Annotated in this window: 49 protein-coding genes and 1 pseudogene (1 of these 50 cut by a window edge); 27 read left to right on the forward strand and 23 right to left on the reverse strand. The window is 72.0% G+C overall.

The window, feature by feature from the left end; all coding sequences use genetic code 11:
* Nucleotides 1-144 precede the first annotated feature (144 nt).
* Complete coding sequence (locus ACWDX7_RS18730) at nucleotides 145-2232, reverse strand: PhoX family protein (RefSeq protein ID WP_451488890.1); 2088 nt, start codon at nucleotides 2230-2232, stop codon at nucleotides 145-147.
* Between the two features lie 295 nt (nucleotides 2233-2527).
* Between ACWDX7_RS18730 and ACWDX7_RS18735 the strand changes: the two genes are divergently transcribed.
* Nucleotides 2528-3955, forward strand: coding sequence for a VWA domain-containing protein (locus tag ACWDX7_RS18735; protein WP_451488889.1), 1428 nt, complete (start codon nucleotides 2528-2530; stop codon nucleotides 3953-3955).
* A gap of 100 nt (nucleotides 3956-4055) precedes the next feature.
* Here the strand turns inward: ACWDX7_RS18735 and aspS are convergent, their stop codons facing one another.
* A complete protein-coding gene (gene aspS, locus ACWDX7_RS18740; RefSeq protein ID WP_451488888.1) occupies nucleotides 4056-5873 on the reverse strand; it encodes an aspartate--tRNA ligase in 1818 nt (605 codons plus the stop codon).
* A gap of 162 nt (nucleotides 5874-6035) precedes the next feature.
* On the opposite strand from aspS, the pseudogene ACWDX7_RS18745 reads away from it, so the two are divergent.
* A pseudogene (locus ACWDX7_RS18745) lies at nucleotides 6036-8232 on the forward strand (ATP-binding SpoIIE family protein phosphatase).
* A gap of 120 nt (nucleotides 8233-8352) precedes the next feature.
* On the forward strand, nucleotides 8353-9450 hold the full coding sequence (locus ACWDX7_RS18750; RefSeq protein ID WP_451488887.1) for an AI-2E family transporter: 1098 nt from the start codon (nucleotides 8353-8355) through the stop codon (nucleotides 9448-9450).
* Nucleotides 9451-9547: 97 nt separating this feature from the next.
* Here the strand turns inward: ACWDX7_RS18750 and ACWDX7_RS18755 are convergent, their stop codons facing one another.
* The gene (locus tag ACWDX7_RS18755; protein WP_451488886.1) at nucleotides 9548-10501 is read right to left on the reverse strand and encodes a pirin family protein; all 954 of its coding nucleotides are present in this window, start codon (nucleotides 10499-10501) and stop codon (nucleotides 9548-9550) included.
* Between the two features lie 353 nt (nucleotides 10502-10854).
* Here ACWDX7_RS18755 and ACWDX7_RS18760 point away from each other — a divergent pair, with 353 nt between their 5' ends.
* A complete protein-coding gene (locus ACWDX7_RS18760) occupies nucleotides 10855-11292 on the forward strand; it encodes a hypothetical protein (RefSeq protein WP_451488885.1) in 438 nt (145 codons plus the stop codon).
* A gap of 116 nt (nucleotides 11293-11408) precedes the next feature.
* On the opposite strand, the gene ACWDX7_RS18765 is transcribed toward ACWDX7_RS18760, so the two are convergent.
* The 3 genes from ACWDX7_RS18765 to ACWDX7_RS18775 are packed head-to-tail and all read right to left on the reverse strand — an operon-like array spanning nucleotide 11409 to nucleotide 13015.
* The gene (locus ACWDX7_RS18765; protein WP_451488884.1) at nucleotides 11409-11870 is read right to left on the reverse strand and encodes an SseB family protein; all 462 of its coding nucleotides are present in this window, start codon (nucleotides 11868-11870) and stop codon (nucleotides 11409-11411) included.
* A gap of 10 nt (nucleotides 11871-11880) precedes the next feature.
* Complete coding sequence (locus ACWDX7_RS18770; RefSeq protein WP_451488883.1) at nucleotides 11881-12183, reverse strand: DUF397 domain-containing protein; 303 nt, start codon at nucleotides 12181-12183, stop codon at nucleotides 11881-11883.
* Nucleotides 12164-13015, reverse strand: coding sequence for a helix-turn-helix domain-containing protein (locus ACWDX7_RS18775; RefSeq protein ID WP_451488882.1), 852 nt, complete (start codon nucleotides 13013-13015; stop codon nucleotides 12164-12166). The genes ACWDX7_RS18770 and ACWDX7_RS18775 overlap by 20 nt, the downstream gene beginning before the upstream one ends.
* A 118-nt stretch (nucleotides 13016-13133) precedes the next feature.
* Between ACWDX7_RS18775 and ACWDX7_RS18780 the strand changes: the two genes are divergently transcribed.
* The 5 genes from ACWDX7_RS18780 (at nucleotide 13134) to ACWDX7_RS18800 (ending at nucleotide 17855) form a co-directional block, all read left to right on the forward strand.
* Nucleotides 13134-13340: a hypothetical protein gene (locus tag ACWDX7_RS18780; protein ID WP_451488881.1), complete on the forward strand. Its 207-nt coding sequence runs from the start codon at nucleotides 13134-13136 to the stop codon at nucleotides 13338-13340.
* On the forward strand, nucleotides 13337-13696 hold the full coding sequence (locus ACWDX7_RS18785) for an ATP-binding protein (RefSeq protein WP_451488880.1): 360 nt from the start codon (nucleotides 13337-13339) through the stop codon (nucleotides 13694-13696). Before ACWDX7_RS18780 ends, ACWDX7_RS18785 begins: the two co-directional genes overlap by 4 nt.
* Before the next feature lie 116 nt (nucleotides 13697-13812).
* The gene (locus ACWDX7_RS18790) at nucleotides 13813-15639 is read left to right on the forward strand and encodes an acyl-CoA dehydrogenase (protein ID WP_451488879.1); all 1827 of its coding nucleotides are present in this window, start codon (nucleotides 13813-13815) and stop codon (nucleotides 15637-15639) included.
* 92 nt (nucleotides 15640-15731) lie between these two features.
* Complete coding sequence (locus ACWDX7_RS18795; RefSeq protein WP_451488878.1) at nucleotides 15732-16460, forward strand: hypothetical protein; 729 nt, start codon at nucleotides 15732-15734, stop codon at nucleotides 16458-16460.
* 102 nt (nucleotides 16461-16562) lie between these two features.
* Nucleotides 16563-17855, forward strand: coding sequence for a M18 family aminopeptidase (locus ACWDX7_RS18800; RefSeq protein ID WP_451488877.1), 1293 nt, complete (start codon nucleotides 16563-16565; stop codon nucleotides 17853-17855).
* Between the two features lie 87 nt (nucleotides 17856-17942).
* Here the strand turns inward: ACWDX7_RS18800 and ACWDX7_RS18805 are convergent, their stop codons facing one another.
* Nucleotides 17943-19769, reverse strand: a complete 1827-nt coding sequence (locus tag ACWDX7_RS18805) for an NHL domain-containing thioredoxin family protein (RefSeq protein ID WP_451488876.1) — start codon at nucleotides 19767-19769, stop codon at nucleotides 17943-17945.
* A 102-nt stretch (nucleotides 19770-19871) separates the two neighbouring features.
* Between ACWDX7_RS18805 and ACWDX7_RS18810 the strand changes: the two genes are divergently transcribed.
* The gene (locus tag ACWDX7_RS18810; RefSeq protein WP_451488875.1) at nucleotides 19872-20426 is read left to right on the forward strand and encodes a Uma2 family endonuclease; all 555 of its coding nucleotides are present in this window, start codon (nucleotides 19872-19874) and stop codon (nucleotides 20424-20426) included.
* A gap of 37 nt (nucleotides 20427-20463) precedes the next feature.
* On the opposite strand, the gene ACWDX7_RS18815 is transcribed toward ACWDX7_RS18810, so the two are convergent.
* Complete coding sequence (locus ACWDX7_RS18815; RefSeq protein ID WP_451488874.1) at nucleotides 20464-21276, reverse strand: hypothetical protein; 813 nt, start codon at nucleotides 21274-21276, stop codon at nucleotides 20464-20466.
* A gap of 32 nt (nucleotides 21277-21308) precedes the next feature.
* On the opposite strand from ACWDX7_RS18815, the gene ACWDX7_RS18820 reads away from it, so the two are divergent.
* Nucleotides 21309-21803: an LURP-one-related/scramblase family protein gene (locus ACWDX7_RS18820; RefSeq protein ID WP_451488873.1), complete on the forward strand. Its 495-nt coding sequence runs from the start codon at nucleotides 21309-21311 to the stop codon at nucleotides 21801-21803.
* A gap of 124 nt (nucleotides 21804-21927) precedes the next feature.
* On the opposite strand, the gene ACWDX7_RS18825 is transcribed toward ACWDX7_RS18820, so the two are convergent.
* A complete protein-coding gene (locus ACWDX7_RS18825) occupies nucleotides 21928-22707 on the reverse strand; it encodes a carbon-nitrogen family hydrolase (protein WP_451488872.1) in 780 nt (259 codons plus the stop codon).
* Nucleotides 22708-22861: 154 nt separating this feature from the next.
* Here ACWDX7_RS18825 and ACWDX7_RS18830 point away from each other — a divergent pair, with 154 nt between their 5' ends.
* A complete protein-coding gene (locus ACWDX7_RS18830) occupies nucleotides 22862-23686 on the forward strand; it encodes a maleylpyruvate isomerase family mycothiol-dependent enzyme (protein ID WP_451488871.1) in 825 nt (274 codons plus the stop codon).
* A 77-nt stretch (nucleotides 23687-23763) separates the two neighbouring features.
* Here the strand turns inward: ACWDX7_RS18830 and ACWDX7_RS18835 are convergent, their stop codons facing one another.
* Together ACWDX7_RS18835 and ACWDX7_RS18840 are read right to left on the reverse strand one after the other, a co-directional pair.
* A complete protein-coding gene (locus ACWDX7_RS18835) occupies nucleotides 23764-25119 on the reverse strand; it encodes an MFS transporter (RefSeq protein WP_451488910.1) in 1356 nt (451 codons plus the stop codon).
* Between the two features lie 164 nt (nucleotides 25120-25283).
* Nucleotides 25284-25934, reverse strand: coding sequence for a GntR family transcriptional regulator (locus tag ACWDX7_RS18840; RefSeq protein ID WP_451488870.1), 651 nt, complete (start codon nucleotides 25932-25934; stop codon nucleotides 25284-25286).
* Between the two features lie 254 nt (nucleotides 25935-26188).
* Between ACWDX7_RS18840 and ACWDX7_RS18845 the strand changes: the two genes are divergently transcribed.
* Nucleotides 26189-27385: a DUF418 domain-containing protein gene (locus ACWDX7_RS18845; RefSeq protein ID WP_451488869.1), complete on the forward strand. Its 1197-nt coding sequence runs from the start codon at nucleotides 26189-26191 to the stop codon at nucleotides 27383-27385.
* Between the two features lie 9 nt (nucleotides 27386-27394).
* Here the strand turns inward: ACWDX7_RS18845 and ACWDX7_RS18850 are convergent, their stop codons facing one another.
* The 3 genes from ACWDX7_RS18850 to ACWDX7_RS18860 form a co-directional block, all read right to left on the reverse strand.
* On the reverse strand, nucleotides 27395-27622 hold the full coding sequence (locus ACWDX7_RS18850) for a hypothetical protein (protein WP_451488868.1): 228 nt from the start codon (nucleotides 27620-27622) through the stop codon (nucleotides 27395-27397).
* 509 nt (nucleotides 27623-28131) lie between these two features.
* The gene (locus ACWDX7_RS18855) at nucleotides 28132-28308 is read right to left on the reverse strand and encodes a DUF397 domain-containing protein (protein ID WP_451488867.1); all 177 of its coding nucleotides are present in this window, start codon (nucleotides 28306-28308) and stop codon (nucleotides 28132-28134) included.
* Nucleotides 28305-29195 (reverse strand): helix-turn-helix domain-containing protein, encoded by an 891-nt coding sequence (locus ACWDX7_RS18860; protein ID WP_451488866.1) that lies wholly within the window; start codon nucleotides 29193-29195, stop codon nucleotides 28305-28307. Before ACWDX7_RS18860 ends, ACWDX7_RS18855 begins: the two co-directional genes overlap by 4 nt.
* 203 nt (nucleotides 29196-29398) lie before the next feature.
* Here ACWDX7_RS18860 and ACWDX7_RS18865 point away from each other — a divergent pair, with 203 nt between their 5' ends.
* Both ACWDX7_RS18865 and ACWDX7_RS18870 read left to right on the forward strand, forming a co-directional pair.
* Nucleotides 29399-29803 (forward strand): ATP-binding protein, encoded by a 405-nt coding sequence (locus ACWDX7_RS18865; RefSeq protein WP_451488865.1) that lies wholly within the window; start codon nucleotides 29399-29401, stop codon nucleotides 29801-29803.
* 9 nt (nucleotides 29804-29812) lie between these two features.
* Complete coding sequence (locus ACWDX7_RS18870; RefSeq protein ID WP_451488864.1) at nucleotides 29813-31018, forward strand: DUF1266 domain-containing protein; 1206 nt, start codon at nucleotides 29813-29815, stop codon at nucleotides 31016-31018.
* Between the two features lie 223 nt (nucleotides 31019-31241).
* Here the strand turns inward: ACWDX7_RS18870 and ACWDX7_RS18875 are convergent, their stop codons facing one another.
* The 3 genes from ACWDX7_RS18875 to pdhA (ACWDX7_RS18885) are packed head-to-tail and all read right to left on the reverse strand — an operon-like array spanning nucleotide 31242 to nucleotide 34913.
* Entirely contained in the window at nucleotides 31242-32696 is a 1455-nt protein-coding gene (locus ACWDX7_RS18875; RefSeq protein ID WP_451488909.1) for a dihydrolipoamide acetyltransferase family protein, read from the reverse strand.
* 31 nt (nucleotides 32697-32727) lie between these two features.
* A complete protein-coding gene (locus ACWDX7_RS18880) occupies nucleotides 32728-33708 on the reverse strand; it encodes an alpha-ketoacid dehydrogenase subunit beta (protein ID WP_451488863.1) in 981 nt (326 codons plus the stop codon).
* A gap of 5 nt (nucleotides 33709-33713) precedes the next feature.
* Nucleotides 33714-34913 carry a pyruvate dehydrogenase (acetyl-transferring) E1 component subunit alpha gene (gene pdhA / locus ACWDX7_RS18885; protein WP_451488862.1) on the reverse strand — a complete coding sequence of 400 codons (1200 nt, stop codon included), beginning with the start codon at nucleotides 34911-34913 and terminating at the stop codon, nucleotides 33714-33716.
* Nucleotides 34914-35236: 323 nt separating this feature from the next.
* Here pdhA (ACWDX7_RS18885) and ACWDX7_RS18890 point away from each other — a divergent pair, with 323 nt between their 5' ends.
* The gene (locus tag ACWDX7_RS18890; protein WP_451488861.1) at nucleotides 35237-35896 is read left to right on the forward strand and encodes a response regulator; all 660 of its coding nucleotides are present in this window, start codon (nucleotides 35237-35239) and stop codon (nucleotides 35894-35896) included.
* Between the two features lie 50 nt (nucleotides 35897-35946).
* Here ACWDX7_RS18890 and ACWDX7_RS18895 read toward each other — a convergent pair whose 3' ends face one another.
* Complete coding sequence (locus tag ACWDX7_RS18895) at nucleotides 35947-37545, reverse strand: protein kinase domain-containing protein (protein ID WP_451488860.1); 1599 nt, start codon at nucleotides 37543-37545, stop codon at nucleotides 35947-35949.
* Nucleotides 37546-37774: 229 nt separating this feature from the next.
* Between ACWDX7_RS18895 and ACWDX7_RS18900 the strand changes: the two genes are divergently transcribed.
* The 10 genes from ACWDX7_RS18900 (at nucleotide 37775) to ACWDX7_RS18945 (ending at nucleotide 49897) form a co-directional block, all read left to right on the forward strand.
* Entirely contained in the window at nucleotides 37775-39445 is a 1671-nt protein-coding gene (locus ACWDX7_RS18900) for a protein kinase domain-containing protein (RefSeq protein WP_451488859.1), read from the forward strand.
* Between the two features lie 131 nt (nucleotides 39446-39576).
* The gene (locus ACWDX7_RS18905; RefSeq protein WP_451488858.1) at nucleotides 39577-40284 is read left to right on the forward strand and encodes a hypothetical protein; all 708 of its coding nucleotides are present in this window, start codon (nucleotides 39577-39579) and stop codon (nucleotides 40282-40284) included.
* 97 nt (nucleotides 40285-40381) lie between these two features.
* Nucleotides 40382-41092 (forward strand): PadR family transcriptional regulator, encoded by a 711-nt coding sequence (locus ACWDX7_RS18910; RefSeq protein ID WP_451488857.1) that lies wholly within the window; start codon nucleotides 40382-40384, stop codon nucleotides 41090-41092.
* A 25-nt stretch (nucleotides 41093-41117) separates the two neighbouring features.
* Complete coding sequence (locus ACWDX7_RS18915; protein WP_451488856.1) at nucleotides 41118-41864, forward strand: ABC transporter ATP-binding protein; 747 nt, start codon at nucleotides 41118-41120, stop codon at nucleotides 41862-41864.
* On the forward strand, nucleotides 41861-44719 hold the full coding sequence (locus ACWDX7_RS18920) for an FtsX-like permease family protein (protein ID WP_451751077.1): 2859 nt from the start codon (nucleotides 41861-41863) through the stop codon (nucleotides 44717-44719). Before ACWDX7_RS18915 ends, ACWDX7_RS18920 begins: the two co-directional genes overlap by 4 nt.
* A 98-nt stretch (nucleotides 44720-44817) precedes the next feature.
* Nucleotides 44818-45360 (forward strand): bacterial proteasome activator family protein, encoded by a 543-nt coding sequence (locus ACWDX7_RS18925; protein WP_451488855.1) that lies wholly within the window; start codon nucleotides 44818-44820, stop codon nucleotides 45358-45360.
* A 203-nt stretch (nucleotides 45361-45563) separates the two neighbouring features.
* On the forward strand, nucleotides 45564-46490 hold the full coding sequence (locus ACWDX7_RS18930; RefSeq protein ID WP_451488854.1) for an NTP transferase domain-containing protein: 927 nt from the start codon (nucleotides 45564-45566) through the stop codon (nucleotides 46488-46490).
* Entirely contained in the window at nucleotides 46487-47791 is a 1305-nt protein-coding gene (locus ACWDX7_RS18935) for a molybdopterin molybdotransferase MoeA (RefSeq protein WP_451488853.1), read from the forward strand. The genes ACWDX7_RS18930 and ACWDX7_RS18935 overlap by 4 nt, the downstream gene beginning before the upstream one ends.
* The gene (locus ACWDX7_RS18940) at nucleotides 47779-48879 is read left to right on the forward strand and encodes a potassium channel family protein (protein ID WP_451488852.1); all 1101 of its coding nucleotides are present in this window, start codon (nucleotides 47779-47781) and stop codon (nucleotides 48877-48879) included. Before ACWDX7_RS18935 ends, ACWDX7_RS18940 begins: the two co-directional genes overlap by 13 nt.
* A 40-nt stretch (nucleotides 48880-48919) precedes the next feature.
* A complete protein-coding gene (locus ACWDX7_RS18945) occupies nucleotides 48920-49897 on the forward strand; it encodes an NAD(P)H-quinone oxidoreductase (protein ID WP_451488851.1) in 978 nt (325 codons plus the stop codon).
* A 244-nt stretch (nucleotides 49898-50141) separates the two neighbouring features.
* Here ACWDX7_RS18945 and ACWDX7_RS18950 read toward each other — a convergent pair whose 3' ends face one another.
* From ACWDX7_RS18950 to pdhA (ACWDX7_RS18960), 3 genes are read right to left on the reverse strand one after another with little or no spacing between them, the layout of a single operon-like run.
* Nucleotides 50142-51581, reverse strand: coding sequence for a dihydrolipoamide acetyltransferase family protein (locus ACWDX7_RS18950; RefSeq protein WP_451488850.1), 1440 nt, complete (start codon nucleotides 51579-51581; stop codon nucleotides 50142-50144).
* Complete coding sequence (locus tag ACWDX7_RS18955) at nucleotides 51581-52549, reverse strand: alpha-ketoacid dehydrogenase subunit beta (protein WP_451488907.1); 969 nt, start codon at nucleotides 52547-52549, stop codon at nucleotides 51581-51583. The genes ACWDX7_RS18950 and ACWDX7_RS18955 overlap by 1 nt, the downstream gene beginning before the upstream one ends.
* A 38-nt stretch (nucleotides 52550-52587) precedes the next feature.
* The gene (gene pdhA / locus ACWDX7_RS18960; RefSeq protein ID WP_451488849.1) at nucleotides 52588-53724 is read right to left on the reverse strand and encodes a pyruvate dehydrogenase (acetyl-transferring) E1 component subunit alpha; all 1137 of its coding nucleotides are present in this window, start codon (nucleotides 53722-53724) and stop codon (nucleotides 52588-52590) included.
* A 178-nt stretch (nucleotides 53725-53902) separates the two neighbouring features.
* Here pdhA (ACWDX7_RS18960) and ACWDX7_RS18965 point away from each other — a divergent pair, with 178 nt between their 5' ends.
* On the forward strand, nucleotides 53903-54478 hold the full coding sequence (locus ACWDX7_RS18965) for an Lrp/AsnC family transcriptional regulator (RefSeq protein ID WP_451488848.1): 576 nt from the start codon (nucleotides 53903-53905) through the stop codon (nucleotides 54476-54478).
* A gap of 119 nt (nucleotides 54479-54597) precedes the next feature.
* On the opposite strand, the gene ACWDX7_RS18970 is transcribed toward ACWDX7_RS18965, so the two are convergent.
* Nucleotides 54598-55188 carry a TetR/AcrR family transcriptional regulator gene (locus ACWDX7_RS18970; protein WP_451488847.1) on the reverse strand — a complete coding sequence of 197 codons (591 nt, stop codon included), beginning with the start codon at nucleotides 55186-55188 and terminating at the stop codon, nucleotides 54598-54600.
* Nucleotides 55185-56041: the 3' portion of a 3-hydroxyacyl-CoA dehydrogenase gene (locus tag ACWDX7_RS18975; protein WP_451488846.1), read on the reverse strand. It continues 736 nt past the right edge of the window; only the last 857 of its 1593 coding nucleotides appear in the window; its start codon lies off the right edge, out of view; the stop codon is at nucleotides 55185-55187. Before ACWDX7_RS18975 ends, ACWDX7_RS18970 begins: the two co-directional genes overlap by 4 nt.

The following is a 56041-nucleotide window of genomic DNA, read 5'->3' on the forward strand; positions in this document are numbered from 1 at the left end:
CGCGGGGTCCCCGGCGGGCAAACCCACACATAATTTCAACCCCTTCCGCGCCCTATTTTTACAGTTCAACCTGGGGGGGGCGCGCCGTTTTTTCACGTGAAACACGGGCGCGCCCCGCATGCACCGTCCGCTCAACGGGTCCGGTCAGACACCGATGTTGCGACCGTCCTTGCGCCAGACGGACACGACCGCCGGGCGCACGATCTTGCCGGGGCCATCGGGCCACGTCGACTGCGGCTTCTCCACGGATGCGCCGTCGATCTCCCCGGGGTGCTGGACGGCCACCAGGACACGCTTGTCCTGGATGACCGGTCCGCACGTCTCCGCACCGCGCGGGACGGTGAGGAACTGCTTCAGCTCACCGCGGCGGTCACCGGTGGTCGCCACACCGAACAGGCCGTCGTGGCTGCCGAGCTGATTGCCGTCGGTGGAGATCCACAGGTTGCCGTGCGCGTCGAAGGCCACGTTGTCGGGGCAGGAGATGGGGCTGACCTTGTCCTTCGGGAAGCCCGCGAAGTAGGTGGACGGGTCGTTCGGGTCCCCGGCGACGAGGAAGAGCCGCCAGGCGAAGCCGTCGCCGGCCGGGTCGTCGAAGTTCTCGGCGAGCTCCAGAACCTGGCCGTGCTTATTGCCGTTGCGCGGGTTGGCCTCGTCCGCCGGGGCCTTGCCCGCCGCGCCGCGGTCCTTGTTGTTGGTGAGCGCGACGTACACGCGGCCGGTGCGCGGGGAGGGCTCGACGTCCTCGGGGCGGTCCATCTTCGTGGCGCCCACCTTGTCGGCGGCCTGACGCGTGAAGACGTACACCTCCTCGGCGGTCATGCCGTCGACATGCGAGACGTTGCCGGTGGCGAGCTTGATCCACACGCCGGTGCCGTCGAACTCGCTGTCGGCCGGGTGCTTGCCCGAGCCGTCGATCTGGCCGGCCGGTGCGTCTCCGGTGAGCTTGGCGACGTACAGGGTCCCCTCGTCGAGCAGCGTGAGGTTGTGCTCCTTCGCGGCGCGCGAGGTGCCCTTCATCATCCGCTTCGAGGAGACGAATTTGTAGAAGTAGTCGAAGCGCTCGTCGTCGCCCATGTAGACGACCGGGCGGCCGTCCTCGGTCAGGCGGGGCTGCGCGGCCTCGTGCTTGAAGCGGCCCAGGGCGGTGTGCTTGCGCGGGGTGGAGTCCGGGTCGTACGGGTCGAGCTCGACCACCCAGCCGAAGCGGTGCGACTCGTTGGGTTCCTGCGCCACGTCGAAGCGCTTGTCGAACCGCTCCCATTTGCGCTCGGAGGCGGCGCCGCCGATGCCGTACCGCTTGAGGCGCGCGGCCTGGACCGGATCGGTGACGCTGCCGCCATTGGCGAAGTACTGGTTGAAGTTCTCCTCGCCCGACAGGATCGTGCCCCACGGAGTGGTGCCGCCGGCGCAGTTGTTGAGGGTGCCGAGCACCTTCGTGCCCGTACGGTCGGCCGAGGTCTTCAGCAGGTCGCCGCCCGCGGCCGGGCCGGTCAGCCGGAACTCGCTGGTCGCGGTGAGGCGGCGGTTGAGGTGGTGGCGGCTGACCGCGGTCAGCTTGCCGCTGCGGTGGTCCTCCTGGACCACGACCACGGACAGGCCGTGCGCGGCCCAGCCGATCTCGACCTGCTCACGGGTCGGGTTGGCCGGGTCGTAGCCCTTGAACATGAGGTTCTCGTCCGTGTACTCGTGGTTGGCCACGAGCAGCTGCCGGCGCTCGTAGTCGCCGCCGAGCGGGAGCAGGCTGAGGAAGTCGTTGTTGTAGCCGAACTGCCCGGCCTGGGCGGCGGCGGTCTGCTGGTCGGCGTTGAAGCCGGGGGCGCCCTTGAGGATGGGGTCGCCCCAGCGGATGACCACGTTCTGCTCGTGGCCCGCGGGGACGGTCACCCGGTCGTCGGTGTTCGGTGCGACCGGGGTGAAGCGCAGACCGCGGGCGGCCTCGCCGTTCGCACCGGAGCCGGCGTTCTGGGCGCCGGCGAGGGAGGAGGCGTTGGCCGGGGAACCGCTGCCGCCCAGGGTGGCGGCGCTGCCGGCGGCGGTGGCGACCGTGACGACGGCGGCCGAGCGCAGCATCGCGCGACGGGAGTAGGCGCGGGCTATGACATCTCCCGCATACTCGTTGTCGCTGGTGTTCGGGACCTCGTGGAAGCAGGCATCGCCGCAGCGGTAGCGGCAGGTGAGAGCGGAACGTCCGCCCCCATGGGGGTTGCCTATGAGCGGCAGGAGCTTGCGCACGAGTGTCCTCCGAGTAGCTGCGTGGGCGCCGACAACATGTCGGAATCAATCCAGCCGTGACGCTAGGCGTGACGTGCGCCGAAGCGGCGGCGCCGGGGTGAACGTCCGGTGAATCCAGCACGTCGGGGCGGAAGTTCGCCGAGGGTGCGAGGCTGTGCACGCACCGGACGCCACGAATGGCGCCCCTCCCGAAGATCCAGCCGAGCGGCCGATAACCTTACGTGTCCACTCTGGGCAGGGATCATCCGCGCAGCACGGACAAATGACGCACGCACTCATGAGAAAGGCCTGGCCCATGGGTATTCGGAGCTTGTTGCGCAAGGTTTTCGGACGGTCTGCGGAACCCGTTCCGGAGACGACGGACGCCGCCACCGCGGCCCTCCCCAGCCAGGCGGATCGCACCCCCCTGGACTCGGCGGCCGAGTTGGTGGCGGCCGCCTTCGACAACCCGACGGTTCCCCCGCAGTCCGCTCCGCGGGACCGCGAACCGGGTACGGTCCTGACCGCTCCGGCGCCGGCGCCGTCTCCCGCCGCCGACCCGACGGTTCCGGAGGCCCGCCGCCCGGCCCCCGCCACCCCCGCGGAGCCGCAGGCGGACGGCCCCAAGCCGGCGGCCGCCGCACCGCAGCTGCGGCAGGACGAGCCCGCGGCCCCCGCACCGCAGCTGCCCTCGGAGCCCCCGACCGCCGAAGCGGAGGCCACCACCCCGGCCGAAGCCAAGGCCGCCCCCGCAGCCGAGCCGAAGGCGGTGGCCACCGAAGCCGAGGCCGCAGCCGAGCCGGAGGCGACCTCGGACTCCCCGACCGCCGAAGCCGAGGCGACCACCCCGGCCGAAGCCAAGGCCGCACCTGCACCCGCAGCCGAGCCGAAGGCCGAGGCCATCGCGCCGGAGCCGCACGCCGAAGCCCCGGGAGAAGCCCTCGCCGCCGACGCGACCGAAGCCGAGGCCACCGCACCCGCCGAAGCCGAAACCGAAACCGAAGCCCAGGCCGCACCCGCACCCGAGCCCGCCGCCACCGCACCGGCGGCGGACACCGCCCAGGTCGAGGCCGACGCACCGGCGGAGCCCGCGCACGCGCTGGCCGCCGTCAAGCGGCGGGCCCCCGGGCTCGCCGGGGCGTACAAGGCCGCGGGTCAGGTCCTGCGGGCCAAGGAGAAGACCGGCGCCCGCGCCAAGGTGTACCTCGTCCTGGACCGGTCCGGGTCGATGCGCGGTTTCTACAAGGACGGCAGCGCCCAGCACCTCGCCGACCACACCCTCGCCCTCGCCGCGCACCTGGACGACGCCGCCACCGTCCACACCGTGTTCTTCTCCACGGACGTGGACGGCACCGCCGACCTCGACCTCGACAGCCACGACGGCGCCTGGGTCGAGGCGCGCCACGCCGAGCTCGGCCGCATGGGCCGGACCAGCTACCACCGGGCCGTCGAGGCGGTTGTCGAGCACTACCGCAAGGACGGCGGCGAGGGCCCGGCCCTCGTCGTCTTCCAGACGGACGGCGCCCCCGACAGCCGCCAGCCCGCCAAGGCCGCACTGACCGAGGCGGCCGCGACCGCCCCGGGCATCCACTGGCAGTTCGTCGCCTTCGGTGACCACGACTCCAAGGCCTTCGACTTCCTGCGCAAGCTGGACGCCGACAACGCCGGCTTCTTCCACGCCGGTCCGGCGCCCCACGAGCTGACCTCCGCCGCGCTCCTCAAGGGCATCCTCGCCCGCTTCTGACCCGGGCGCAGACACGCACAGCACGACACGAGCAGGGGGAAGGGCCCGGGATCCATGACCCCGGGCCCTTCCCCCTACTCGTGTCGATCTCGTCGTACGGTTACCGCGCCGCGTCCGGGTGGACCGCCTCGGTGACCGGCTTGGCGTCCGCCGGCTTGCTCTCCACCGGCTTGCGCAGCGCGATGTTCAGCTCGCGCAGGCGGGACTCCTCCAGGACGGTGGGCGCGCCCATCATCAGGTCCTGCGCGTTGCCGTTCAGCGGGAAGGCGATGGTCTCGCGGATGTTCGGCTCATCGGCCAGCAGCATCACGATGCGGTCGACGCCCGGGGCGATGCCGCCGTGCGGCGGGGCGCCGAGCCGGAAGGCGCGCAGCATGCCGGCGAACTCGCGCTCGACGGTCTCCGCCTCGTAACCGGCGATCTCGAAGGCCTTCAGCATGACCTCGGGCTCGTGGTTGCGGATGGCGCCGGAGGACAGCTCGATGCCGTTGCAGACGATGTCGTACTGCCACGCCAGGATGTCGAGCGGGTCCTTCTCCTCCAGGTCCTTCATGCCGCCCTGCGGCATGGAGAAGGGGTTGTGGGAGAAGTCGATCCGGCCGGTCTCCTCGTCCCGCTCGTACATCGGGAAGTCCACGATCCAGCAGAAGCGGAAGACGTTCTCCTCGAACTGGCCCGCGCGCTTGGCGGCCTCGACCCGGACCGGGCCCATGATCTTGGAGACCTCGTCGAACTCGCCCGCGCCGAAGAAGACGGCGTGGCCGGGGGCCAGGCCCAGGCGCTCGGTGAGGACCTTGACGTTCTCCTCGGTGAGGAACTTGGCGATCGGGCCGGTCAGGGCGCCGTCCTCGCCGACGCGGACCCAGGCCAGGCCCTTGGCGCCGAGCGAGATCGCGTACTCGCCGAGGCCGTCGAAGAACTTGCGCGGCTGCCCGGCGGTGTCCGGGACGGCCAGGGCGCGCACGTGCTTGCCCGCGAAGGCCTTGAACTCCGAGCCCTCGAACACGTCGGTGATGTCGACGAGTTCCAGCTTGGCGCGCAGGTCGGGCTTGTCGTTGCCGTACTTCATCATCGACTCGCGGAAGGGGATCCGCGGGAAGGGCGAGGTGACCTCGCGGCCCTTGCCGAACTCCGTGAAGAGCTCGGTCATCAGCTTCTCGATCGGCTGGAAGACATCCTCCTGCTCTACGAAGGACATCTCCACGTCGAGCTGGTAGAACTCGCCCGGCGAACGGTCGGCCCGGGCGTCCTCGTCGCGGAAGCAGGGCGCGATCTGGAAGTACCGGTCGAAGCCGGAGATCATCAGCAGCTGCTTGAACTGCTGCGGGGCCTGCGGCAGGGCGTAGAACTTGCCCGGGTTCAGGCGGGAGGGGACCACGAAGTCACGGGCGCCCTCGGGGGAGGTCGCGGTGAGGATCGGGGTCGCCATCTCGTTGAAGCCGAGGGCCACCATCTTGGAGCGGATGGAGGCGATCACGGCCGAGCGCAGCATGATGTTGCGGTGCATGCGCTCGCGGCGCAGGTCGAGGAAGCGGTACTCCAGGCGCCGCTCCTCGTTCACACCGTCGTCGGTGTTGATGGTGAAGGGCAGCGGACCCGCCGCGCCGAGCACCTCGACCTCGGAGACCTCGATCTCGATCTCGCCGGTGGGCAGCTCCGGGTTGACGTTGTCCGCGCCACGGGAGACGACCTTGCCGTCGACGCGGACGACGGTCTCCTTGGTGAGGCTGCTAAGCGCCTCGTTCGCCGCGGTGCCGGGACGGGCGACGAGCTGCGTGATGCCGTAGTGGTCGCGCAGATCGATGAAGAGGATGCCGCCCAGGTCTCGACGGTTGTGCAGCCAGCCGCTGAGCCGGACGTCGGTGCCGACGTCAGAGGCGCGGAGCTCGCCGCAGGTGTGGGACCTGTACCGATGCATCAGTCATCCAGTTCTTCGCTGTACCAGGGTGGATTCAACCCTCACAAGGTTACCGCCCGGGCGGAGGACAGGTCGGGCATGCCCGCGGGGGGGGTCCGCCGACGCCCCCCGCCGCCCCCGCCAACAGGCACCCGCGGCGGATGACCTGTAAAGATGACGGGTGTGCGCACCGAGGATGTCCTGGCCGCCGTCGCGACGGGCCTGTGGCGATGGGACAAACGCCTCCGGGACGGTCACCCTAGACGGCGAGGCCGCCCGGCTCCTCGGCCTGCCCGCCGAGCCCGTGGTCCTTCCGGAGGTGGCCGTACGCTCCCGCTTCCACCCCGTGGACTGGAACGAGATAAACGGCATCGTCACCCTCGCCGTGGCCGAGGGCACGCTGGCCGAAGCGCGGCTGCGGATCATGGACGAGGACGGGCGGGTCCTGCGGACCGTACGCAGCCGCTCCAAGCCGGTGGAGAACCGGACCGCCGCGGGGCGCCTGGACTACGAGCTCATCGGCACCATCCAGGAGATCGCCGAACCGCAGCCCGGGGCCACCGCCGCGCACACCCCGATCACCGGGGACTGGCGGCGCTCCCGCGAGGCGTTCCTGCTCGACGCGGGCCGGGCGCTGGCGGAGGCCCGGTCCACGGAGGAGGTGCTGCGGGTCGCGGCGTCCTTGTCGATGCCCGGCTTCAGCCCGGACGGGCTGGCCGTCTTCGGCGTGGCCGGGGAGCGGCTGTCGATCATCGGCCACCACGGGCACAGCCCGGGGGACGAGGAGCCCTTCACGGACATGCGGCTGGAGACGGACTATCCGGCCGCGGAGGTCGTGCGGACCGGGCGGGCGATCTACCTGCCGACGCCGGAGGAGTACAAGCGGCGTTTCCCGGTCACCTGGCCGCTCGCGCAGCGCTTCGGACGGGCGTCGTGGGCCTTCCTGCCGCTGATCGTGGCCGGGCGGACCATGGGCGCGTGGATGGCGGCCTTCGAGCACCCGGTGACCTTCTCCCCCGACGAGCGGTCCGTCCTGACGACGGTGGCCCGGATGCTGGCCCAGGCCCTCCAGCGCGCCGGGGTGGCCGAATCCGAGCGGGAGCTGACCACCGGCCTGCAGCGGGCGATGATGCCGCAGCTCGGCCCGGAGATCCCGGGCATGAGGATCGCCGCGCGCTACGTCCCGACGGGCGGCGGCCTCCAGGTCGGCGGCGACTGGTACGACATGATCCCGCTGCCGTCCGGGCGGTTCGCCCTGGTCATCGGCGATGTCCAGGGCCACGACGTCCGCGCGGCGGGCCTGATGGGTCAGCTGCGGATCGCGGTACGGGCGTACGCCTCGGAGGGCCACCGCCCGGACGCGGTGCTGTCCCGCGCCTCCCGCTTCCTCGCGGGGCTGAGCTCCTCCCACGAGTCCGACGGGTACGAGGACCCGCCCGCCGGACCGGCCCCCGCCTCGGACTACCAGAGTCCCCGCTTCGCGACCTGCCTGTACGTGGAGTGCGACCCGCGGACGGGAATGCTGGAGGTGGCGCGCGCCGGCCACCCGGATCCCGCGATCCGGATGGCGGACGGCACCGTCCTGATGCGGTCCACCGCGGGCGGCCTGCCGCTGGGGATCGTCCCGGACACCGACTACCCCACGACCCGGTTCACCCTGGAGCCGGGCGAGACGATGATGCTGTGCACCGACGGGCTCATCGAGACCGGCGGACACGACCTGGACACGGGCTGGGCCCGCCTGCGGGCCGTCCTGGAGTCCGGGGCGCCCACCTCGACGAGTCTGGGGACGGATTCCCTGGAAAAGCTGGCGGACCTGCTGGTCCAAGCCGTCCACGGGCCGTCCTCGCACCACACCACCGGCCCGCTGGCCGACCGGCGCGAAGACGACATAGCCGTCGTGCTGCTGTGCCGCGAGGGCGATGGCTGCGGCTGCGCTGCCTCGCCGCGGCACGCGGCGCGCCCGGTGCGCCGTACGGTGCTGACGGTGGCCCAGACGGAACCCGAACGGATCGCGGGCGCCCGGCAGCAGATCCGGGAGCTGCTGCACGACTGGTCGGACGCCGAGCAGGTGGACTCGGCGGTGCTCATGGTCTCCGAGATGGTGACGAACGTCCTGACGCACACAGACGGCGACGCGCTGCTGGTGGCGCAGGCGGCGGGGGAGCTGGGCGAGCGCCGGCTGCGCGTGGAGGTGGCCGACTCCAGCGACGAGCCCCCGCACAAGCGCCACCCCGGCGAGATGGCCTCCAGCGGCCGCGGCATCCTGCTGATGGAGATGCTGGCCGACGCGTGGGGCGTGGATCCCCAGGGCGAGGGCAAGTCCATCTGGTTCGAGCTGAACGAGCAGTCGAAGCCGGGGCCGGACCCGCTGCCCTGACCCCGGCCCGGCGCCACCCCCGACCCCCGACCTGCCAACGGGCCCCCGGCCCTCCGGCCGTTGGCCCGACCCGCTGACCCGACCCGACTCGGGCGGTGGCAACCGTGGTTGGATACAGCGGTGCCGATTCCTCCGACTTCGCCGGCGTCTCCCGGCTCCCGCAAGCCCCTGCTCCCCGAGCCGGTGCGGCGGCTCGCCGCCTGGTGCGCCGTCTTCCTGCTGGTCACCGGGGTGGCCGCGGTCGCGATCTGGCTGTGCATCACCCTCCAGACCGCCGTCACCCCCGTACTGCTGGCGCTCCTGGGTACGGCGCTGCTCGGGCCGATGCACCGCCGGCTGGTGGCCATGCGGGTGAACCGCTCCCTGGCCGCCGCGCTCACCTGCCTCGCCGTGGTCGCGGTCGTCGGCGGTGCCGCGTACATCGTCGTCGCCGCCCTCATCGAGACGGGCGACGAGATCGTCGCCTCCCTGCGGCGCGCGGGCCGGGACCTCGCCCGGCACTTCGGCGCGGCCGGGACCTCGCTGGAGGACCTCGCGGCCAACGCCAAGGACCTGCTGGCCAAGTTCGGCGGCACCGCCGCCTCGGGCGTCATCAGCGGCATAAGCGTCGTCGGCGAGGTGATCGCCACCGCGATCCTCGCGCTGCTGCTGATCTTCTTCTTCCTGCGCGACTCCGACCGCGCCGTCGGCACCCTGCGTTCGGTGGCGCCCCACCACACGGGCGACATGCTGGAGGCGATGGCCCGGCGCGCCTTCGAGGCGGTCGAGGGCTTCATGCGCGGGACCACCTTCATCGCGCTCATCGACGCGATCCTGATCACCGTGGGCCTGCTGATCCTGCGGGTGCCGGGCGCCGTGGGCCTCGGTGCGCTGGTCTTCGTCGGCGCCTACATCCCGTACCTGGGCGCGGTCATCTCCGGGGCGGTGGCGATTTTGGTGGCCTTCGCCGACCGGGGCTGGGTGATCGGTCTGTGGGCCCTCGGCGTGGTGCTGGCCGTGCAGGTCATCGAGGGCAACCTGCTCCAGCCGGTGGTGCAGAGCCGGACCGTCCAGATGCACCCCGCGGTGGTCATGGTGGCGATCACCGCGGGCGCGACCGTGGCCGGGATCCTGGGAATGCTGCTCGCGGTGCCCGTGACCGCGGCCGCGTTCGGGGTGATCTACGAGCTCCGGGTCCGGTACGCGCCCCAGCCGCCCGCACCCGTCCCCGAGGCGTAGCCACCGCCTGCCCCGGGCTTGAGGACGCTGACGGGCCGGCCTGCCGTGGTTGCCCCACGGGAGGCCGGCCCGCTGTGCGGCGGCTGTGCGCCTTCGGTCAGATGCCTCCGGCCGGGACGGTCCCCAGCCGGCCCGCCTGGAAGTCGTCGAAGGCCTGGGTGAGTTCGGCGCGGCTGTTCATGACGAACGGCCCGTAGTGCGCCATCGGTTCGCGGATCGGCAGGCCGCCGAGCAGGACCACCTCGAAGTTCGGAGTGCGGCTGTCCTGCGCGGCGTCCGCGCGGATGGTCAGTGAGTCGCCGTCGCCGAAGACGACCGTCTGGCCCATGCGGAAGGGGCGCCGCTCGGCTCCGGCCGCGCCGCTGCCCGCGAGGCCGTAGGCGAGGGCGTTGAAGTCGGGTCGCCAGGGCAGGGTGACCTCGGCGCCCGGGTTCACCGTCGCGTGGATCATCGTGATCGGGGTGTGGGTGGCGCCGGGGCCGGCGTGGCCCCCGACGTCGCCCGCGATCAGGCGGATCAGCGTGCCGCCGTCCTGCGAGGCGAGCAGCTTCACCGTGCCGCCGCGGATGTCCTGGTACTTCGGCGCGATCATCTTGTCCTTGGCGGGCAGGTTCACCCACAGCTGGAGCCCGTGGAAGAGGCCGCCGGACATGACGAGCTCCTGCGGCGGGGTCTCGATGTGCAGGAGGCCGGATCCGGCCGTCATCCACTGGGTGTCGCCGTTGGTGATGACCCCGCCGCCGCCGTGCGAGTCGCGGTGCACGAAGCTGCCGTCGATGATGTACGTAACGGTCTCGAAGCCGCGGTGCGGGTGCCAGGGTGTCCCCTTCGGCTCGCCGGCTCCGTACTCCACCTCGCCCATCTGGTCCATCATGATGAACGGGTCGAGGTACTGGTAGTTGACGCCGGCGAAGGCGCGCCGCACCGGGAAGCCCTCACCCTCGAACCCACCGGGAGCGGTGGCGACGGCCAGCACCTCACGCGGGACGCCCGCCTGGGGCTCGGCCACACGGGGAAGCGTCAACGGGTTCTCAACAGTCACTGCGGGCATGGTCAGGACCTCCTTGTGTTCCGAGTTTAGTTGAAACTCGAACTTTCTGCCACACCCGACAGAACAGCGGAGCCCCGGAGGACATTCCTACCGGGGCTCCACCCGGCCTGACCTGCGGCCACTCGTCCCGGCCTCCCCGCCGAGGACCGTCCCGCAGCCCCAGAGCTCCTGACCGTCCGGATCACCAGCGGCCCGGAAGCCCGATAAGTCGTGATCACCCCCCACGACCGTTAGGCACTAAAAGCGTTGAACGCCTGAAAAAGTATCCGCGAATTGTCACGACTTCTCGATAAGCTCGCCTCCCCAGCGGTCTGACCAGCAAAGACCCGCCTTCCGCTGTTAGCCTCGCACGGTTGAACCGCAAAACAGGGGAGAGTGAATTGCGCAGCAAGAAAATCGTTCGGGGCGGAATATCCGCACTGGCCATGGCGGCGTTCGCAGTGGCCATGTCGCCAGGCTTTGCTCAGGCGGCCATTGACTGGGACCACGGGCCGCTGCGTGACCGCGGCAGCGCCGCGGCGGCGTACTTCGAGGAACATGGCGACCACGTGAAGGTCTGCGACACCAAGACCGACGGCAAGAAGGCGTGGGTCAACGTCTTCAACCACACGACCGGCGATTTCCTGTACAGCCTCACCGACACCCAGAACGACGGCAAGTGCAGTTACCGGAGCGCGTCGGACGGCGGCGTGTACAACCTTCCGGAAAACAGCAACATCGGCTTCTCGGTATCGATTGAACCCTCGGACAATAGGGATAACGAGTATTACGTGTACTTCAACGACCACTAGTAATGGTCGTTGAGTGACACCGGGCGGGAACGGCGGGGGCCGTTCCCGCCCGGCCGTTCCGCCACGCATCTCGGCCGCCCGGACACGGTCAGCCTCGCGGGATCACGGGACAGCGCTCAGCCGTACATGCGGCGCATCGCGAAGTCGACCATCTGCTCGACCGCCTTCGCGTCGAAGACCATCCGGTGGTCGCCCTCCATGTCGAGGACGAAGCCGTAGCCGGTCGGCAGCAGGTCGATGACCTCGGCGCCGGTGATCACGAAGTACTTGGACTCCTTGCCGGCGTACCGCCGCAGCTCCTTGAGCGTGGTGAACATCGGGATGACCGGCTGCTGCGTATTGTGCAGCGCGAGGAATCCGGGGGTCTCGCCGCGCGGGCAGTAGACCTTCGACCCGGCGAAGATCTGCTGGAAGTCCTCGGCGGACAGCTGACCCGTGGTGAAGGCGCGTACCGCGTCCGCGAGGGAGGGCGGAGACGGCTCGGGATACAGCGGCGGCTGTTGCGCGTAGCCCTGCTGGGGCTGGGGCTGCGCGTAGCCCTGCTGCTGGGCACCCGGGTTCTGGTCGTAGCCGTACATGCGGCACAGACTACCGAGCTGCCGTCCCTGCGGGTGCCGCCTTAAGTCCGGCGACGAACGGCACCCACGCGGCCGCGCCGATGATGAGCGCGGGTCCGCCGGGCCGCTTGGAGTCCCGAACCGGGACGATCCCGTCCAGGCCGTCGGCCACCTCGACGCAGTTCCCGCCGTCACCATTGCTGTAGCTGCTCTTGCGCCAGCGCGCGGCTCCCGGGAACGCCTCCGCCACTTCGAGGCAGTCCCCGCCGTCGCCGTTGCTATAGGTGCTCTTGCGCCAGATGGCTGCGCTCAAGTCAGTGCTGTTGCTTGCCATTTCGGTAGTCCTCAGCCGCATCTTTGATCCGGGCGAGGGACGCCTCCGGCGGCAAGGCGGCGGCCCTGAGCAGATCGTATGCCTTGCGGTACTGCCTCACGAGAGCCGGATCATCGATCGTCTGGCCGTGGTACGGGCCCTCCGTGTACATCAGCGGCGGTTCGTCATCGAACTGCATGAACAGGAGCGAGAGCTCCATGAAAGGCCGGGTAGGGGCGTTCCACAGCATGAGCTGTGGAACGATGCGGCTGCGCTCGGCCAAGGCGATGATCCGGTCGAGTTGCTCAGCCATCTCGGCAGGCGGCAGGAACGGTTCCCGAAGCACAGACTCATGCAGGATGACCCAGTACTCCGGCTTCTTCGGGTCATCGAAGAGCCTGGCCCGCTGCAACCGATCGTGGATCTTCGCGTCGACCTCCTCCTTGAGGTCGAGGGAGTTCGTGGAACGGATGATCGCCCGCGCGTAGCTCTCGGTCTGGAGCAGCCCGGGAATGAGCGAGCCATTCCACTCTTCGATGCTCCGCGCCCGCGTCTCCGCCTCCGCGATCGGCGCGAAATATGCCGCATGCGCGCCCTTCCGGGCCTCCCGGACGTCTTCGCAACGCCGCTCGAAGAAACCATCGGTGTCCAACACCCGGTCGACATGGCGCGCCAGATCAACCGGCATGCACCGCTGGGCCCGTTCGATCTCGCTCAGGTAGCTGACCCCGTAAAAGCTGCCTTCCACCACCTGCTGGAGCGTCCGGCCCGCCTCCTCCCGCCTCCAGCGCAGCTCCTTGCCGTAGAAGGCGGGAACGCTCGCCGAGCCGTCAATGTCCTTGCGTGGGGCCACAACAGCCGCCCTTTCCACACCTCGCACCGTGGAACCAAAACCCTTCCCACGGTACGCCGACGCCCGTCAGCCTGTGAGCAGTTCGTCACAGTCAGTCCGCACAGGAACGGGACCCCCCATGAGCACCCACCCCCACGACCGCGAGGCCATGGACGCCCTCAACCAGCTCCGCGCAGCCCTTGGCGCGCACGGGATCACGCTGCCCTCGCTCGACCTGCACCTCCCCTCCTACGCCAGTAGCTACCGCACCCCGCCCCTCATCACCCTCGGCAACTGCAACGTCGCCACCGCCCGGCTCCTGGCTACCGCCCTGGCCGATCGGTGAACGAGCTCACCATCCGGCTGCTCGCCGTGCCCAAGGCCGTCCCGCTCCTCCGCCACGCCGTGCGCGAGCACCTCGGCTCCGAGGCATCCCCCGACGCCGAGCTGTGCGTCAGCGAGCTGCTGACCAACGTGATCACGCACCTCGGCGAAGGCACCCCCGTCACCCTGCGCATCACCGGAAGGGCAACCCGTACGCGGGTCGAGCTCACCGATCCCGATGCGCGCGAGTGGCCCGTACCGCGCCAGGCGACGGACACCGACGAATCCGGGCGTGGGCTGGCCCTGCTCGATGCCGTCGCCCTGCGCTGGGGTATCCGGCAGGAGCCCGACGGCAAGACGGTGTGGTGCGAGCTTTGACCCTGGTCACAGTCGGCCCGGAAGGGTTGCCGTTATTACCGGTGGGTAGCATCATGTTGTTACCGATTGGTATGCACGAGGAACCTGTCTCACCGAGCCTTAACGGAGCCGTCGCCATGGGGCACTACAAGTCGAATCTCCGCGACATCGAGTTCAACCTCTTCGAGGTGCTCGGACGCGACAAGCTGTACGGCACCGGACCCTTCGGTGAGATGGACACGGAGACCGCCAAGAGCGTCCTGTCCGAGCTGGCCCGCCTCGCCGAGAACGAGCTGGCCGCCTCCTTCGAGGACGCCGACCGCAACCCGCCGGTCTTCGACCCGGCCACCAACACCGCGCCCGTCCCGGCCTCCTTCAAGAAGAGCTACCAGGCCTTCATGGACTCCGAGTACTGGCGTCTGGGCCTGCCCGAGGAGATCGGCGGCACCACCTCGCCCCGCTCCCTCATCTGGGCCTACGCGGAGCTGCTGCTCGGCGCGAACCCGGCCGTCTGGATGTACTCCTCCGGCCCGGCCTTCGCCGGCGTCCTCTTCGAAGAGGGCAACGAGGCGCAGAAGAAGATCGCCGAGATCGCCGTCGAGAAGCAGTGGGGCTCGACCATGGTCCTCACCGAGCCGGACGCCGGCTCGGACGTCGGCGCCGGCCGCACCAAGGCGATCCAGCAGGCCGACGGCTCCTGGCACATCGAGGGCGTGAAGCGCTTCATCACGTCCGGCGAGCACGACATGTCGGAGAACATCCTCCACTACGTCCTCGCCCGCCCCGAGGGCCACGGCCCGGGCACCAAGGGCCTGTCCCTCTTCCTCGTACCGAAGTTCCACTTCGACTGGGAGACCGGCGAGCTGGGCGAGCGCAACGGCGTCTACGCCACCAACGTCGAGCACAAGATGGGCCTCAAGGCCTCCAACACGTGCGAGATGACCTTCGGCGACCAGCACCCCGCCAAGGGCTGGCTGATCGGTGACAAGCACGACGGCATCCGCCAGATGTTCATGATCATCGAGTTCGCCCGCATGATGGTCGGCACGAAGGCCATCGCCACCCTCTCCACCGGCTACCTGAACGCGCTGGAGTACGCCAAGGAGCGCGTGCAGGGCCCGGACCTGGCGAACTTCATGGACAAGACCGCCCCCAAGGTCACCATCACGCACCACCCCGACGTGCGCCGCTCGCTCATGACGCAGAAGGCGTACGCCGAGGGCATGCGCGCCCTCGTCCTGTACACCGCCTCCATCCAGGACGAGATCCAGGTCAAGCAGGCCGCGGGCGAGGACGCCTCCGCGATGGTCGGCCTGAACGACCTGCTCCTGCCGATCGTGAAGGGCTACGGCTCGGAGAAGTCCTACGAGCAGCTCGCACAGTCCCTGCAGACCTTCGGCGGCTCCGGCTACCTGCAGGAGTACCCGATCGAGCAGTACATCCGCGACGCGAAGATCGACACCCTCTACGAGGGCACCACGGCCATCCAGGGCCAGGACTACTTCTTCCGGAAGATCGTCCGCGACCAGGGCGCCTCGCTGAACGTCCTCTCCGAGACGATCAAGAAGTTCCTGGCCGAGGCCGTCGGCGGCGAGGAACTGGCCGGCGCCCGGGACGCGCTCGCCAAGGCCGCCGTCGACCTGGAGGCCATCGTCGGCCAGATGATCGTGGACCTCACCGCCACCGGCGAGGACGTCAAGAACATCTACAAGGTCGGCCAGAACACCACCCGCCTGCTCATGGCCTCCGGCGACGTCGTCGTCGGATACCTCCTCCTCAAGGGCGCGGCCGTGGCCGCCGAGAAGCTCGCCACCGCCTCCGCGAAGGACGTCCCCTTCTACACCGGCAAGATCGCCGCGGCGAAGTTCTTCGCCGCCGAGGTCCTGCCCGGCGTCTCGGTCCAGCGCCAGCTGGCCGAGGCCGTCGACAACTCCCTCATGGAGCTCGACGAGGCCGCCTTCTAGGAAGCGCGCCCGCACGGACACACACGGTGGCCGGACCCTCCTCGGCGGGGGTCCGGCCACCGTTGTCATCGGTTCGTGGGACGCTCGTAGGCATGAGTCGAATGGAGCAGCACCGCAGCAGGGGGTACTCAGTCCCGACCGGGCGGCCGTACGCCCTCAAGGAGCTGCAGGCGAACATCGGCGCGCTCGGGGACCGCGTCACGGACCTGTACGACGGCGCGCACCCCGCCGAGTACGACGGGGTGGCCGACGCCCTGTACGTGGCCTTCCAGACGGCCGCCGCCCTGGCACCCGCCAAGAGCTACACCGGCTGCACCGAGCACCCCAACGGCGCCCTCGACCCCGAAGCGCCCGAGGGCTGGGGCCGCTGCCTCATCTGCAACGACCGGCGCCGGCTCGGCCGCCGGCTCCAGGGCGGCCGGGCGGCGAGCGCCTCGTCCGAGCAGCGGCGCCTGGGCTACCCCGTGCCCGATCCCCCGTACACGCTCGACGGACTGCGCCGGCACCTGCGCGCCATCGAGGAGCAGCGCTTCCACCTGACCCTGGGCTCGCCCGACGAGGACTTCGTCCGCATCGCCGACGAGCTCCACCGCGCCTTCATCGTGGCCCGCGAGCTGTCACGGCCCCGGAACGCCTCGGGATGCTCCGAGCACCCCGGCGCACCGATCGATCCGGACGCGCCACCGGGCGAGGGCTGTATCTTCTGCGCCGGACGCAAGAGACGCGCGCAGCGCTCCGCGCAGACCCCGGAGATGCTCCCGCGCATCCGCCGGGGCGAGCGCAGACAGCTTCAGCGCCGATTCGAGCGCCCACCGGGCTGAGACCGGCCGGGACCGCGGACCACAAACCCCGCGGACCCCGGCCTCTCGGCTATCCGCCGCAGTCCGGCCATGGCGAACACGACCGTCGTTAAGGTGAACCACATGAGCTCTCCCGCCCGCTTCGACCGCGGCCACACCGACGATCTGATGACCTTTTTGACGGCCAGTCCGTCGCCGTACCACGCCGTGGCCAATGCGGCCGAGCGGCTGGAAAAGGCAGGCTTCAGGCAGTTGTCGGAGACGGACGCCTGGGATGCGGGCACCGGGGGCAAGTTCGTCCTGCGCGGCGGAGCCCTCATCGCCTGGTACGTCCCGGAGGGCGCGGCCGCGCACACCCCGTTCCGGATCGTCGGCGCGCACACCGACTCCCCCAACCTGCGGGTCAAGCCGCTCCCGGACACGGGCTCACAGGGCTGGCGGCAGATCGCCGTCGAGATCTACGGGGGCACGCTGCTCAACACCTGGCTCGACCGGGACCTGGGCCTCGCCGGGCGGCTCACCCTGCGGGACGGCACCGAACGCCTGGTGAATGTGGACCGCGCGCTGCTGCGCGTACCGCAACTCGCCGTCCACCTCGACCGGTCGGTGAACACCGACGGCCTCAAGCTGGACAAGCAGCGGCACATGCAGCCGATCTGGGGCCTGGGCGAGGTCCAGGAGGGCGACCTGATCGCCTTCCTGGAGGAGGAAGAGGGCCTGCCCCAGGGCTCGGTGGCCGGCTGGGACCTGATGGTCCACTCCATCGAGCCGCCCGCGTACCTGGGCCGCGACCGCGAGCTGCTGGCCGGCCCCCGGATGGACAACCTCCTGTCCGTGCACGCGGGGATGGCGGCGCTCGCCGCCGCCTCCACGGCCGAACGGCTCGACCACATCCCGGTCCTGGCCGCCTTCGACCACGAGGAGAACGGCTCGCAGTCGGACACCGGTGCCGACGGCCCCCTGCTGGGCAACGTGCTGGAACGTTCTGTCTTCTCGCGCGGCGGATCGTACGAGGACCGCGCGCGGGCCTTCGCCGGCACCATCTGCCTGTCCTCGGACACCGGCCACGCCGTGCACCCCAACTACGCGGAGCGCCACGACCCCTCGCACCACCCGCGCGCCAACGGCGGCCCGATCCTGAAGGTCAACGTCAACCAGCGGTACGCGACGGACGGCAGCGGGCGCGCGGTGTTCGCCGGGGCGTGCGAGCGGGCCGGCGTGCCGTGGCAGACCTTCGTCTCCAACAACTCGATGCCGTGCGGCACGACGATCGGACCGATCACGGCCGCCCGGCACGGCATCCAGACCGTCGACATCGGCGTCGCGATCCTCTCGATGCACAGCGCCCGCGAACTGTGCGGCGCGGACGACCCGTTCCTCCTGGCGAACGCCCTCGTCGCGTTCCTGGAGGGCTGACGCCGCTCGGCGACGCCGCCGAGCCGTGCGGCTGCGCCGCCGAGCCGCGCCCGCCGGGCTCGGCGGCTGACCTGCTCGCCGGCCGGCCTACTCGGCGTCGAGTCCGGCGAGCACGAGCGGGAGGCGGGTGGCCCCGTCGGCGGTGACCGTCACCGGAACCCCCCAGTCCTGCTGGTGGACATGGCAGGCCGGGTACTCGTTGGCGGGGTCGTCGTCACAGGAGGCCGCCATCGCCGAGACGTGCAGGACGCCTTCGGTGACGTCCGGGTTCAGCTCCAGCTCGCGGAAGAGGTCCGTCCCCGTCCCCTCCCCGGCCGCCAGCAGCTCGGGCGGGGTCGAGGAGACCAGCAGCCGGGTGGAGGGCCCGTACCGGGTGTCCAGCTTCTGCCCGATGGGCGCCTGGAAGACCACGTCCAGCCGGAGCGTGCCGGGCGCCACCTCGGTCGCGGCCCGCTGCGTACGGTGCGCCACGGACTCGACGCGCACCGCCTCCTCCGGCAGCCGCAGCCGGGTCAGGCGGTGCCGGGCCGACTCGACCACCACGATGTCCTCACCCACCAGCACGGCGTCGCTCGGCTCGCGCAGATCGGTCGCGAGCGTGGAGACCTGCCCGGTGGCCGGGTCGTAGCGGCGCAGCGCGTGGTTGTACGTGTCGCACACCGCCACCGAGCCGTCGGGCAGGGCGGTGACCCCGAGCGGGTGCTGGAGCAGGGCCCGGCCCGCCTCGCCGTCCCGGTGCCCGAAGTCGAACAGACCGGTGCCGACGGCCGTGCGGACCGCGTAGCCCTCCGGCGTGGCCTCCACGTACCGCAGGGCGCTGGTCTCGGAGTCGGCGACCCACAGCCGGTCCCCGGCGGCGGCGAGCCCCGAGGGCTGGGCGAACCACGCCTCGGCGGCGGGCCCGTCGAGCAGGCCCTCGTTGGCCGTCCCGGCGGCGAGGGCCACGGTGCCCGCCTCCGGGTCCCAGATCCACAGCTGGTGGACACCGGCCATGGCGATCCAGACCCGGCCCTGCCACCAGGCCACGTCCCAGGGCGAGGACAGGTCCACTTCCAGCGCCGGGCCGGAGGTCGGCGAGCCCTGCCACCACTGGCGGCCGGTCCCGGCGACGGTCTCGACGGCCCCGGTCCCCGGGTCGTAGGTGCGCAGGGCGTGATTGACGGTGTCCGCGACGACGACCCGGCCGTCCGGCAGCAGCGCGAGGCCCTGCGGCTCGCTGAAGCTCCGCGCGGTGAACCCGCGCTCCCCGCTGCCGATCCGCCGTACGACGCTCTCCCCGTCCGGGGCCAGCTCCACCAGCTGGTGGCGCGTGGAGTCCGACACCAGGAGGTTGCCGCCGGGCAGCAGGAGCACCTTCCCGGGGAACCGCAGGTCGCTCGCCACCGGCTCGGGCGCCACGTACGGCCCGTCGCCGCGCCGCAGCGTCCCCTTGGCGGCGTGCTGCGCCTCCAGCTCCGCCACGAGGCGGCCGATGGCGTGCGCGTGTCCCTCACCGGCGTGCTGGGCGACGACATACCCCTCGGGGTCGATCACCACGAGCGTGGGCCAGGCCCGTACGGCGTACTGCTTCCAGGTCGCGAGCTCGGGATCGTCCAGCACGGGGTGGTGCACCTCGTACCGCTCGACGGCGTCCACGACGGCCGCGTGCTCGGCCTCGTGCACGAACTTCGGGGAGTGCACGCCGATGATCACCACGGTGTCGCGGTGCTTCTCCTCCAGCTCGCGCAGCTCGTCCAGGACGTGCAGGCAGTTGATGCAGCAGAAGGTCCAGAAATCGAGGATGACGATCCGTCCCCGCAGGTCGGCGAGGGTGTACGGCTTGCCACCGGTGTTGAGCCAGCCGCCCTTGCCGATCAGCTCGGGGGCACGGACTCGGGCACGACGGGGTGCGGGCGCGGGCGCGGCAGAATTCATGCGTCCAGGGTGCCACCCCCGCTCCGGTCCACCCTCAGGGGTGACGACGAGGGGCGCCCCGGCGTGCGAGTCTGGCGGCAGGCAGCGAAAGGGGCGTCCGACATGACCACCGCGCACGACTACGGCGAGGGCATCGATCCCGAGCGGGCCCTGAAGTACGCCATCCAGCACCACAGTGGCGATCGCACCGAGATCGTCGAAGGGGTCATCGACACCGTGACACCGAACTGGGATCACGAGAACGCGGCCGAGGAGATTCGCGACCAGATCAAACCGCGCGTCAGAGAACTGGGCTGTGTCACCGGTTCCGGCAACCTCGATCTTCCGGGCTCAGCGAACTGGTACGTCCCCGACCTTGCCGTGGCTCCGAAGGAGCTCGCCAAGGGGGGCGGGGCCCTCGTGCCCGATCAGACGCTGCTGATCGTAGAGATCACCTCGGAGTCGAACGCCGAGACCGACCGGGTCGTCAAGCGCAAGCGGTACGCCGAGTACGGGGCGCCGCTCTACCTCCTGGTCGACCGCATCGACAAGACCGTCACGCTGTTCTCCGGTCCCGGACGGCTCGGCTACACCAAGGTCGACGGCCCCCATCCCTTCGGGACGCCGGTCCGGCTGCCGGAGCCCTTCGCGATCGACCTCGACACCAGCGGACTCTGAGCCCTGTCCGCGCGGAGCGCGGCGACCGGGAGCGGCCTCAGCCCGGGCAGGAAGCCCGGAAGGCGTGCAGGGAGCGGACCAGTGACGCCACGAAGGAGTCCTGCGCCTCCGCCGGGAGCAGGTCCAGGGAGAGGTACGGGTTCAGGTCCTCCAGCTCCACCAGCAGGAGTTCGCCGGAGGGCTCGCGGCAGGCGTCGACGCGCTGGATGCCGTGGTCGAGGGTGTTCCACGCGATGAAGGCGCGGGCGAAGTCCAGGTCCGCCCCGGTCGGGGCGTAGGGCTGGAGGTCCCAGCGGCGGGCCGGGTCCGGGGCGTAGAGCGCGTACTGGAAGGCGTCGTCCACGAAGTAGAAGGACACCTCGTACGTGAAGTCGATGCGCGGCTGGATCAGCACGGCCCCGGCCGGGCCGGTCGGTGTCGCGGTGAAGGACAGGCCGATGGAGTCGGCGCCCTGCTTCGGCTTGACCACGTACTGCGGCACCTGCGGCAGCTCCGCCAGCCGGGCCGGGTCGTCGATCGTCGGGATCACCGGGTAGCCGGCGGCCGTCAGGTCGAGGAGGTACTGCTTGCCCGCCATGTCGGCGCGGCCGGTCAGGGGGTTGTAGACCGGGGTGCCGGCGGCGAGGGCGGCGGCGCGGAAGGCGTCGTACGCCTCCTGGTGGTGCAGGACCGGGCCGCTGTTGCGGACGATCACGGCATCGAAGCCCGGCATCAGGGCGCGGGCGTCCGCCGGATGGCACAGGGCCAGCTCGAAGTGCGGGCGCAGGCGCGAGGTGAGGAATATGTCCTCGTCGCAGTAGCGGCGGCCGCGCGCCGGATACGCCAGGTCGGTCACGAAGAGGAGTGGCATGACCGAAACCTATCGCGGGCACTGATCAGCGCATGAAATACCTCGTACGGGACAAAGTGCTCGCCATCGGAGACGACTACTGGATCGAGGACGAGGACGGCCGCCACGCCTTCCTCGTGGACGGGAAGGCGCTGCGCCTGCGGGACACGCTGGAGCTCAAGGATCCGGAGGGGCGGATCCTGATCACCCTGCGGGAGAAGGCGTTCAGCTTCCGCGACGCGATGACCCTGGAACGCGACGGCCGCCGGCTCGCGGTGATCCGCCGGAAGCGGCTCTCGCTGCTGCGCAACCACTTCCGCGTGACCCTGGCCGAGGGCACCGAGCTCGATGTCAGCGGGCGGATCCTGGACCGGGAGTTCAAGGTCGAGTACGACGGGGAGTTGCTCGCGCTGATCTCGCGGCAGTGGTTCCGGGTGCGCGAGACGTACGCGGTGGACGTGGTCCGGGAGGACGCGGACGCGGCGCTGATGATCGCGGTCGCCGTGTGCGTGATCCGGATGGCGGAGAAGGAGCGGGAGGACGGCTAGTACCGCGATTCCCCGTTGGTCCCCGCCCGTCCCCGCCCGTCCTCGCCCGCCCTCGCCCGCCCTCGCGGCTGGTGCGGCGACCGGCCGGGCGACCGCCAACGGCGCAGGCCGGCCGCGCCTCGGGCTATCGGCCCAGGCGGCGGTCCTTGAGGGCGGGGAACTGCTCGCGGGTCTCGGCCACCTTCGCCGGGTCCAGGTCCACGGTGAGGACCTCCTCGCCGGGGCCCGCCTCCGCCAGGACCTCGCCCCACGGGTCCACCGCCAGGCTGTGCCCCGCCTGCTCCACGCCGGCGTGGGTGCCGGCGAGGCCGCACGCGAGGACGTACGACTGGTCCTCCACCGCGCGCGCCTTGCTGAGCACGGTCCAGTGGGAGCGGCGGCGCGCGGGCCAGCCCGCCGCGACGACCATCGTGGTGGCCCCGGCGTCGACCAGGCCGCGGAACAGCTCCGGGAAGCGCAGGTCGTAGCAGGTGGCGATGCCGAGCGTCTGCTCCGGCAGGGCCACCGTGGTGAGGGAGTCACCGGCCGACATGAGCACCGCCTCGCCCTGGTCGAAGCCGAAGCGGTGGATCTTGCGGTAGGTGGCGGCCAGCTCGCCCGCCGGGGAGAGCACGAGGGTGGTGTTGTAGAGCGAGCCGTCCCCCGCGCGCTCCACGATCGAGCCCGCGTGCAACCACACACCGGCGTCGCTCGCGGCCTTGGACATGGCCTGGCAGGTCGGCCCGTCGAGCGGTTCGGCCCCGGTCTCGAACTGCTCGTAGGCGAAGGCGCCGACGGTCCACAGTTCGGGCAGGACCACCAGGTCCGAGCCGCTCTGTTCCCGTACGAGACCGGCCACGCGGGACCGCCGGGAATCGACCGACTCCCCCTCATTCACTGCGATTTGGATCAACGAGGCGCGCACACTACCACCGTCCTGGCATTCAAGCCGTCCACTCGGGCCTACGATCGTCACACGAAAGCACTGCCGGGGTGCTCACCGGCAGCGTAGTTTTGGGAGCGGAGTCCATGTCCAAGGCTTCCAGAACGCGCCACTGAACAGCACGCGAGGGGTCCCGTTGACCGTCCATCCCAGCCTTCAGCCCTATGCCGACGCGTGGACGCACTCCATTGAGGCGATATCCGAACTGGTCCTGCCGCTTCCGGAAGGCGAGTGGAACCGGGCCACGCCCTGCCCGGGCTGGTCGGTCCGTGACGTCGTGTCACACATCATCGGCATCGAATGTGAGCAGCTCGGGGACCCCCGGCCGATCCACACGGTGGCGAGGGACCTGCGGCACGTGGTGGACGAGTTCAGCCGGTACATGGAGGTGCAGGTCGACGTACGGCGCCACCACACGGCGCCCGAGATGACCTCGGAGCTGGAGTACACCGTCATCCGGCGCATGCGGCAGCTGCGCAACGAGAAGCGGGATCCGGCCACGATGGTGCGGGGGCCGCTCGGCGATCAGGTCACGCTGGAGCAGGCGCTGCGGCTGCGGGCGTTCGACGTGTGGATCCACGAGCAGGACCTGCGGGCGGCGCTGCGCGTGCCCGGGAACTGGGATTCGCCGGGCGCGCACGTGGCGCGGGACGTCCTGCTGTCCGGGCTGCCGAAGGTGGTCGCGAAGCGGGCGGGCGCGCCGGCGAACTCGGCGGTCGTCGTGGACGTGCACGGGGCGCTGGAGTTCATGCGGACGGTACGGGTGGACGCGGAGGGCAAGGGGTCGCTGGACAAGGCGCCGTCGCTGGGGCCGGCGGTGACGCTGACGATGGACTGGGAGACGTACGTCCGCCTCGCGGCGGGGCGGGTCCGGGCGCATGCCGTCGCCGACCGGGTGAAGGTGGAGGGCGACGCGGAGCTGGCCGGGGCCATCCTGGCGGGCTTCGCCGTGACGCCGTAGCGAGTCCGGGAGGGCGCTGGGGTCCGGGGGCCGCGCCCCGGAGCCCGCGCCGCGACCCGGCTCGGGCTCCGTCCGGGCTACCCCCTGGCGGGGCCGGACGGGGTACCCGGCCGCCTGGCGGGGCCGGAGGCGGCCGGTGTCCCGTCGCGGCCGCGCGCCCGTCCCCGTTCGCGCTCCCGCTCGCGCTCCCGCTCGCGTTCGCGGGACAGCGCGCGGCCGCGCAGGCGGAGGATCTGGGCGATGCCCACCGCCTCCACCACGAACACCGTCGAGAACGCGATGCGGTAGTCGTCGCCGGTGGCGTCCAGCAGTACGCCCACCGCCAGCAGCGTGGTCATCGACGCGATGAAGCCGCCCATGTTGGTGATCCCGGACGCCGTGCCCTGCCGCTCCGCCGGATTCGCCGGGCGCGCGAAGTCAAAGCCGATCATCGACGCCGGACCGCAGCTCCCGAGGACCAGGCACAGCGCGACCAGCAGCCACATCGGCGCCCGGTCGCCCGGGTAGACGAGGACCGCGGCCCACAGCAGGGCCGTCAGCCCGACCGTGCCCAGGGCCAGCGGGATCCGCGACGACTGCCGGCGGCCGATGATCTGGCCGTAGACCAGCCCGAGGGCCATGTTCGAGGCGACGACCAGCGTGAGCAGTCCGCCCGCCGTGGCGCGGGACAGCCCCTGCGCCTCCACCAGGAACGGCATCCCCCACAGCAGCAGGAACACCATGGCCGGGAACTGCGTCGTGAAGTGGACCCACAGGCCGAGGCGGGTCCCCGGTTCCCGCCAGGACTCGGCGATCTGGCGGCGTACGAAGCCCCCCGCCCCGCCCCCGTGCGCCGTGGGCGCGGGTGCGTAGCCCTCGGGGTGGTCCCGCAGGAACAGCGTCAGCGGTACGAGGACGATCAGCCCCGCCACCGCGCTGCCCGCGAAGGCCGGTACCCAGCCGACCCCGTGCAGGACCGGCGCCAGCACCAGCGTGGAGACGAGGTTGCCCGCCATGCCGACCAGCCCGGCGAGCTGGGCCATCAACGGCCCCTGGCGGGCCGGGAACCAGCGTGTGCCCAGCCGCAGCACCGAGATGAAGGTCAGCGCGTCGCCGCAGCCCAGCAGGGCGCGCGCGGCGAGGGCCATCCCGTACGAGGGGGAGAGCGCGAAGCCGAGCTGCCCGGCGGTGAAGAGCACCGCTCCCAGCGTCAACACCTTCTTGGTGCCGAGCCGGTCCACCATCAGCCCCACGGGGATCTGCATTCCCGCGTACACCAGGAGCTGGAGCAGTGAGAACGTCGCCAGCGCCGAGGCGTTGACGTGGAAGCGGTCGGCGGCGTCGAGCCCGGCCACGCCCAGGCTGGTACGGAAGATCACCGCCACGAAGTAGACGGCGACGCCGATCCCCCAGACGGCGACGGCTTTCCGGCCGCCCGGCGGGTCCTTGGCCACGGGGGTCGGCGCGGGTGTGGTCCCGGTCCCGGGCGCGGTGACGGGCGTGGTCGTGGTGACGGGTGTGACCGCGGTGACCGGTGTGGCCGCGGTGACCGGTGTGGCCGCGGGCGCGGTCGCGGGTGTGGTCCCGGTCGCGGTGACGGGTTGGGGCACGGGTCCGGTCACCGGCCCGGCCCCCGTACGAGCGCCTCGACCCGCCCGATGTGCCCGCGCACCGCCGCGGCCGCCGTCTCCGCGTCACCCGCCCGCAGCGCCTCCAGGATCTCGGCGTGCTCGGCCAGCGTCCGCTCCGCCCGGTCGGGGTGGGAGTGCAGCAGGGCCACGCCCATCCGCAGCTGGCGGTCGCGGAGCTGGTCGTAGAGCCGGCACAGGATCTGGTTGCCGGCGCTGCGCACGATCTCGGCGTGGAACTGGCGGTCGGCGGCCATCATCGCGGCGAGGTCGCCCGCGGCGGCGTGCCCGCGCTGTTCCTCGACCAGGGCGGCGAGCCGCTCCAGCAGGCCGGGTGGCGCGGGCACGGCTCTGCGTACGGTGAACTCCTCGACCAGCAGCCGGGTTTCGAGTACGTCGGTGATCTCCTGCGCGGAGACCGCCAGGACCAGCGCGCCCTTCTTCGGGTACAGCTTCAGCAGCCCCTCCGTCTCCAGCCGCAGCAGCGCCTCGCGGACCGGCGTCCGGGACACGCCCACGGCATCGGCGAGTTCGCCCTCGGTGAGCAGGACGCCGCCTTCGTAGCGGCGGTCGAGGACGCCTTGTTTGACGTGCCGGTAGACGCGGTCGGCGGCGGTCACGGTACTGGTCGGGGCTGGCATGCGCACAGCATAGATACAACAGGGGTGCAAGCCCGGAGCCCGTCCAGGATGCGGAACACCGGCCTGCGGCGCACGGTCCGGGACACCGCCCTTCGCGGGCGGCGCCCGGGGCGTGGGAGCACCGCGGCCCCGGGGCGGCAGCACCGCGGCCCGGTGGGTGGGAGCAGCACGGCCCGCCACTGCACCGAAGGATGTACCGGGCGTTCGTCCACGCGCACGACGTGCTCCCGCCCGCCCGCCGGGACCCTGAAGTCATGGCCGAAACCCTGCTCACCCCGACCGGGACCGCGAAGGCGGCCCGCCTCCCCCTCCTCGACGTCCTGCGCGGCGCCGCCATCCTCGGCACGCTCATGACCAACGTCTGGATCTTCGCCACCCCGGGCTCCGAGTGGAGCGTGCTCCAGGGCGGGCTCGACATCCCGGACCCCCTCGCCGACCCCTCCCCAGCGACCACCGCCGAATTCGTCTTCCGCTTCCTCGCGGACGGCAAGTTCCTGGCCCTGCTGACGGTCCTGTTCGGGGTGGGCCTGGCCATCCAGTACGACTCCGCCGCGCGCCGCGGCAACCCCTGGCCCGGTCGCTACTGGCGGCGCGCCGCCTTCCTGTTCGTGGAAGGCACCGTCCACTTCTTCCTGGTCTTTGCCTGGGACGTGCTGATGGGCTACGCCGTCACCGCGCTCCTCGTCGCCTGGCTGCTGGCCCGCTCGGAGAAGGTCCGGCGGCGCGCGATGTGGACGGCCGCCGCCGTACACCTCGCCCTGGTCGGCCTGGTGACGCTCGGTGCGCTGAGCTCGTCCGACACGGCTTCGGAGCCCCCGGACGAAGCGGGCGTCGAGCTGTACGCCCACGGCGGCTACGGGGCCCAGATCGCCTTCCGGGCCGACCAGTTCCTCGCCATGCGCATCGAGCCGGTCTTCTCCTTCGGGCTGCTCGTCTTCCTCTTCCTGCTCGGCGTCCGGCTCCACCGCGCGGGTGCCTTCACCGCGACCGGCGAGGGCCACCGGCTGCGGGCCCGGATGGCCGCCTGGGGGATCGGCCTCGGGCTGCCGCTCAATGCCGCGACGGCCCTCGGCGGCGCCGACTTCTTCATCCTGGGCCGCTACGGAGCCGCGCCGCTGCTCGCCGTGGGCTACATCGGCCTGATCGGTATCGCCCTCGACCGGCTGTGGGTCCCCCGGCCGGTGGTCACGGCCCTCGGATCGGTCGGCCGCGCCGCCCTGTCCTGCTACGTCGCGCAGAACGTGCTCTGCATGCTGGTCTGCTACGGCTTCGGGCTCGGCCTGACCGTCCGCCTGGTCGGCACCGCCGCCGACCCGTGGTGGGTGATGGGCCTGTGGGCCGCCGTGAGCCTGGCCCTGGCGGCCGGCTCCTGGCTCTGGCTGCGCCGCTTCGAGCGCGGACCGCTGGAATCCGTACAGCACATCGCGCTCAGGCCGCGCGGGTCACGGTGACGGTGACGTTCACGGTGACGCGGGCCCGCCCCGCCCGACGCGCCCGAGGGCGCCGGCCGGGCGGGCGGGCTCGATGAGGCCGGTCGGGCCGGTCGGGCGGGTCGGGCCCAGGGGCGCGACGGGGCCGATGACCGGCCCCTCGTGCCAGCCCGCGCCGTCCCGCCAGTAGTGCTGGAGGCGGCGGTCGGTGCGCAGGACGACGACTTCCAGGTTGAAGCCGAAGCTGCTCTGGAGCATCCCGGTGACCGCCCGTACATCGGGTCCGAAGACCGCGCCGCGCCGCCAGGCCGAGCCGCTCGCGTTGCCGCGCCACCAGTGCTCGACCCGGCCGCCAGCGACGCCCCCGGCTCCAGACCGAGCGAGGGCCGCGGCACGGGCTCCGCGTCGGCGAGGTGTTCGAGGACCGACCACCGTGCCCAGCACGCCACGAGCCGCGCCCGCAGCTCCCCCGCCGACCGCACGTGCTCCTCCGGCATCCCGGCCCCCCAGCTGCAACCGTCCGAACGCGAGCCCCGCGATCGTCCCCCGGCCCCCGGAGCCGGTCAAGGGAGTCCACAAGGTCGCGCGGAGGCACGGGGAGGCGTGCCGCGCCCCGCCGTCCGAGCGGACACCGGGGCCACCGGGGCCACCGGGGCCCTATGCCTTGTAGACCGGCTCGTACGCCGCCATCTGGCCCGGGGTGGTCCCCTCCACGGTCATGCCTCCGGTCCAGAGGTGGTCGCGTAAGCAGTACCCGCCGAGCCTGCTCACCGGGTCGCCGCGAAGGCCGCCCAGGCGGTGGCGGTGATCCGGATGACCGGCCCGTCGCTCCGCTTGCTGTCGCGCAGCGCGACGGTCCCGGCCACGTTGGTGGCCACCTCCACGCACTCCGTGTCGTTCGTGACGTTGCTGTAGCTGGACTTCACGAACTGGAACTCGGTCATGGCTGCATACCCTTACTGATGGCATCGATCAGGTTCACGGAGTCGCGGGGCGCAAGGCTCATGCGGGACACGCGATCGAATGACCTGACGTACGCCTCGTTCCCTTCCGCTCCCTCCACCCACACAGTAGAGGCGATCCCTTCCGAATAGCCGACGTCCACGGCCCCCGGTTCGGCGAACGACACAATGTTGAACGCACCCGCGACGCCGTGGTGCGCGCCCGCACGGAACGGCAATACCTGGACGTGCACGTTGGGCAACTCGGCCATCTCTACCAGATGGTTGAGCTGTGACCGCATGACCTCGCGACCCCCGATCTCCTGGCGGAGGGCCGCCTCCCAGATCACGGCATGAAACTCCAGCGGCTTGTCGCCCCACAGCCGCGCCTGCCGCTTGGTCCGGGTCGTCACCATCTCCTCGATCTCATCCGGGTGCGTCCACGAGTCGGAGCCGACGCCCAGTGCGCGGATGTAATCGGGCGACTGGAGCAACCCTGGGATCAGGGCAAGTTGCCAGGCACGGATTCGGGTGGCGACATCCTCCATCGCGACGTACTCCGCCAGATTGCCCACGGTGGGGATCTGCTGCCACCAGCCCTTCGCCTTGCGGCGGTCACGGTCCAGCCGGGCCAGATCGAGCAGGCCGCTGACGAACTTGGCGTCCGTCGCGCCGTAGAACTCGCACAGCACGCGGATGTCCGGGTCCCGCATGGGCACCCAGCCGCTCTCCATCTTCACGATCTTCGTCGAGGTGGCGCTGATGACCTGCGCCGCCTGGAGCTGGGTTTTCCCCGCCGCCGTGCGCAACCTGCTCAGCTCGCCGCCCAGCCTGCGCCCCAGCACCGTCGACGTCCGGTTTCCCTGGCCTTCACGTGTTCCACGGTTCACCGGCCCAGTCTCTCGCCCGCGCGACCGGACGTACACACCCGTAACTCGTACGGGGAAGATATTCCCCGTTTCACTTGCCTCCCGAGTCAATGGACCCCTACCGTCGGTGACGAACTGCTCACCGGGCAGTGTCAGTTGGCGGAAGCGCACCGGGCTGCCCGTACGGCACCGGCATGCCACCGCCCCTATCGGAGGTGCACGCCATGGATGAGCTCACGCGGTACGACGTACGGAACTACCCGCCCCGGCAGGACTCCGTACCCGCCGCCCGCAAACGCGCCGCATGGCTCGCCGTGGCCTGGGGGCAGCCGCAGCTCGCCGCCGATGTGGCTCTGCTGACCAGCGAGTTGGCCACCAACGCGCTTCTGCACGGGACGGTCGCCGACCGGTACCTGCGGGTCGAGCTGCGGCTCACGGGCGCGGCGCTGCGCATCGAGGTCACCGATCCGAAAGGGGAGCGGTGGCCCCAGCCGAGGGTCGCGGCGGCCGGGGACCGGTTCGGGCGGGGGCTGCACATCGTCGGCGCCATCGCGCGGGAGTGGGGCGTCAGGGACCGGGTCGTCGGGAAGACCGTATGGGCCGAACTGGCCGTCGGAGCGCCCGTATAGGGTCCCCGTATGGGGACCTGGACCGCGCCGAGCGTCATCGAGAGAGAGCTGTACGAGGCCAAGACCGCCGGCGACTGGGCCGCGTACCTCGATGTACTCGCCCGCGTACCGCTGTACATCGCGCAGCGCCGCGCCCAGTCCGACGCGCATCCGGACTCGGTCTTCTTCCACGCCACCCCGGACCGCGTGCTCGTCGTCCACACCGCCGGCATGCTGCCCGCGCCCACCCCCGAGACGGTCTTCGAGGGACGCAGCCTGGGCTGGTTCAGCAAGGTCTGGGCCGCCGACGATCCCGCCTTCCTCGCCGTGAATCCGGGCTCCCCGGCCGAGGCCTACCTCACCACCACCCCTGCCGACCTGGCCCGCTGGCGGGCGCACGCGGACGCCGCCCCCTCCTACGGCCTGCCCGTGGGGGAGATCCACGCCCTCTTCACCGGCGGCCCGCTGCACGGGCCCATCGCCCACGGACTCGCCGTGGGCGCCCATCTCGCCGTCACCAACGGCGAGTTCTGGAACTCCATCGCCTACCACGGCCGCGGCTACCAGCGCGAGCGCCGCCGCGTCGCGAAGAGCTGGAGCATCACCGACCGAGGCGGCTGGCTCTCCACCCTGGAGCAGCTCCTGAGCGCCTCGGTGGTCAGTCCGGTCTGGGAGTACGCGCTCCGTGTCCGCCGCGTCCTCGCCTCCGACTTCGCGGGACCCGTCGACATCGAGCACTGGCGGCACGCGGCCGAAGCCAGCCTGCGCCGCAGCGCCGAACGCTCCGCCGAACCGCAGCTCACCCCCGAGGGGGTCACCGTCGCCCGGCCGCGCCCCACCGCCGAAGTGGAGGGCGAGATCACCGGCGTCAAACGCCTCATCGGCCGGATCGCCCGCTACGAGCAGCGCTTCCGGGCCGACGGACTGCTCCCCGCGGACGGCTGGGTCCGCTCGGTGGAGGGCTGGGACATCGGCCGGGCCTCCCAGATGGCGCGCTGGGGCGTCGGCTGCCGCTACGGCACCGTCCAGGAGGCCGAGAAGGCCGTGCTGCGCGCGGGGGAGGCCGCCCGGGGGACCTACCGCTCGTGGGAGGAGTTCTCCGCCGGGTACGTCCTCGGCCGGTGCCTGCACTTCGACGAGGAGGAGTTCGGCACCTGGTACACGACCGCCCTCGCCGCCCATGTCGTACTGACCACCGACCCGGCCAGCCCGTGGCGCAACATCCCCTGGAACTGACCGGCCCCCGGTGGCGGACGACCGCCGTCCCAGCGAGTGCCCGTCTGGCCGTCGGCCGGGTAGGCGACGGCGCGGTCCAGATCTGCGGGATCTGCGGTGGCAGCGCGGAAGAACATCCGGGGATGATCACATGGAATGACGCATTGACCAGGGAAAATACCCGCCGCGCACGGCCGATGGCCGGTCCCCTGGAGGGAGACCGGCCATCGGCGGGGGGCGGGCCCTACGACCAGGTGATCAGACGGCGGGGGTGTTCCAGGACCGCCGCGATGTCGGCCAGGAAGCGGGAGCCGAGCTCGCCGTCGATGAGGCGGTGGTCGAAGGACAGCGCCAGGGTGGTGACCTGACGGGGCTTGACCTTGCCCTTGTGCACCCACGGCTGGAGCTTGATCGCGCCGACCGCGAGGATCGCGGACTCGCCGGGGTTCAGGATGGGCGTACCGGTGTCGACGCCGAAGACGCCGACATTGGTGATGGTGAGGGTGCCGTTCTGCATGTCGGCCGGGGAGGTCTTGCCCTCGCGGGCCGTCGCGACCAGTGAGGACAGGGCCTCGGACAGCTCCGGCAGGGTCTTGGCGTGCGCGTCCTTGATGTTCGGGACGATCAGCCCGCGGGGGGTGGCCGCCGCGATGCCCAGGTTGACGTAGTGCTTGAGCACGATCTCCTGGGCCGCCTCGTCCCAGGACGCGTTGACCTCCGGATTGCGGCGGACGGCCACCAGGACGGCCTTGGCGATCAGGAGCAGCGGGTTGACGCGCAGCCCCGCCAGATCCGGGTCGGCCTTGAGCTCCTGGACCAGCTTCATCGTGCGGGTGATGTCGAAGGTCACGAACTCGGTGACGTGCGGCGCGGTGAAGGCGGAGCCGACCATGGCCTGGGCGGTGACCTTGCGGACGCCCTTGACCGGGATACGGGTCTCCCGGAGCGGTCCCTCGACCGGGACGCCGGCAGCCGCAGCCGCCGGTGCCTGCGCGGCCGGTGCGTGCGCGGCCGGTGCCTGCGCGGCCTCCGCAGCCGGTACGGCCGCGGCCTGCGGGGTGAGGCGCGCGGACGCCGCGGCGTGCACGTCCTCCCGGGTCACGATCCCGCCGTCCCCGGTCGGCACCACCGAGGCCAGGTCGATGCCGAGGTCCTTGGCGAGCTTGCGCACCGGCGGCTTGGCCAGGGGCCGCTCACCGGCGCCCCCGTCGCCGTTGCCGTTCGGCTGCGCGGGAACCACCGGCGCCGCCGGGGCAGCGGGAACCACCGGCGCCACGGGAGCGGCCGCAGCGGCGGCCGCGTACGTGCCGTTCTGCGCGGCCGTGCCCGCCACCGGCTTGCGCGGGCGGCGCTTGGTGGAGGCGGTGGAGACGCCGTAGCCCACCAGGACGGGCTGGCGCGCCTCCGGGGCGGCCGGCTCCTCGGCGGCGGCGGCCGGGGCCGCCTCCTGCACCGGGGCTTCGGCGGCCTCGGAGCCACCCTCCGTCCGGACCGAGATGATGACCTGGCCGACATCGACCGTGGTGCCCTCCTCGAAGAGGAGCGCGTGCACGACACCGTCGAACGGGATCGGCAGTTCCACGGCGGCCTTGGCCGTCTCCACCTCGCAGACGACCTGGCCGTCGGTGACCGTGTCACCCGGCTGGACGTACCACTTGAGGATCTCGGCTTCGGTGAGGCCCTCGCCCACATCGGGCATTTTGAATTCGCGGATCGTCACAGGGCTCTCCTCAGTACGCCAGCGAGCGGTCGACGGCGTCGAGCACCCTGTCCAGGCCCGGCAGGTACTCGTCCTCCAGGCGGGCCGGCGGGTACGGGGCGTGGAAACCGCCCACGCGCAGGACCGGCGCCTCCAGGTGGTAGAAGCACCGCTCGGTGATGCGGGCGGCGATCTCCGAGCCCACGCCCAGGAACACCGGCGCCTCGTGGACGACCACCAGCCGGCGGGTCTTCTCCACCGACGACTGCAGCCCGTCGAAGTCGACCGGGGACATCGAGCGCAGGTCGACGACCTCCACCGACTTGCCCTCCTCGGCCGCCGCGGCGGCCGCCTCCAGGCAGACCTTCACCATCGGACCGTAGGCGGCCAGGGTCAGGTCCGTGCCCTCCCGCGCCACGCGGGCCTTGTGCAGCTCACCGGGGATGGCGTCGACATCGACCTCGCCCTTGTCCCAGTAGCGCCGCTTCGGCTCGAAGAAGATCACCGGGTCGTCGCTGAGGATCGCCTGCTGGAGCATCCAGTACGCGTCCGACGCATTGCTCGGCGAGACCACCTTCAGGCCCGGGACGTGCGCGAACAACGCCTCCGGGGACTCGCTGTGGTGCTCGACCGCGCCGATGCCGCCCGCGTACGGGATGCGGATGACGACCGGCATCTTGATCTTGCCGAGGGCTCTCGCGTGCATCTTCGCGAGCTGCGTGACGATCTGGTCGTAGGCGGGGAACACGAACCCGTCGAACTGGATCTCCACGACCGGGCGGTAGCCGCGCAGCGCCAGTCCGATCGCCGTGCCGACGATGCCGGACTCCGCGAGCGGGGTGTCGATGACCCGCTCCTCGCCGAAGTCCTTCTGCAGGCCGTCGGTGATCCGGAAGACACCGCCCAGCTTGCCGACGTCCTCACCCATGATCAGGACCTTCGGGTCCGTCTCCAGGGCCTTGCGCAGCGACTCGTTGAGCGCCTTCGCGATCGACAGCTTCTCGATGGCCATGGTGGTCACTCCCCACCCTCGAAGGACGCGAGGTAGGCCGCGAACTGGGCGCGTTCCTCGTCGACGAGCGCGTGCCCGTCCGCGTAGACGTTCTCGAAGATCGCCATGGTGTCCGGGTCGGGCATGGCCCGTACGGCCTCGCGCACCCGCTTGCCCATGGCCTCGCTCTCCGCCTCCAGCTCCGCGAAGAACGCCTCGTCGGCGCCTCCGGTGGCCAGCAGGTGGGCCTTCAGGCGCAGGATCGGGTCCTTCGCCTCCCAGGCCGCCGTCTCCTCGTCCCGCCGGTACTTGGTGGGGTCGTCGGAGGTGGTGTGCGCGCCCATGCGGTACGTGAAGGCTTCGACCAGCGTCGGGCCCTCGCCGCGCCGCGCCCGGTCCAGCGCCCAGCGGGTCACGGCCAGGCAGGCGAGCACGTCATTGCCGTCGACGCGGACGCCCGGGAAGCCGAAGCCCTGCGCGCGCTGGTAGAGCGGCACGCGCATCTGGCGCTCGGTGGGCTCGGAGATCGCCCACTGGTTGTTCTGGCAGAAGAACACCACGGGAGAGTTGTAGACGGCCGAGAAGGTGAACGCCTCGGCGACGTCGCCCTGGCTGGACGCGCCGTCGCCGAAGTAGGCGATGACGGCCGAGTCGGCGCCGTCCTTGGCCACACCCATCGCGTAACCGGTCGCGTGGAGCGTCTGCGAGCCGATGACGATGGTGTAGAGGTGGAAGTTGTTGGTGTTCGGGTCCCAGCCGCCGTGGTTGACACCGCGGAACATGCCGAGCAGGTTCGTCGGGTCGACGCCGCGGCACCAGGCCACGCCGTGCTCGCGGTACGTCGGGAAGACGTAGTCCTCGTCCTCCAGCGCCCGGCCGGAGCCGATCTGGGCGGCCTCCTGGCCGAGGAGCGAGGCCCACAGGCCCAGCTCCCCCTGGCGCTGCAGGGCGGTCGCCTCGGCGTCGAAGCGGCGCGTCATGACCATGTCGCGGTACAGGCCGCGCAGGTCGTCGGTGGTGATGTCGGCGACGAAGGGTGCGAATTCCGCGTTCTCCGCGCTTTCGACCCGGTCCCCTTCGGGCGTCAGCAGCTGTACGAGCTGAGGTTCGACGTCCTGCGTCTGCGCGGTGGCAGCGGGGGTCTTGCGGGCGCTCGCGGCGCCTGCGGCCCGCTTGGTGCCGCTGCTGCGTCGCGGCTTGCGCGCGGCAGTGCTCTCCACGGTCACGTGTGCTCCTCCGTCGGTCCGGCACCCGGGTTCTCCGGGGTCCAGTGCGGCTCACCTGCATCTGTACCCGCGCACGGGGTGGGTGCGTCGCGTACGGGATTCAGGCGTGACAGGTGCCCCGGCGAGTGCCCTGCGCTATGCACGTTACCCAGTGCGCCGCATAACTGCGAAACCCCGTTTGACCTGCGATTTTGCTTGGATTACCAAGTAAATCCATGGAAACGGGAACAAGCACTGGTCACAGCCTTGCAGGGGGCCGGAACAACGGCACGTTATCCCGGGTAACCCCTTCAGGGAAGGGGTCGGTGTGTGAAACTGACTTCGTGCCCGAAGACGGAAAAATCAAGGTATTCCTCCTGGACGACCACGAAGTGGTACGTCGGGGCGTTCATGAGCTGTTGTCGGTCGAAGAGGACATCGTGATCGTCGGCGAGGCCGGTACGGCCGCCGACGCGCTGGTCCGCATCCCCGCCACCCGCCCGGACGTGGCCGTCCTCGACGTCCGCCTGCCGGACGGCAGCGGCGTGGAGGTCTGCCGCGAGGTGCGCTCCGAGAACGAGGACATCAAATGCCTGATGCTGACCTCCTTCGCCGACGACGAGGCGCTCTTCGACGCGATCATGGCCGGCGCCTCGGGCTACGTCCTCAAGGCGATCCGTGGCAATGAGCTGATCAGCGCCGTACGGGACGTCGCGGCCGGCAAGTCCCTGCTGGACCCGGTCGCCACCGCCCGGGTGCTGGAGCGGCTGCGCGACGGCAAGAACGGCAAGGAGGACGACCGCCTCTCCCACCTCACCGATCAGGAGCGGAAGATCCTCGACCTGATCGGCGAGGGCCTGACCAACCGCGTCATCGGTGAGCGGCTGCACCTGGCCGAGAAGACCATCAAGAACTACGTATCCAGCCTGCTGTCCAAGCTCGGCATGGAGCGCCGCTCCCAGGCCGCCGCGTATGTGGCCCGCCTGCAGGCGGAGAAGCGCTAGCGACCTGAGTCAGAGGTCCGGTCCCGCGGGTCACTCGTCGTCGTTGCGGGTCATCCGTCGTTGTTGCCGTTGCCGTCCCCCGTGGGCGGGGGCGAGGCCGACTGCGACTTGGTCGGCGCCGGCTTGGACGGCGACGCCGAGGCCGACTGCGACGCGGACTTCGAGGGCGACGGCGACGAGGACGCCGACGGCGAGGGGGAGACCGACGTGCTGTAGGTCGGCGCCTTGGTCCGGGGAGGGATGAACGAGGGTTCGGTGTACGAGGGGGTGTCGGCCGGGCTCTGGCGGCCCGGCGTCGCCTCCCCGGCGCCCTGGGAACTCGGCTGCCCGCTGGACGCGCTCTGGGTGACACCGCCCGGGGTCTTCGTGTCCTTGTCCTTGTCCTTGTTTCCGACGCTGTTGACGGCGAACGCCACACCGCCCGCGACCGCGATGACCGCGAGCACCGCGAACAGCCACAGCTTCCAGCGGCCGGCGCCGCCGCGGTCCTCGTACCCGTCATAGCCGTCGTAGCCGCCCGGGCCACCGCGGCCCGGGCGGCCGGGGAAGGCCGAGCCGTCGTCCGGGTTCAGCGGCGGCACCATCGGCTGCTGGAACTGCGAGGTCGAGGCGTGCGCGGCGTACTTCTGCTGCCCGCCGGTCCCGCCCACGGGCATCGCGGAGGTGCTGGCACCCGGCGCCCCGTGCGGCAGGGCCATCGTGACGGGGCCGGTGTTCCAGGTGCCGGTGTTCGGCCCGTGGTCGTGCAGCATCTGGAGCGCGTACTGGACCAGCCCGCGCATCTCCTCGGCGCTCTGGAACCGGTCGTCCGGATCCTTGGCGAGCGAGCGCATGACCAGGCCGTCGAGCTCCTTGGGGATGTGCTGGCCCTCCGGCAGCTGCGAGGGCGGCACCGGGGCGTCCTGCACGTGCTGGTAGACCACCGACAGCGGGGTCTCGCCCGTGAAGGGGGGCCGCAGCGCGAGGAGTTCGTACAGCAGGCAGCCGGTCGCGTACAGGTCGGAGCGGTGGTCCACGGCCTTGCCGAGGGCCTGCTCGGGCGACAGGTACTGCGGGGTGCCCATCACCATGCCGGTCTGGGTCATCGTCGACTGCACGCCGTGCAGCGCGCGGGCGATGCCGAAGTCCATGACCTTCACCGCGCCCGATTCGGTGATGATGACGTTCGCGGGCTTGATGTCGCGGTGCACGATGCCGTGCTGGTGGGAGTACGCGAGGGCTTCCAGCACGCCCGAGGTGATGATGAGCGCCTGCTCGGGCCCCGGGGCCTCGGCGCTGAGCAGCAGTTCGCGGATGGTGCGGCCCTCGACCAGCTCCATCACGATGTACGGCACGGTGGTCGGGCCGACCCGGTCCTCGCCCGAGTCGTACACGGCGACGACGGCATGGTGGTTGAGCCCGGCGACCGACTGGGCCTCGCGCGTGAAGCGGGCCTTGGAGACCGGGTCTTCGGCCAGGTCGGCGCGCAGCAGCTTCACGGCGACGGTGCGGCCCAGCCGTACGTCCTCGGCGGCGAACACCTCCGCCATGCCGCCACGGCCCAGGCGATGGGTCAGCCGGTAACGGCCGTCTCCCACCAGGCCGCCGGCGCCCCAGTGCTCAGGACCATCGGTCATCCCGGCGCCGTTTCCCTCGGGTTCGGGTGCCATCAGTCCTCGCCGTCGTCTCTCTCGGCCGCCGCTCAGCGGTAGTCCTCTTCTCAGTGCTCCAATGAACGCTACAGCCTCGGAACCGGTCACCGTTCGGAGCGCAGCAGCCGGTGGCCCCGTGGTTACGGAAAGGGCACCTGGCTTGACGTGTGCTTGCCCTCCGGCAGACTGGGCGCCACATGCGCTCAGCCAGAGGCGTAGGGACACATCCCGAGGGGAAGCAACAGTCATGAGCCAGGACGGCACTCAGGGCCAGTACGCGGGCGGCTCTCTGGCCGGTGGCCGTTACCAGCTAAGGGACTTGCTGGGTGAGGGCGGCATGGCGTCCGTCTACCTGGCGTACGACTCGGCGCTCGACCGGCAGGTCGCCATCAAGACGCTGCACAGCGAACTCGGCCGCGAGCAGTCCTTCCGGGAGCGGTTCCGCCGCGAGGCGCAGGCTGTAGCCAAACTGTCGCACACGAACATCGTCTCGGTATTCGATACGGGCGAGGGCGAGCTCGCCGGCGCGGTCATGCCGTACATCGTCATGGAGTACGTGGAGGGACAGCCGCTCGGCTCCGTGCTCCAGGCGGACATCACCCAGCACGGGGCGATGCCGGCCGACAAGGCGCTGAAGGTGACGGCCGACGTGCTGGCCGCCCTGGAGACCAGCCACGAGATGGGCCTGGTCCACCGCGACATCAAGCCCGGCAACGTCATGATGACCAAGCGCGGCGTGGTCAAGGTGATGGACTTCGGCATCGCCCGGGCCATGCAGTCGGGGGTCACCTCGATGACGCAGACCGGCATGGTCGTCGGCACCCCCCAGTACCTGTCGCCCGAACAGGCGCTGGGGCGCGGGGTCGACGCCCGCTCGGACCTGTACTCGGTCGGCATCATGCTCTTCCAGCTGCTGGCGGGCCGGATCCCCTTCGACGCCGACTCGCCGCTGGCGATCGCGTACGCGCACGTACAGGAGGAGCCGGTCGCTCCGTCCACCATCAACCGGTCGGTGACCCCGGCGATGGACGCGCTGGTGCTGCGCGCCCTGCGAAAGAACCCGAACGAGCGCTTCCCCACGGCCGCGGCCATGCGCGACGAGGTGCTGCGGGTGCTGTCGGCCGGCCAGGCCGGGGCGCCGGTCATCGTGCAGGGCCAGGGACCGGTGAGCAGCGGCGCGGGCGTCGGGTCGGCCGTCTTCCCGCCCGTGGACTCCGGCTTCCAGTCACCGCCGCCGCATTCGCTGCAGCAGCCCTACCAGGCGCCGCACACCCCGACGCCCTCCCCGTACGCGCCGACGCCCGCGCCGCAGTCGCACGCGCAGGGCGGCTACGCCTACCCGCCGCAGCAGCACGCCCCGCACACGCCTCCGCCGCAGCAGTACGCGCCGCAGACCCCGCCGCCGTACACGATGTCGCCGACGTCCACCACGCACAGCGGACCGGGCGCGGGCGGAGCCGGCTCCAAGCGGAACATGCCGGTGGTCGCGGGCGCGATCGCGGTGGCGCTGATCGCCATCGGCGGACTCATCGCGGCGCTCTCGATGAACGACGACAACAAGGGCAAGGACGAGGGCAAGGGCGGTACGGCGTCGCCGGGCGCCTCCGCGTCCGGTTCGGCCCAGGCCGGTCACAAGGGGCCGGACACCTCGCGCACGATCGACCCGGCCAAGTGCAAGGAGCCGAGGAAGCACCACAGCGACGCGGGCAAGTACGTGGCGCCGGACCTGCGCTACAAGAACCTGCTCTCCGTGAAGGCCTGCATCCAGGCCTCGGGCGGCAAGTACGACATCGTGTGGAAGGACGAGGCGGTCTACGGCCAGGACACCGTGCTGGAGCAGAACCCGGCGCCGGACGCCAAGATCGACAAAGAGGGCACGGAGTACACGCTGACCGTGTCGACGGGCAATCCGTCCTGACGGTGTCTGCGTCAAAAGAAGGACCCTGATTCAAAGGCGGGCACCCCGATGGGGCGCCCGGGATGCCGCTTTTATCCCGTCATGTAAATCTGAGCGAGACATCTCGGTCGCTCGGGACGGGAGAGGCTCTCGTGAACCAAGGCTTCCGCCCGCCCCGCCCGCCCCGCTCGCCCCGCCCGCCCCGCCCGCCCCGCCGGCTGTTCCGCGCCGCCCCGGCCGCCGCGGCCCCGGCCTCCTCCGCCGCCTTGGCCTGCGCCGCCCTGGTCTGCGCCGCGCTGACGGCCACGGCCCCGGTCGCCGCCGCGTTGACGGTGGCGGCCCCGGCGTACGCGGTGTCACCCCTCGGCACCCGCCTCGCCCACGCCGCCGCTGCCGCCGCCGCTGCCGCCGCCGCTGCCGCGCCCGCGGCCCCCGCGCCACCGGCCGTCGAACACCTGCCGGAGGCGGCCGGGGAACTGCCGCGAGAGGTCGAGGACCGGCTCGCCGGCAGCGCGGCCGGGGTCGGGCGGGAGCGGCCCGGACGGCCCGCGGCCGCGCCGGCGAACCAGGAGATGGTGACCGCAGCCCGGCCCCTGCCGGTGCGCCCGCGCACCGAGCCCGCCGCACCGCCGCCCGCCACCCCGCCACCCCTCGCGACGCCACCCGCCGCCACGCCACCCGCCGCCACGGCATCCGCCGCCACGCCGAGCCCGCCGCCCGGCACGGTCACCGCGATCGGTACGGAGCCCAACGACCGGGCCGCCGACCTGGCGGCGCACATACTCCCCCTGGGCACCGGCTTCGCCCTGATGGGCGTGGGCCTCGGCTACCTCGGCATGCGCCTGCGCAGGGGCCTCTAGCTCTCAACGCCGGCCCGATCCGAAAGCCCGCTCCGCCGCATGGAGGCCAGGCCAGGAGGGTTGTGGGTAGGGGGCATACTCGGTATACATACTCAGTATGTCGATCCGTCACGGCCTTCTCGCCCTGCTGGAACGGGGTCCTCGGTACGGCTCCCAGTTGCGCACCGAATTCGAATCCCGCACCGGCTCCACCTGGCCGCTCAACGTCGGGCAGGTGTACACCACACTGGCCCGCCTGGAGCGCGACGGCCTCGTCGCCCCCGGCGGCGAGGACGCCGCCGGGCACACCCTCTACGCCATCACCGACACGGGACGCGCCGAACTGCGCGGCTGGTACGAGCGCCCCGTGGACCGCGCCCACCCTCCCCGTGACGAGCTGGCCATCAAGCTCGCCATGGCCGTGGGCGCCCCCGGCGTGGACATCCGCGCCGTCATCCAGTCCCAGCGGCACGCCACCATCCGCGCCATGCAGGACTACACCCGGCTCAAGGCCCAGGCGCTCAACGCGGTCGAGAGCGGACAGTCCCGCGAACGCGACGACGTGGCCTGGCTCCTGGTCCTGGAGCAGCTGATCTTCCAGACCGAGGCCGAGGCCCGCTGGCTCGACCACTGCGAAGCCCGGCTCGTGCGGCTCTCCCTGCCGGCCGAGCGGCAAGCCGTACCGCCCGAGCCGTCCCAGGCCGCCGAAACCCGAGCCGACGCCGGCCCGGCCGCGACAGCGGCCCCCGGCCCGGCCGCCGGCCCGGCTCCGGCCCCGGCCCCGATCTCCGACACCCGGCCCCGTACCGCCCGCTCGCGGCGGGGCTGAACCACCGTTCCAGGGGGGACCCTTCATGCCCGACCAGCACCAGCCCGAGCGGCCCGTACTGCAATTGGACCAGCTCGTCCGCACACACGGCAGCGGCGCCACCGAGGTACACGCCCTGCGCGGCATCGACCTCTCCGTCTTCCCCGGCGAACTCGTCGCCGTCATGGGCCCCTCCGGCTCCGGCAAGTCCACGCTGCTCACCCTCGCCGGCGGACTCGACACCCCCACCAGCGGACGGGTGATCGTGGAGGGAACCGACATCACCGCGGCGAGCCGCAAGGAGCTGGCGGCCCTGCGCCGGCGCAGCATCGGGTACGTCTTCCAGGACTACAACCTGATCCCGGCCCTCACCGCCGCGGAGAACGTGGCCCTGCCCCGCGAACTCGACGGCACCTCCGCCCGCAAGGCCCGCGCCAGCGCGCTCGCCGCGCTGGAGGAGATGGGCCTCGGGCAGCTCGCCGACCGCTTCCCCGACGAGATGTCCGGCGGCCAGCAGCAACGCGTGGCCATCGCCCGCGCCCTCGTCGGCGACCGCCGCCTGGTGCTCGCCGACGAACCCACGGGCGCCCTCGACTCCGAGACCGGCGAGTCCGTCCTCGCCCTGCTGCGCTCCCGCTGCGACGCGGGCGCGGCCGGGGTCCTCGTGACGCACGAGCCGCGTTTCGCCGCCTGGGCGGACCGTGTGGTCTTCCTGCGCGACGGCAGCGTGGTGGATGAGACGCTGCGCAGCGGCGCCGACTCCCTGCTCTCGGGGCAGGCGGCCGGCCAGTGACCTCCTCGCTCCAAGGCTGGTACCACTCCTGGGTCGCGGCGGTCCGGATCGCCCGCCGCGACGCCTGGCGGGCCAAGGGCCGCAGCGCCCTCGTCCTCGCGATGATCGCCCTGCCCATCGTCGGCGTGAGCGCCGCCGATCTCACGCTGCGCAGCGCCGAACTGTCCGCCGAGCAGACGCTGGCGCGCAAGCTCGGCACCGCCGACGCCGAGTTGAGCCTCTCTGGCATGGGCTTGCCCATCTACCAGCAGCCGTCCGGCGCCAGCTACGCACCGGTCGGCGGCTACGACGCCCACACCCCCTCCAAGGGGCCGAAGGACGAGAGCCCGCAGGTGCTCCTGTCGGCCGTCCCGGCCGGCGCCCAGTCCGTCAAGGACAGCTTCGGCAACGCCAAGGTGCGCACCACCCACGGGCTGCTGGACACCGATCTGCGCGAACTGGACACCAACAGTCCGCTGGTGGCGGGCCTGCTCACCCTCGACCGCGGCCGGCTGCCGCAGGCGGCGGGCGAGGTCATCGCCACCACCGCCTTCCTGGAGCACTCCGGCTTCTTCGTCGGTTCTTCGGTCACTCCGCGCCACTCGGCCTCCTCGTACAAGATCGTGGGCGCGTACGAGCTGCCCTCCGAGCTCAAGAAGCCGGAGATCCTCGCCCCGCCCGGGACCCTGCTCGCACCGCTCGACCAGGCCTTGCAGGCCGCCGAAGCCCGCGGGGTAGGTGCCCGTGACGCGTACCTGGTGAAGGTCGGCGGCGATGGTTTCACGTGGAACATGGTCAAGGAGGCCAACACCAAGGGCGTGCTCGTCACCTCCCGCGCCGTCACCCTCGACCCGCCCGCCGACGCCGATGTGCCGCTCTACCAGCAGGAAGACAAGAGGCAGTTCGAGTACAGCGGCAGCAACACGGCCATCGAAATGGCCATAGTGGCCACCGTCGTGGGCCTCGCCATGCTGGAGATCTGCCTGCTGGCCGGCCCCGCCTTCGCCGTGGGCGCCCGGCGCTCGCGCCGCCAGCTCGGCCTGGTCGGCTCCAACGGCGGCGACCGCCGCCACATCCGGTCCATCGTGCTCTCCGGCGGCCTGGTCATCGGCGCCGCGGCCGCCGTCTGCGGCACCGCCGTCGGCGTCGCCCTCACCATCGGACTGCGGCCGGTGCTGGAGAACCAGCTCGGCAACCGCTTCGGCCACCTGGACTTCCGCCCCCTGGAGCTGCTCGGCATCGCGCTGCTCGCCGTACTGACCGGCCTGCTGGCGGCGATCGTGCCGGCCGTCACCGCCTCGCGCCAGACCGTGCTCGCCTCGCTGACCGGCCGCCGCGGGGTCCGCCACTCCAACCGGGTCCTGCCCCTGGTCGGGCTGGTCGCCGTCTGCGTCGGCGCCGCGATCGCGCTCTACGGCACGGCGTCGGCAATGGGCTCCACCATCGTCGCGGGCGGCAGCGCCATCGCCGAGCTCGGCATCGTCGCCCTCACCCCGATGCTGGTCGGCCTGTTCGGGCGCCTCGGGCGCTGGCTGCCGCTGTCGCCGCGGCTCGCGCTGCGCGACGCCGTGCGCAACCGCGGGCGTACGGCGCCCGCCGTGGCCGCCGTACTGGCCGCCGTCGCCGGCACCGTCGCGGTGGCCACGTACGAGCACAGCAGCGACCTCCAGAGCCGACACGAGTACGTGGCCGACCTCCCGCACGGCACCGGGGTGCTCAATGCCGAGGACGGCGCCTACAAGGAGCTGCCGGCCCTGCGCGAAGTCCTCGCGAAGCAACTCCCGCTCGCCGTGCGGGCCGACGTGGACCGGCTGGTCGTCGGCAAGCCCGTCTGCGACGAGCGCTCCTCGGACACCGGCTGCGGCCGGGTCGAGATCATCACGCCCAAGGAACAACGCTGCCCGCTCTTCGAGGCCGAGAACGGCCCCGGCTCCTTCACCGAGGCGCAGGCGAAGGAACTGCGCCGGGACTGGCGTTGCGAGCAGGACCGGTACGGCGCCCAGCACGGCATCGTGGTCGCCGACGAGAAGCTGTTCACGACGCTGGCCGTCACCGACCCGGGCACCGTCGCCGCTCTCAAGGCGGGCAAGCCGGTCTCCTTCGACAAGCGCAACGTCCAGGACGGCAAGGTCACGCTCCGCGTCATCACCGACGTGGAGGCCGCCGGCACCGCCGCCATGCGCCAGCAGGACCCGCCCGGCGAGGACAAGGTGTTCGCCGTGCACCAGGCCCCCGACAACGCCGAGGGCTGGGGCCTTCGGCTGGTCCTGCCGGCCGGGGCCGCCAAGGCGGCCGGACTGGCCACCGCGCCGTCCGGTTCCTACTTCGCCCTCGACGGATCGGCCACGACCGAACAGCGGCAGGGGCTGGACGGCGAGCTCGACCGGATGGGCGCGGACGCGTACGTCCGCATCGAGGCCGGGTACCAGGGCAGCAACGACCTGGCCCTGCTCGCCCTCACCGTCTTCGCGGGCCTGGTCACCATCGGAGCGGCGGGCATCGCCACCGGACTCGCCCAGGCCGACGCCGAGGCCGACCTGAAGACCCTGGCCGCGGTCGGCGCCCCGCCGCGGGTGCGGCGCATGCTCAGCGGCTTCCAGTGCGGGGTGGTCGCCCTGATGGGCGTGATCCTGGGCTCGGCGGCCGGAATGCTGCCCGCGGTCGGTCTGCGGCTCGCCCAGCGGCGGGAGTTGGAACGGCTCTACCAGGCCGGCGTCGACCGGGGCTACGAGGCGACGAACGTGCCGTACGTGCCCATCGTGGTGCCCTGGGAGACCCTCGCCGGGCTGCTGATCGTGGTGCCGCTGGGCGCGGCGCTGCTGGCCGCGCTGGTCACCCGCTCCAGCGGCGCGCTGGCACGGCGGGCGGCGGGCTAGCCGGCCGCCCATACCGTCGCGGTGCCCCCGTACAGGGTGGATCACGCCTGTACGGGGGCACACCGAGTGAGGACGGAGGTGTGCGAGAGAATGGCGGCATGGAGATGCCGAGGAGTGAACGGTCGCAGGAAAGCCCCCCGAACGTCCTGATTCTGGGACAGGACGGGAAGGCGGTCGGCGGCGCCGATGACGAGTCGCGCGAGGTCCCGGTGACGGAGATGGTCGAACAACCCGCCAAGGTCATGCGGATCGGCAGCATGATCAAGCAACTCCTGGAAGAGGTACGTGCCGCTCCTCTCGACGAGGCCAGCAGGGTCCGGCTCAAGGACATCCACGCGGCGTCGGTGAAGGAGCTCGAAGACGGGCTCGCACCGGAGCTGGTCGAGGAACTGGAGCGGCTCTCCCTGCCCTTCACCGAGGAGGCGATTCCTTCCGAAGCCGAACTGCGCATCGCGCAGGCCCAGTTGGTGGGCTGGCTCGAAGGGCTCTTCCACGGCATCCAGACGGCCCTGTTCGCGCAGCAGATGGCGGCGCGGGCCCAGCTGGAACAGATGCGCCGCGCGCTCCCGCCCGGCTCCCACCACGACGACGATGACGAGGACGGCGGGCACGGCGCGATCCGCTCGGGCCCGTACCTCTAGGGCGTACGGCCGGGCCGTACCGCTGGGCCCCGTCTTCGTGGGAGTCCCGGCAAGCCGTGGGCTCCGGCGCCCGGCGCATCGGCGCCGGGCGCCGGACCGTTTTCACCCCCGGCCCGGAGCCCGCCCCGCGGCGTCCTGTCGGTGGGCGCGGAGAGGGACGAGCGGGGCTCCCCACGGGGACATGAGCAGCCCATACTCAGGGGATGAGCTACGACGCGATCGTCCTGGCCGGCGGCGCCGCGAGGCGACTGGGCGGCGCGGACAAGCCCGGACTGCACGTGGGCGGCCGGACCCTCCTGGACCGGGTCCTGGACGCCTGCGCGGACGCCCTGGCCACCGTCGTGGTCGGCGGCCGCCGGGCCACCGCGCGGCCGGTGCGCTGGACCCGCGAGGACCCGCCCGGCGGCGGCCCCCTGGCCGCGCTGGATGCCGGGCTGCGGCAGAGCACCGCCGAGCTGGTCCTCGTACTCTCCGCGGACCTGCCGTTCCTGGACCGCGACACCGTACGGACCCTGCTGGCGCGGGCCGAGGGCGGTGAGGGCGCCCTGCTGCGGGACGCGGACGGGCGGGCCCAGCCGCTCGTCGCCGCCTACCGGGCCGAGCCCCTGCGCCGCGAGATCGCCCTGCTCGCCGCCGAGCACGGCGGGCTCGCCGGACTGCCGCTGCGGGCCCTCACCGCCGGACTCGCCCTGGCCGAAGTGACGGATACTGCGCCACTCGCCTCCTTCGACTGCGACACCTGGGACGATCTCGCCGCCGCCCGCATCCGGATCAGAGAGCATGGAACCGTGCTGGACCAATGGATCACCGCCGTCAAGACCGAGCTCGGCATCGACCTCACCGTCGACACCAAGACCCTGCTCGACCTCGCCCGTGACGCCGCCCACGGCGTCGCCCGGCCCGCCGCCCCCCTGACCACCTTCCTGGTCGGCTACGCGGCCGCCCACGCGGCGGCCACCGGCGCCGACCCCGCCCGGGCCGTCGCCGAAGCCTCCCGCAGGGCCGCCGACCTGGCGCTGCGCTGGGCCGCCGAGGCGGAGGCGGATGCGGGCAGCGCCGCTTCGGGCAGCGCAGGGGTGGCCAGCTCCGGTCCAGGCAGCGCCGATCACGAACAGAACGGCTCCGGATGACCCCCTCCACCCCCACCCCGCCCGCCACCGCCGCGGAGCAGGCCCTCGACGAGGCGCTGGCCCTCGTCAGCCGCACCCCGGACGCCGGCGGCCACCGCGTGGCCGACTGGCCTCGGGCCCGGGACGCCGCCGTCCACGCCGGAGCCGCCGCACAGGCCCGTACCCACCGGGTGGCCCTCGCCGACTCCCTCGGCGAGGTGCTGGCCGCGCCCCTGGAAGCCCTCACCGACCTGCCGTCCTTCGACACCTCCGCCATGGACGGCTGGGCCGTCGCCGGGCCCGGCCCCTGGACCGTCCGCACCGGTGGAGGCGTCCTGGCGGGCTCCGACCGGCCGGAGCCGCTCGCGGACGGCGAGGCCGTACGGATCGCCACCGGCGCCCGGATCCCCGCCGACACCACCGCCGTGATCCGCAGCGAGCACAGCCGCGAGGCCGGCACCCAGCTGTACGCCGACCGTCCCGTCCTGACCGGCCAGGACATCCGCCCCCGAGGCCAGGAGTGCCGCTCCGGCGACCTGCTGCTGCCCGCCGGCTCCCTGGTCACCCCCGCCGTGCTGGGCCTGGCCGCGGCCGCCGGGTACGACGAGCTGACCACCCGTCCCCGGCCCCGCGTCGAGATCCTGGTGCTCGGCGACGAGCTGCTCACCGAAGGCCTCCCGCACGACGGGCTGATCCGCGACGCCCTCGGCCCCATGCTCACCCCCTGGCTGGTGCGGCTCGGCGCCGAGGTCACCGGCACCCGGCGGCTCGGTGACGACCCGGCCGGCGCCGAGGCGCTGCTGGAGGCCGTCACCACTTCCACCGCGGACGTGGTCATCACCACGGGCGGCACCGCGGGCGGACCCGTCGACCACGTGCATCCGGTCCTGCGCCGGGCCGGCGCCGAGCTGCTGATCGACGGGGTCGCGGTCCGCCCCGGCCACCCGATGCTGCTGGCCCGCGTCGGCGAACGCGGCCACGGCCCGTACGTGGTGGGCCTGCCCGGCAACCCGCTGGCCGCCGTCTCCGGGCTGCTGACCCTCGCCGAGCCGCTGCTGCGGGCCCTCGCCGGCCGCCGTCGGCGCCCCCGGTACACGGCTGTGGTCCAGGGCGACGTACCGGGCCACCCGCACGACACGCGGCTGGTCCCGGTCCTGCTGACCGGCGAGCACGCGGCGCCGCTGCGCTACAACGGCCCGGCGATGCTGCGCGGCGTGGCGGCCGCCGACGCGCTGGCCGTCGTACCGCCGAACGGCGCCCGGGCCGGGCAGGAACTGGAAATCCTCGATCTGCCGTGGGCTTCGGGAGGATGTTTCACGTGAAACTTCACGGCCAGGACGCCATGGCCCGGGAGGCCGACGAGAAACTCGTCGGCCGGCGGATCAAACTGCCCAAGCGCGTCATCGAGAAGCCGCTGCGCCAGGTCAGCAGGCGCCTGCTGATGGCCCTGCTGGTGCTGTGCCTGACCGTCCTCATCGTGTGGACGGACCGCGAGGGCTACCACGACAATGCCAACGGCAGCGTCGACTTCCTCGACTCCGTCTACTACGCGACCGTGACCTTGTCCACGACGGGCTACGGCGACATCGTCCCGCACAGCGACGGCGCGCGGCTGATGAACGTACTGCTGATCACGCCGCTGCGCGTGCTGTTCCTGATCATTCTGGTCGGCACCACCCTGGAAGTCCTGACGGAGCGGACGCGGGAAGAATGGCGGCTGAGCCGCTGGAGGAAGAACTTGCGCGATCACACGATCATCATCGGATTCGGCACGAAGGGCCGCTCCGCCCTCCAGACGCTGCTGGCCACCGGTCTGCGGAAGGAGCAGGTCGTCATCGTCGACCCGAGCTCCAAGGTGATCGACACGGCGAACTCGGAGGGTTTCACCGGTGTGGTGGGGGACGCCACCCGCTCCGACGTACTGCTGCGCGCCGAGCTGCAGAAGGCCCGCCAGATCGTCATCGCCACCCAGCGGGACGACACGGCGGTCCTGGTGGCACTGACGGCGCGACAGCTCAACCGGGGCGCGAAGATCGTCGCGGCCGTGCGCGAGGAGGAGAACGCGCCCCTGCTGCGCCAGTCGGGCGCGGACGCGGTCATCACCAGCGCGAGCGCGGCCGGGCGGCTGCTGGGGCTTTCCGTCCTCAGCCCGAGCGCGGGAACCGTCATGGAGGACCTGATCCAGCAGGGCAGCGGCCTCGACCTCATCGAACGGCCCGTCAACAAGGCGGAAGCGGGCAAGTCGGTACGGGACACCCACGACCTGGTGGTGAGTGTGCTGCGCGGACACCGGCTGCTCCCGTACGACGACCCGCACGCGAGCCCGTTGCAGCTGACGGACCGTCTCATCACCATCGTACGGGCGGCTCCGCCCATGCCACCGCAGGTGACGCTGGGTCCGGTGGAGTAGGTACTGGGCCGCTGCGGCTCGTTCGCGTACCCTCCGGGCCATGCATGCGATCACCATCGAACAGCCCGGCGGCCCCGAGGCCCTCGTCTGGACCGACGTACCCGATCCGGTGGCCGGTGAGGGCGAGGTCCTCGTCGAGGTGGCGGCGGGCGGCGTGAACCGGGCGGACCTTTTGCAGCGCCAGGGCTTCTACGACCCCCCGCCCGGCGCCCCGCGCTATCCGGGCCTGGAGTGTTCGGGGCGGATCTCGGCGATCGGGCAGGGGGTCTCCGGCTGGTCGGTGGGTGACGAGGTGTGCGCGCTGCTGGCGGGCGGCGGGTACGCGCAGAAGGTCGCCGTCCCGGCGGGCCAGCTGCTGCCGGTCCCCGCGGGCGTGGACCTGGTGACGGCCGCCGCGCTCCCCGAGGTGGTCTCGACGGTGTGGTCGAACGTGTTCATGGTGGCCGGGCTGCGCCCCGGTGAAACGCTGCTCGTGCACGGCGGCTCCAGCGGCATCGGGACGATGGCGATCCAGCTGGCGAAGGCCGTGGGCGCGACGGTGGCGGTCACGGCCGGCGGGCCGGAGAAGCTGGCGCGGTGCAAGGAACTGGGCGCGGACATCCTGATCGACTACCGCGAGCAGGACTTCGTGACGGAGCTGCGGGCCGCGACGGACGGAGCCGGCGCGGACGTGATCCTGGACATCATCGGCGCGAAGTACCTCGCGCGGAACGTCGACGCCCTGGCGGTGAACGGCCGGCTCGCCGTGATCGGCCTGCAGGGCGGGGTGAAGGCCGAACTGAACCTCGGCACGCTGCTGGCCAAGCGGGCCGCGATCACCGCGACCTCGCTGCGAACACGGCCGCTGGAGGAGAAGGCGGCCATCGTGGCGGCGGTACGGGAGCACGTCTGGCCCCTGGTGTCGGCGGGGCGGATCCGGCCGGTGGTGCACGCGACGTTTCCGCTGGCGGAGGCGGCCGAGGCGCACCGGGCGATGGAGTCGGGCCGTCACGTGGGCAAGCTGCTGCTCACGGTCTGACGGCGCGGCGCGCCTGCTGGGCCCCGGCACCCGGCCCCCGGCCCCGGATCCTGTCGGGAGGTCGGAGGCCGGAGGTCGGAGGCGGGAAGAAGAGAGCGGGTGGCGGTGCGGTTTCCGCGCTGGCGGTAGCGGCACCCCGCGACCGCAGCGGGCGGTGCCGTCGCGCGACGGCACCGCCATACCCGACTGCGCCGCCGCGCGACGGCACCGCACCGCACCGCAAGTCACAGCCCGCACCGCACGGTCACAGGCTGCGCAGCAGCACCGCCGGGGATTCCACGCAGTCCGCGACGTACCGCAGGAAGCCGCCCGCGGTGCCGCCGTCGCACACCCGGTGGTCGAAGGTCAGCGACAGCTGCACGACCTGCCGGACGGCGAGCTCGCCGTTGTGCACCCACGGCTTGGGCACGATCCGGCCCACTCCGAGCATCGCCGCCTCGGGGTGGTTGATGATCGGCGTGGAGCCGTCGACCCCGAACACCCCGTAGTTGTTCAGGGTGAAGGTCCCGCCCGTGAGGTCGGCCGGCGCCAGCTTGCCCGCCCGGCCCAGCTCGGTGAGGCGGGCGAACTCCGCCGCGAGGGACTCAGGATTGCGGCGGTCGGCGTCGCGGACCACCGGAACCACCAGGCCCCGCTCGGTCTGCGCGGCGAAGCCCAGGTGCACGGCCGGGTGCCGGACGATCTCCTTGGCCGCCAGGTCCACGGTCGAGTTGAGCTCGGGATACCGGGCGAGCGCGGCCGTGCAGATCCGGGCCAGCAGCGCCAGCACCGAGATCTTCGGGCCGTCCACGGCGTTCATCGCCGCCCGCGCCGCCATCAGCTCGGTGGCGTCCGCGTCGACCCAGCAGGTGGCGTCGGGGATCTCCCGCCGGCTGCGCGACAGCTTCTCCGCGACAGCCCCGCGCACTCCCTTGAGGGGGATCCGCGTGGCCGCCTGCGGACCGGTCGCGGCCACAGGGGCGACGGCCGCGGCGGGCTCGGGCTCCGGCGCGCGCAGCGCGCTTTCGACGTCCGCCCGCAGGATCAGCCCCTCGGGCCCCGAGCCGCGCAGCGTGCGCAGGTCCAGCCCGTGGTCCCGGGCCAGTTTGCGCACCAGCGGCGAGATCACCGCCACCGGCCCGGAGGGAGCGGCGGCGACGGCCCGATCCACGGCCGCACGCGAGCCCGAAGCCGCGGCCGGAGCCGGAGCGGAAGCCCGGGCGGGAACCGCAGCCGTGACCGACGCCGCGACCGGAACCGCAGCGGCCGCCACCGGAGCCGCGGGCTCGCCCGCCCCCGGCCGGATCCGCTTGCGCCGCGCCGGGCGGGAGTGGTCCGTGCCGTAGCCGACCAGGACGTTGCCCGAACCCGAGGACTCCGGCTCCGCGCCCGGCCGCGCCGCGCTCTGCGCACCCCCGGCCTGCGCACCCGCGGCCGGCGTCGGCGCACCGGCGGTCTGCGCACCGACCGCCACCGTGATCAGCGGCGCCCCCACCGGCAGCTCCGTGCCCTCCTCCCCGAATCGGGCGGTGACCACGCCGCCGTACGGGCACGGCACCTCGACCATCGCCTTGGCCGTCTCGACCTCGACGACCGGCTGGTCCACGGCGACGACGTCCCCGACGGCCACCAGCCAGCGGACGATCTCCGCCTCCGTCAGGCCTTCGCCGAGGTCCGGCAGCTTGAATTCCATGACCTGCGGCATCAGTTCTCCCACTGCAGGCGGGCCACGGTGTCCAGGATCCGGTCCACACCGGGCAGGTGGTGCTTCTCCAGCATCGGCGGCGGGTACGGGATGTCGAAGCCCGTCACCCGCAGCACCGGTGCCTCCAGGTGGTGGAAGCACCGCTCGGTGACGCGGGCGACGATCTCCGCGCCCGGCCCGCCGAAGCCGCCGGCCTCGTGGACCACCACCGCGCGCCCGGTGCGGCGTACGGACGCCACGACCGTCTCCTCGTCGAAGGGGACCAGCGAACGCAGGTCCAGGACCTCCAGCTCCCAGCCCTCCTCGCGCGCCGCCTCGGCCGCCTCCAGGCACACCGGCAGCGAAGGACCGTAGGTGATCAGCGTCGCGCTCGTGCCCGCCCGCCGCACCAGCGCCTTGCCGATCCCCGGTACCGCCGCGGGCGCTTCCGGCGACCAGTCGGCCTTCGACCAGTACAGCCGCTTGGGCTCCAGGAAGACCACCGGGTCGTCGCTCGCGATCGACGCGCGCAGCAGCCCGTAAGCGTCCTCCACCGTCGCCGGGGTGACCACCGTCAGGCCCGGCGTCGCCACGTAGTACGCCTCGGAGGAGTCGCTGTGGTGCTCGACGCCGCCGATCCCGCCGCCGTACGGCACCCGGATGGTGATCGGCAGCGGCATCGCGCCCCGCGTCCGGTTCCGCATCTTCGCGACGTGCGAGATCAGCTGCTCGAAGGCCGGGTACGCGAACGCGTCGAACTGCATCTCCACCACCGGCCGCAGCCCGTACATGGCCATGCCCACCGCCGCGCCCAGGATGCCCGCCTCGGCGAGGGGTGTGTCCGTGCAGCGGTCCTCGCCGAACTCCTTCGCCAGCCCGTCCGTGATCCGGAAGACACCGCCGAGCGTGCCGACGTCCTCGCCCATGACGTGGACCGCCGGGTCCTGCGCCATCGCGTCCCGCATCGCCCGGTTCAGGGCCTGCGCCATCGTCGCGGGCTTCACCGCCGGCCGCGCCGCCACCGTCGTCACGACTGCTCCTCCGCTTCCAGCTCGGCGCGCAGCATCCGTGCCTGCTGCCGCAGCTGGTCCGTCTGCTCCGCGTAGACGTGCGCGAAGAGGTCCATCGGGTCCAGCACCGGATCCGCGTTCATCGCCCGGCGCAGGTCCGCCGCCATCACCTCGGCCGCGTCCTTGGCCTCCTGGACGCCCGCCTCATCGAGGATCCCGCGTGCGGTCAGTTCGCGCTCCAGCAGCTCCACCGGGTCGTGCGCCTTCCATGCCTCGACCTCGGCGTCACCGCGGTAGCGGGTCGCGTCATCGGCGTTCGTGTGGGCCTCCATGCGATACGTGACGGCCTCGACCAGGGTCGGACCACCGCCGGAGCGGGCCCGCCGGACGGCCTCGGCCAGCACCTCGTGCACGGCGGCGACGTCGTTCCCGTCGACCAGCCGGCCGGGCATCCCGTACCCCACGGCCTTGTGGGCCAGGGACGGGGCGGCGGTCTGCTTCGCGAGCGGGACGGAGATGGCGAAGCCGTTGTTCTGCACGAGGAAGACCACCGGGGCCTGCCAGACGGCGGCGAAGTTCAGCGCCTCGTGGAAGTCTCCCTCGCTGGTGCCGCCGTCGCCGACCATGGCGAGCGCCACGACGTCGTCGCCGCGCAGCCGGGCCGCGTGCGCCAGCCCCACCGCGTGCGGCAGCTGGGTGGCGAGGGGGGTGCACAGCGGGGCTATCCGGCGCTCGCGCGGGTCGTAGCCGGTGTGCCAGTCGCCGCGCAGCAGGGTCAGCGCCTGGACGGGGTCCAGTCCGCGGGCCACGGCCGCCAGGGTGTCGCGGTAGCTCGGAAACAGCCAGTCCTGCTCCTCCAGGACCAGCGCGGCCGCGATCTCGCAGGCCTCCTGGCCGACGGTGGAGGGGTAGACGGCGAGCCGTCCCTGCCGGGTCAGCGCGGTGGCCTGCGCGTTGTACCGGCGGCCGCGCACGAGCTCGGCGTAGCAGCGGCGCATCAGCGCGGGGTCGAGCCGGTCGGCCGCCGCCGTGCCCAGCACCCGGTAGGGCTCGGGGTCCGGGAGCAGCGGGCCGGGATCCGTACGGGGCCTCCAGGCGGGCGGCGGGACGGACCGGTGGGACGCACCGGCACCGGGCAGCTCTTGGACCGTCATGGCGGCGTACACCTCCTCGTGGGAAGCGGGCAGGGACAGCCTCGGGTGTGAGGCGCCTCACCTACCGATTGTTCGGTTGTCCGCGCAATTTGGCTACAGGCCGCTCCAGGCTGTGGACAAAGTGGCGCCGGAGCCCTGGGATGGGTGCAGGACGTCCAGGAGAGGGAGGCATCGGGCCATGCCGGATGAACAAATGGCCGGAGCCGGTTCACCACCGGCCCCACCAGCGGGTACCGGCGGTAGCGCCCCGGCGGGCCCGCCGGTGGCACCGCGCCCGCTGGACCCCGTCGACCGCTCGATCGTGCGGCTGCTCCAGGCGGACGGCCGGGCGTCGATACGCTCGGTGGCGGACCAGGTGCACGTGTCGCGGGCGAACGCCTACGCCCGGATCAACCGGCTGATCGACGACGGGGTGATCCGCGGTTTCACGGCCCGCGTCAACCACGAGCGCGCCGGGCAGGGCGCCTCCGCCTACATCACCCTGAAGATCGTCCAGAACTCCTGGCGCACGGTCCGCGAACAGCTCCGCGACCTCCCGGGCGCCGCCCACATCGCCCTGGTCAGCGGAGACTTCGACGTACTGCTGCTGGTCCACACACCGGACAACCGGACGCTGCGCGAACTGGTCCTGACCCGGCTCCAGGCCATCCCGGAGGTCCTCTCCACGCGCACCCTGCTGGTGTTCGAGGAGACGGACCTGCTGGGCCCGGGCCCGGGATCACCGGCGGCCGGCCCCACGCTGGGGGAGGAGTAGCGCGGTCGCGCGGTGGCCGGTCGCGGGCGCTCAGTCGCGGGGGTGGCCGGTCGCGGGCGCTCAGTCGCGGGGGTGGCCGGTCGCGGGCGGTCAGTCGCGGGGTGGCCGGTCGCGGGCGGTCAGTCGTGGGTGGTCCGCAGGCCGTCGAAGGCCATGTGGACGATCGCGTCCGCGAGCTGGTCGTGGCCCGTGCCCTGGTGCGGGCGGTACCACTCGACCAGGGAGTTCACCATGCCGAAGAGGAGCCGGGTGGCGAGGCGGATGTCCACGTCCGCGCGCAGGTCGCCCTCGGCCGCGGCGGCCTTGAGGAGGTCCGCGACCTGGTGGTCGAACTCCCGGCGGCGTTCCAGCGCCCAGCGCTCGGCCCGGGTGTTGCCCCGCACGCGCAGCAGCAGCGTCACGTACGGCAGCTCGGTGACCAGCACCTGCACCGTGCGCCGGGTGACGTACTCGACGCGCTCGACGGCCCGGCCGCGTATGGCCCCGGGCTCCTCCAGTACGGCGAACAGCGCGTCGAGCGCGCGGCTGACCGCCCGGCGCAGCAGCTCCTCCTTGCCCGTGACGTGGTGGTAGATGGAGGACTTCGAGATGCCCGCGGCCTTGGAGAGGTGCTCCATGGAGGTGCCGTCGTAGCCGCGCTCGTTGAAGACCTGGACGGCGACGGACAGCAGGGTCTCGGGGGTGTAGGTGTCCCGCTTGGCCGTGGTCATTCCGTCTCCCCGGCCCCGGCGGCCTGAGCGGCTTCAGCGTCCTGGGCGTCCTCGGCGTCGTCCTGGCTTTCGTCCTCGCTTTCGTCCTGGGCGTCCTCGGCGTAGCCCAGCTTGAACAGCGCGAGCGAGGGCGCGTACCGGCCGCCGGGACAGCGCTCGTCGAGGTGGTGCAGCAGGTCGTAGGCCCAGTCCCGGCCGAGGCGCTCGTGCCATTCGGACGGGCCCAGCGGGTAGTTGACGCCGAGCCGCATGGCCGTGTCGATGTCCTCGGCCGAGGCGACCCCCCGGGCGACGGCGTCGGCGGTGAGGTCGATCAGCATCGCGACGGTCCGGGCGACGATCATGCCGGGGACATCGCCGATGACCGAGACCCGCTTGCCGAGCTTCTGGAAGAGTCCGACGGCCTCGGCGAGGGTCCGCTCGCTGGTGTCCGCACTTGCGGAGAGCGCGATCCGGGTGGCGTCGCGGTAGTCGAGCGCGAGGTCGAAGTAGACGACGTCCGAGAACTCGATGGAGGTCTTCCCGTCGGCGAGGACGAGCTGGCCCTCGCCGGGCAGCTGGATGTACGGGCCCCCGTGCTCGGTGGTGGTGACCGCGATCCCGGCCTCCTCCAGCAGCTCGGTCAGTGCGGCGGCGGGCCCGAGGTCGCCGACGACCGTGACCTTGGCCGGGGCCTCCTCGGGGGCGGCGGTGTGCGGCGCTTCCGGTACGGCGTCCGGTCCGTACGGGAACCAGCCCTGCCCCGACTTGCGGCCCAGGCGGCCCGACTGGACCAGCCGGCGCTGCGCCAGCGAGGGGGTGAACTTGGGGCTCCGGAAGAAGGACTCCCACACGGAGCGGCTCACGGCTTCGT

The sequence above is a fragment of the Streptomyces sp. NPDC003034 genome, from assembly GCF_053591375.1.

What these genes read in the sequence shown, in the direction of transcription:
- ACWDX7_RS18735 (WP_451488889.1), top strand. Translation starts at nt 2,528, where the DNA reads ATGGGTATTCGGAGCTTGTTGCGCAAGGTTTTCGGACGGTCTGCGGAA.
- aspS (WP_451488888.1), bottom strand. Translation starts at nt 5,873, where the DNA reads ATGCATCGGTACAGGTCCCACACCTGCGGCGAGCTCCGCGCCTCTGAC.
- ACWDX7_RS18755 (WP_451488886.1), bottom strand. Translation starts at nt 10,501, where the DNA reads ATGCCCGCAGTGACTGTTGAGAACCCGTTGACGCTTCCCCGTGTGGCC.
- ACWDX7_RS18765 (WP_451488884.1), bottom strand. Translation starts at nt 11,870, where the DNA reads ATGTACGGCTACGACCAGAACCCGGGTGCCCAGCAGCAGGGCTACGCG.
- ACWDX7_RS18770 (WP_451488883.1), bottom strand. Translation starts at nt 12,183, where the DNA reads ATGGCAAGCAACAGCACTGACTTGAGCGCAGCCATCTGGCGCAAGAGC.
- ACWDX7_RS18780 (WP_451488881.1), top strand. Translation starts at nt 13,134, where the DNA reads ATGAGCACCCACCCCCACGACCGCGAGGCCATGGACGCCCTCAACCAG.
- ACWDX7_RS18790 (WP_451488879.1), top strand. Translation starts at nt 13,813, where the DNA reads ATGGGGCACTACAAGTCGAATCTCCGCGACATCGAGTTCAACCTCTTC.
- ACWDX7_RS18795 (WP_451488878.1), top strand. Translation starts at nt 15,732, where the DNA reads ATGAGTCGAATGGAGCAGCACCGCAGCAGGGGGTACTCAGTCCCGACC.
- ACWDX7_RS18800 (WP_451488877.1), top strand. Translation starts at nt 16,563, where the DNA reads ATGAGCTCTCCCGCCCGCTTCGACCGCGGCCACACCGACGATCTGATG.
- ACWDX7_RS18805 (WP_451488876.1), bottom strand. Translation starts at nt 19,769, where the DNA reads ATGAATTCTGCCGCGCCCGCGCCCGCACCCCGTCGTGCCCGAGTCCGT.
- ACWDX7_RS18810 (WP_451488875.1), top strand. Translation starts at nt 19,872, where the DNA reads ATGACCACCGCGCACGACTACGGCGAGGGCATCGATCCCGAGCGGGCC.
- ACWDX7_RS18815 (WP_451488874.1), bottom strand. Translation starts at nt 21,276, where the DNA reads ATGCCACTCCTCTTCGTGACCGACCTGGCGTATCCGGCGCGCGGCCGC.
- ACWDX7_RS18820 (WP_451488873.1), top strand. Translation starts at nt 21,309, where the DNA reads ATGAAATACCTCGTACGGGACAAAGTGCTCGCCATCGGAGACGACTAC.
- ACWDX7_RS18840 (WP_451488870.1), bottom strand. Translation starts at nt 25,934, where the DNA reads ATGCCAGCCCCGACCAGTACCGTGACCGCCGCCGACCGCGTCTACCGG.
- ACWDX7_RS18845 (WP_451488869.1), top strand. Translation starts at nt 26,189, where the DNA reads ATGGCCGAAACCCTGCTCACCCCGACCGGGACCGCGAAGGCGGCCCGC.
- ACWDX7_RS18850 (WP_451488868.1), bottom strand. Translation starts at nt 27,622, where the DNA reads ATGCTCCAGAGCAGCTTCGGCTTCAACCTGGAAGTCGTCGTCCTGCGC.
- ACWDX7_RS18855 (WP_451488867.1), bottom strand. Translation starts at nt 28,308, where the DNA reads ATGACCGAGTTCCAGTTCGTGAAGTCCAGCTACAGCAACGTCACGAAC.
- ACWDX7_RS18865 (WP_451488865.1), top strand. Translation starts at nt 29,399, where the DNA reads ATGGATGAGCTCACGCGGTACGACGTACGGAACTACCCGCCCCGGCAG.
- ACWDX7_RS18870 (WP_451488864.1), top strand. Translation starts at nt 29,813, where the DNA reads ATGGGGACCTGGACCGCGCCGAGCGTCATCGAGAGAGAGCTGTACGAG.
- ACWDX7_RS18875 (WP_451488909.1), bottom strand. Translation starts at nt 32,696, where the DNA reads ATGCCCGATGTGGGCGAGGGCCTCACCGAAGCCGAGATCCTCAAGTGG.
- ACWDX7_RS18880 (WP_451488863.1), bottom strand. Translation starts at nt 33,708, where the DNA reads ATGGCCATCGAGAAGCTGTCGATCGCGAAGGCGCTCAACGAGTCGCTG.
- ACWDX7_RS18895 (WP_451488860.1), bottom strand. Translation starts at nt 37,545, where the DNA reads ATGGCACCCGAACCCGAGGGAAACGGCGCCGGGATGACCGATGGTCCT.
- ACWDX7_RS18900 (WP_451488859.1), top strand. Translation starts at nt 37,775, where the DNA reads ATGAGCCAGGACGGCACTCAGGGCCAGTACGCGGGCGGCTCTCTGGCC.
- ACWDX7_RS18910 (WP_451488857.1), top strand. Translation starts at nt 40,382, where the DNA reads ATGTCGATCCGTCACGGCCTTCTCGCCCTGCTGGAACGGGGTCCTCGG.
- ACWDX7_RS18915 (WP_451488856.1), top strand. Translation starts at nt 41,118, where the DNA reads ATGCCCGACCAGCACCAGCCCGAGCGGCCCGTACTGCAATTGGACCAG.
- ACWDX7_RS18925 (WP_451488855.1), top strand. Translation starts at nt 44,818, where the DNA reads ATGGAGATGCCGAGGAGTGAACGGTCGCAGGAAAGCCCCCCGAACGTC.
- ACWDX7_RS18930 (WP_451488854.1), top strand. Translation starts at nt 45,564, where the DNA reads ATGAGCTACGACGCGATCGTCCTGGCCGGCGGCGCCGCGAGGCGACTG.
- ACWDX7_RS18935 (WP_451488853.1), top strand. Translation starts at nt 46,487, where the DNA reads ATGACCCCCTCCACCCCCACCCCGCCCGCCACCGCCGCGGAGCAGGCC.
- ACWDX7_RS18940 (WP_451488852.1), top strand. Translation starts at nt 47,779, where the DNA reads ATGTTTCACGTGAAACTTCACGGCCAGGACGCCATGGCCCGGGAGGCC.
- ACWDX7_RS18945 (WP_451488851.1), top strand. Translation starts at nt 48,920, where the DNA reads ATGCATGCGATCACCATCGAACAGCCCGGCGGCCCCGAGGCCCTCGTC.
- ACWDX7_RS18950 (WP_451488850.1), bottom strand. Translation starts at nt 51,581, where the DNA reads ATGCCGCAGGTCATGGAATTCAAGCTGCCGGACCTCGGCGAAGGCCTG.
- ACWDX7_RS18955 (WP_451488907.1), bottom strand. Translation starts at nt 52,549, where the DNA reads ATGGCGCAGGCCCTGAACCGGGCGATGCGGGACGCGATGGCGCAGGAC.
- pdhA (WP_451488849.1), bottom strand. Translation starts at nt 53,724, where the DNA reads ATGACGGTCCAAGAGCTGCCCGGTGCCGGTGCGTCCCACCGGTCCGTC.
- ACWDX7_RS18965 (WP_451488848.1), top strand. Translation starts at nt 53,903, where the DNA reads ATGCCGGATGAACAAATGGCCGGAGCCGGTTCACCACCGGCCCCACCA.
- ACWDX7_RS18970 (WP_451488847.1), bottom strand. Translation starts at nt 55,188, where the DNA reads ATGACCACGGCCAAGCGGGACACCTACACCCCCGAGACCCTGCTGTCC.